Source organism: Paenibacillus kribbensis (assembly GCF_002240415.1).
In the GTDB taxonomy this organism is placed as follows: Bacteria; Bacillota; Bacilli; order Paenibacillales; family Paenibacillaceae; genus Paenibacillus; species Paenibacillus kribbensis.
In genome coordinates this window covers 1,143,015-1,200,685 of record NZ_CP020028.1, presented here as the reverse complement: position 1 = coordinate 1,200,685, position 57,671 = coordinate 1,143,015, and the positions used below count along the sequence as shown (strand labels likewise).

At 48.5% G+C, this 57,671-nt stretch carries 58 protein-coding genes and 1 pseudogene (2 of these 59 cut by a window edge); 22 read left to right on the top strand and 37 right to left on the bottom strand.

The window, feature by feature from the left end; translation table 11 throughout:
• Positions 1–1,652, top strand: the 3' portion of a protein-coding gene (asnB, locus tag B4V02_RS05530; protein ID WP_094154040.1) for an asparagine synthase (glutamine-hydrolyzing). 193 nt of this gene lie to the left of the window's left edge; the window shows 1,652 of its 1,845 coding nt (coding positions 194–1,845); its start codon lies off the left edge, out of view; it ends in the stop codon at positions 1,650–1,652.
• A 148-nt stretch (positions 1,653–1,800) separates the two neighbouring features.
• Here asnB and B4V02_RS05525 read toward each other — a convergent pair whose 3' ends face one another.
• The 3 genes from B4V02_RS05525 to B4V02_RS05515 form a co-directional block, all read right to left on the bottom strand.
• Positions 1,801–2,433: an XTP/dITP diphosphatase gene (locus tag B4V02_RS05525; RefSeq protein ID WP_094154039.1), complete on the bottom strand. Its 633-nt coding sequence runs from the start codon at positions 2,431–2,433 to the stop codon at positions 1,801–1,803.
• The gene (rph, locus tag B4V02_RS05520; protein ID WP_094154038.1) at positions 2,433–3,194 is read right to left on the bottom strand and encodes a ribonuclease PH; all 762 of its coding nucleotides are present in this window, start codon (positions 3,192–3,194) and stop codon (positions 2,433–2,435) included. Before rph ends, B4V02_RS05525 begins: the two co-directional genes overlap by 1 nt.
• Positions 3,195–3,288: 94 nt before the next feature.
• Positions 3,289–4,347 (bottom strand): GerMN domain-containing protein, encoded by a 1,059-nt coding sequence (locus B4V02_RS05515; RefSeq protein WP_010347999.1) that lies wholly within the window; start codon positions 4,345–4,347, stop codon positions 3,289–3,291.
• A gap of 151 nt (positions 4,348–4,498) precedes the next feature.
• Here B4V02_RS05515 and B4V02_RS05510 point away from each other — a divergent pair, with 151 nt between their 5' ends.
• Both B4V02_RS05510 and B4V02_RS05505 read left to right on the top strand, forming a co-directional pair.
• The gene (locus B4V02_RS05510) at positions 4,499–5,056 is read left to right on the top strand and encodes a phosphatidylglycerophosphatase A family protein (protein ID WP_007431795.1); all 558 of its coding nucleotides are present in this window, start codon (positions 4,499–4,501) and stop codon (positions 5,054–5,056) included.
• Between the two features lie 39 nt (positions 5,057–5,095).
• Positions 5,096–5,548: a GNAT family N-acetyltransferase gene (locus tag B4V02_RS05505; RefSeq protein ID WP_094154037.1), complete on the top strand. Its 453-nt coding sequence runs from the start codon at positions 5,096–5,098 to the stop codon at positions 5,546–5,548.
• Positions 5,549–5,656: 108 nt separating this feature from the next.
• Here B4V02_RS05505 and B4V02_RS05500 read toward each other — a convergent pair whose 3' ends face one another.
• From B4V02_RS05500 to B4V02_RS05480, 5 genes are all read right to left on the bottom strand, one after another.
• On the bottom strand, positions 5,657–6,442 hold the full coding sequence (locus B4V02_RS05500) for an SDR family NAD(P)-dependent oxidoreductase (protein WP_094154036.1): 786 nt from the start codon (positions 6,440–6,442) through the stop codon (positions 5,657–5,659).
• 112 nt (positions 6,443–6,554) lie between these two features.
• Positions 6,555–7,187 (bottom strand): TetR/AcrR family transcriptional regulator, encoded by a 633-nt coding sequence (locus B4V02_RS05495; RefSeq protein ID WP_094154035.1) that lies wholly within the window; start codon positions 7,185–7,187, stop codon positions 6,555–6,557.
• 225 nt (positions 7,188–7,412) lie between these two features.
• Positions 7,413–8,048, bottom strand: coding sequence for an NAD(P)-dependent oxidoreductase (locus B4V02_RS05490; protein ID WP_094154034.1), 636 nt, complete (start codon positions 8,046–8,048; stop codon positions 7,413–7,415).
• 68 nt (positions 8,049–8,116) lie between these two features.
• Positions 8,117–9,127: an MBL fold metallo-hydrolase gene (locus B4V02_RS05485; protein WP_094156947.1), complete on the bottom strand. Its 1,011-nt coding sequence runs from the start codon at positions 9,125–9,127 to the stop codon at positions 8,117–8,119.
• 23 nt (positions 9,128–9,150) lie between these two features.
• On the bottom strand, positions 9,151–9,933 hold the full coding sequence (locus B4V02_RS05480) for a class I SAM-dependent methyltransferase (protein ID WP_094154033.1): 783 nt from the start codon (positions 9,931–9,933) through the stop codon (positions 9,151–9,153).
• A gap of 253 nt (positions 9,934–10,186) precedes the next feature.
• Between B4V02_RS05480 and B4V02_RS05475 the strand changes: the two genes are divergently transcribed.
• Together B4V02_RS05475 and B4V02_RS05470 are read left to right on the top strand one after the other, a co-directional pair.
• Positions 10,187–11,065 (top strand): DUF72 domain-containing protein, encoded by an 879-nt coding sequence (locus tag B4V02_RS05475; protein ID WP_094154032.1) that lies wholly within the window; start codon positions 10,187–10,189, stop codon positions 11,063–11,065.
• A gap of 190 nt (positions 11,066–11,255) precedes the next feature.
• Positions 11,256–12,383 carry an SGNH/GDSL hydrolase family protein gene (locus tag B4V02_RS05470; protein WP_094154031.1) on the top strand — a complete coding sequence of 376 codons (1,128 nt, stop codon included), beginning with the start codon at positions 11,256–11,258 and terminating at the stop codon, positions 12,381–12,383.
• A 75-nt stretch (positions 12,384–12,458) separates the two neighbouring features.
• Here B4V02_RS05470 and B4V02_RS05465 read toward each other — a convergent pair whose 3' ends face one another.
• Complete coding sequence (locus B4V02_RS05465; RefSeq protein ID WP_094154030.1) at positions 12,459–12,644, bottom strand: hypothetical protein; 186 nt, start codon at positions 12,642–12,644, stop codon at positions 12,459–12,461.
• A 101-nt stretch (positions 12,645–12,745) separates the two neighbouring features.
• Between B4V02_RS05465 and B4V02_RS05460 the strand changes: the two genes are divergently transcribed.
• The 5 genes and pseudogenes from B4V02_RS05460 to B4V02_RS05445 all read left to right on the top strand — a co-directional run bounded on the left by B4V02_RS05460 (position 12,746) and on the right by B4V02_RS05445 (position 17,614).
• Positions 12,746–14,725: a methyl-accepting chemotaxis protein gene (locus B4V02_RS05460; protein WP_094154029.1), complete on the top strand. Its 1,980-nt coding sequence runs from the start codon at positions 12,746–12,748 to the stop codon at positions 14,723–14,725.
• 56 nt (positions 14,726–14,781) lie between these two features.
• A complete protein-coding gene (locus B4V02_RS05455) occupies positions 14,782–14,958 on the top strand; it encodes a YjfB family protein (RefSeq protein WP_007431806.1) in 177 nt (58 codons plus the stop codon).
• Between the two features lie 189 nt (positions 14,959–15,147).
• Entirely contained in the window at positions 15,148–16,503 is a 1,356-nt protein-coding gene (locus B4V02_RS05450; protein WP_094154028.1) for a dipeptidase, read from the top strand.
• Positions 16,504–16,654: 151 nt separating this feature from the next.
• Positions 16,655–16,876 (top strand): annotated as a pseudogene (locus tag B4V02_RS27080) (putative RNA methyltransferase); the annotation flags it as partial.
• A gap of 69 nt (positions 16,877–16,945) precedes the next feature.
• Positions 16,946–17,614 (top strand): methyltransferase domain-containing protein, encoded by a 669-nt coding sequence (locus tag B4V02_RS05445; RefSeq protein WP_244188457.1) that lies wholly within the window; start codon positions 16,946–16,948, stop codon positions 17,612–17,614.
• Positions 17,615–17,699: 85 nt separating this feature from the next.
• On the opposite strand, the gene B4V02_RS05440 is transcribed toward B4V02_RS05445, so the two are convergent.
• From B4V02_RS05440 to B4V02_RS05425, 5 genes are all read right to left on the bottom strand, one after another.
• Positions 17,700–18,098 carry a hypothetical protein gene (locus B4V02_RS05440; RefSeq protein WP_425270782.1) on the bottom strand — a complete coding sequence of 133 codons (399 nt, stop codon included), beginning with the start codon at positions 18,096–18,098 and terminating at the stop codon, positions 17,700–17,702.
• Positions 18,099–18,118: 20 nt separating this feature from the next.
• Complete coding sequence (locus B4V02_RS05435) at positions 18,119–18,610, bottom strand: hypothetical protein (protein ID WP_007431810.1); 492 nt, start codon at positions 18,608–18,610, stop codon at positions 18,119–18,121.
• Positions 18,611–18,746: 136 nt separating this feature from the next.
• The gene (locus B4V02_RS05430; protein ID WP_007431811.1) at positions 18,747–19,229 is read right to left on the bottom strand and encodes a hypothetical protein; all 483 of its coding nucleotides are present in this window, start codon (positions 19,227–19,229) and stop codon (positions 18,747–18,749) included.
• Positions 19,230–19,585: 356 nt separating this feature from the next.
• The gene (locus B4V02_RS26470) at positions 19,586–19,699 is read right to left on the bottom strand and encodes a putative holin-like toxin (RefSeq protein WP_232289129.1); all 114 of its coding nucleotides are present in this window, start codon (positions 19,697–19,699) and stop codon (positions 19,586–19,588) included.
• The gene (locus tag B4V02_RS05425; RefSeq protein ID WP_094154026.1) at positions 19,689–20,330 is read right to left on the bottom strand and encodes a hypothetical protein; all 642 of its coding nucleotides are present in this window, start codon (positions 20,328–20,330) and stop codon (positions 19,689–19,691) included. Before B4V02_RS05425 ends, B4V02_RS26470 begins: the two co-directional genes overlap by 11 nt.
• A 214-nt stretch (positions 20,331–20,544) precedes the next feature.
• On the opposite strand from B4V02_RS05425, the gene B4V02_RS25830 reads away from it, so the two are divergent.
• Together B4V02_RS25830 and B4V02_RS25825 are read left to right on the top strand one after the other, a co-directional pair.
• The gene (locus tag B4V02_RS25830; protein ID WP_157136339.1) at positions 20,545–20,721 is read left to right on the top strand and encodes a hypothetical protein; all 177 of its coding nucleotides are present in this window, start codon (positions 20,545–20,547) and stop codon (positions 20,719–20,721) included.
• Between the two features lie 546 nt (positions 20,722–21,267).
• Positions 21,268–21,438: a hypothetical protein gene (locus B4V02_RS25825; RefSeq protein WP_157739709.1), complete on the top strand. Its 171-nt coding sequence runs from the start codon at positions 21,268–21,270 to the stop codon at positions 21,436–21,438.
• A gap of 147 nt (positions 21,439–21,585) precedes the next feature.
• On the opposite strand, the gene B4V02_RS05415 is transcribed toward B4V02_RS25825, so the two are convergent.
• Positions 21,586–21,813 carry a helix-turn-helix domain-containing protein gene (locus tag B4V02_RS05415; protein ID WP_007431813.1) on the bottom strand — a complete coding sequence of 76 codons (228 nt, stop codon included), beginning with the start codon at positions 21,811–21,813 and terminating at the stop codon, positions 21,586–21,588.
• A 302-nt stretch (positions 21,814–22,115) separates the two neighbouring features.
• On the opposite strand from B4V02_RS05415, the gene efeO reads away from it, so the two are divergent.
• Genes efeO through B4V02_RS05395 form a run of 3 tightly spaced genes read left to right on the top strand, consistent with a single transcriptional unit; the run spans position 22,116 to position 26,215 of the window.
• On the top strand, positions 22,116–22,994 hold the full coding sequence (gene efeO / locus B4V02_RS05405; protein WP_094154024.1) for an iron uptake system protein EfeO: 879 nt from the start codon (positions 22,116–22,118) through the stop codon (positions 22,992–22,994).
• Positions 22,995–22,998: 4 nt separating this feature from the next.
• Positions 22,999–24,363, top strand: a complete 1,365-nt coding sequence (gene efeB / locus B4V02_RS05400) for an iron uptake transporter deferrochelatase/peroxidase subunit (protein ID WP_094154023.1) — start codon at positions 22,999–23,001, stop codon at positions 24,361–24,363.
• Positions 24,364–24,388: 25 nt separating this feature from the next.
• Positions 24,389–26,215 (top strand): FTR1 family iron permease, encoded by a 1,827-nt coding sequence (locus tag B4V02_RS05395; RefSeq protein WP_094156944.1) that lies wholly within the window; start codon positions 24,389–24,391, stop codon positions 26,213–26,215.
• A 119-nt stretch (positions 26,216–26,334) separates the two neighbouring features.
• Here the strand turns inward: B4V02_RS05395 and B4V02_RS05390 are convergent, their stop codons facing one another.
• From B4V02_RS05390 to B4V02_RS05335, 12 genes are all read right to left on the bottom strand, one after another.
• Positions 26,335–27,735, bottom strand: coding sequence for a type III PLP-dependent enzyme (locus B4V02_RS05390; RefSeq protein WP_094156943.1), 1,401 nt, complete (start codon positions 27,733–27,735; stop codon positions 26,335–26,337).
• A gap of 52 nt (positions 27,736–27,787) precedes the next feature.
• A complete protein-coding gene (locus B4V02_RS05385; RefSeq protein WP_094154022.1) occupies positions 27,788–28,927 on the bottom strand; it encodes a Gfo/Idh/MocA family protein in 1,140 nt (379 codons plus the stop codon).
• Complete coding sequence (locus B4V02_RS05380; RefSeq protein ID WP_094154021.1) at positions 28,924–30,084, bottom strand: UDP-glucuronosyltransferase; 1,161 nt, start codon at positions 30,082–30,084, stop codon at positions 28,924–28,926. The genes B4V02_RS05385 and B4V02_RS05380 overlap by 4 nt, the downstream gene beginning before the upstream one ends.
• Positions 30,085–30,101: 17 nt before the next feature.
• Entirely contained in the window at positions 30,102–31,646 is a 1,545-nt protein-coding gene (locus B4V02_RS05375) for a hypothetical protein (protein ID WP_094154020.1), read from the bottom strand.
• 52 nt (positions 31,647–31,698) lie between these two features.
• Positions 31,699–32,511 (bottom strand): ABC transporter permease, encoded by an 813-nt coding sequence (locus B4V02_RS05370; protein WP_094154019.1) that lies wholly within the window; start codon positions 32,509–32,511, stop codon positions 31,699–31,701.
• A gap of 1 nt (position 32,512) precedes the next feature.
• The gene (locus tag B4V02_RS05365) at positions 32,513–33,319 is read right to left on the bottom strand and encodes an ABC transporter permease (RefSeq protein WP_094154018.1); all 807 of its coding nucleotides are present in this window, start codon (positions 33,317–33,319) and stop codon (positions 32,513–32,515) included.
• Positions 33,309–34,301, bottom strand: coding sequence for an ABC transporter ATP-binding protein (locus tag B4V02_RS05360; RefSeq protein ID WP_094154017.1), 993 nt, complete (start codon positions 34,299–34,301; stop codon positions 33,309–33,311). The genes B4V02_RS05365 and B4V02_RS05360 overlap by 11 nt, the downstream gene beginning before the upstream one ends.
• A 93-nt stretch (positions 34,302–34,394) precedes the next feature.
• Positions 34,395–35,525, bottom strand: coding sequence for a hypothetical protein (locus B4V02_RS05355; protein WP_094154016.1), 1,131 nt, complete (start codon positions 35,523–35,525; stop codon positions 34,395–34,397).
• Positions 35,518–35,763, bottom strand: a complete 246-nt coding sequence (locus B4V02_RS05350) for an acyl carrier protein (RefSeq protein ID WP_007431825.1) — start codon at positions 35,761–35,763, stop codon at positions 35,518–35,520. The genes B4V02_RS05355 and B4V02_RS05350 overlap by 8 nt, the downstream gene beginning before the upstream one ends.
• Before the next feature lie 17 nt (positions 35,764–35,780).
• Positions 35,781–37,157, bottom strand: a complete 1,377-nt coding sequence (locus B4V02_RS05345; protein ID WP_094154015.1) for a preATP grasp domain-containing protein — start codon at positions 37,155–37,157, stop codon at positions 35,781–35,783.
• 50 nt (positions 37,158–37,207) lie between these two features.
• A complete protein-coding gene (locus B4V02_RS05340; protein ID WP_007431829.1) occupies positions 37,208–38,401 on the bottom strand; it encodes a radical SAM/SPASM domain-containing protein in 1,194 nt (397 codons plus the stop codon).
• A 57-nt stretch (positions 38,402–38,458) separates the two neighbouring features.
• Complete coding sequence (locus B4V02_RS05335) at positions 38,459–38,737, bottom strand: acyl carrier protein (protein ID WP_007431830.1); 279 nt, start codon at positions 38,735–38,737, stop codon at positions 38,459–38,461.
• A gap of 352 nt (positions 38,738–39,089) precedes the next feature.
• On the opposite strand from B4V02_RS05335, the gene B4V02_RS05330 reads away from it, so the two are divergent.
• From B4V02_RS05330 to nagA, 3 genes are read left to right on the top strand one after another with little or no spacing between them, the layout of a single operon-like run.
• Positions 39,090–39,956: a MurR/RpiR family transcriptional regulator gene (locus B4V02_RS05330; RefSeq protein ID WP_094154014.1), complete on the top strand. Its 867-nt coding sequence runs from the start codon at positions 39,090–39,092 to the stop codon at positions 39,954–39,956.
• A gap of 1 nt (position 39,957) precedes the next feature.
• Positions 39,958–40,686 carry a glucosamine-6-phosphate deaminase gene (nagB, locus tag B4V02_RS05325; RefSeq protein ID WP_007431832.1) on the top strand — a complete coding sequence of 243 codons (729 nt, stop codon included), beginning with the start codon at positions 39,958–39,960 and terminating at the stop codon, positions 40,684–40,686.
• A complete protein-coding gene (gene nagA, locus B4V02_RS05320) occupies positions 40,683–41,903 on the top strand; it encodes an N-acetylglucosamine-6-phosphate deacetylase (RefSeq protein WP_094154013.1) in 1,221 nt (406 codons plus the stop codon). Before nagB ends, nagA begins: the two co-directional genes overlap by 4 nt.
• Positions 41,904–41,993: 90 nt before the next feature.
• On the opposite strand, the gene B4V02_RS05315 is transcribed toward nagA, so the two are convergent.
• Positions 41,994–42,965, bottom strand: a complete 972-nt coding sequence (locus B4V02_RS05315; RefSeq protein ID WP_094154012.1) for a YhcN/YlaJ family sporulation lipoprotein — start codon at positions 42,963–42,965, stop codon at positions 41,994–41,996.
• A gap of 195 nt (positions 42,966–43,160) precedes the next feature.
• Between B4V02_RS05315 and B4V02_RS05310 the strand changes: the two genes are divergently transcribed.
• Complete coding sequence (locus tag B4V02_RS05310; protein WP_094154011.1) at positions 43,161–44,750, top strand: esterase/lipase family protein; 1,590 nt, start codon at positions 43,161–43,163, stop codon at positions 44,748–44,750.
• Positions 44,751–44,934: 184 nt separating this feature from the next.
• On the opposite strand, the gene B4V02_RS05305 is transcribed toward B4V02_RS05310, so the two are convergent.
• The 7 genes from B4V02_RS05305 to B4V02_RS05275 form a co-directional block, all read right to left on the bottom strand.
• On the bottom strand, positions 44,935–45,144 hold the full coding sequence (locus B4V02_RS05305; protein WP_094154010.1) for a helix-turn-helix domain-containing protein: 210 nt from the start codon (positions 45,142–45,144) through the stop codon (positions 44,935–44,937).
• Positions 45,081–45,443: a hypothetical protein gene (locus tag B4V02_RS26465; RefSeq protein WP_094154009.1), complete on the bottom strand. Its 363-nt coding sequence runs from the start codon at positions 45,441–45,443 to the stop codon at positions 45,081–45,083. Before B4V02_RS26465 ends, B4V02_RS05305 begins: the two co-directional genes overlap by 64 nt.
• A gap of 277 nt (positions 45,444–45,720) precedes the next feature.
• Positions 45,721–46,659 (bottom strand): DUF4340 domain-containing protein, encoded by a 939-nt coding sequence (locus B4V02_RS05295; protein WP_094154008.1) that lies wholly within the window; start codon positions 46,657–46,659, stop codon positions 45,721–45,723.
• Positions 46,656–48,047 (bottom strand): GldG family protein, encoded by a 1,392-nt coding sequence (locus B4V02_RS05290; protein WP_094154007.1) that lies wholly within the window; start codon positions 48,045–48,047, stop codon positions 46,656–46,658. The genes B4V02_RS05295 and B4V02_RS05290 overlap by 4 nt, the downstream gene beginning before the upstream one ends.
• 5 nt (positions 48,048–48,052) lie before the next feature.
• A complete protein-coding gene (locus B4V02_RS05285) occupies positions 48,053–48,775 on the bottom strand; it encodes an ABC transporter permease (RefSeq protein WP_094154006.1) in 723 nt (240 codons plus the stop codon).
• The gene (locus tag B4V02_RS05280) at positions 48,772–49,887 is read right to left on the bottom strand and encodes an ABC transporter ATP-binding protein (RefSeq protein WP_244188456.1); all 1,116 of its coding nucleotides are present in this window, start codon (positions 49,885–49,887) and stop codon (positions 48,772–48,774) included. The genes B4V02_RS05285 and B4V02_RS05280 overlap by 4 nt, the downstream gene beginning before the upstream one ends.
• 887 nt (positions 49,888–50,774) lie before the next feature.
• Positions 50,775–51,617 carry a MerR family transcriptional regulator gene (locus B4V02_RS05275; RefSeq protein WP_094154004.1) on the bottom strand — a complete coding sequence of 281 codons (843 nt, stop codon included), beginning with the start codon at positions 51,615–51,617 and terminating at the stop codon, positions 50,775–50,777.
• A 134-nt stretch (positions 51,618–51,751) separates the two neighbouring features.
• Here B4V02_RS05275 and B4V02_RS05270 point away from each other — a divergent pair, with 134 nt between their 5' ends.
• The 3 genes from B4V02_RS05270 to B4V02_RS05260 all read left to right on the top strand — a co-directional run bounded on the left by B4V02_RS05270 (position 51,752) and on the right by B4V02_RS05260 (position 54,367).
• On the top strand, positions 51,752–52,429 hold the full coding sequence (locus B4V02_RS05270; protein WP_094154003.1) for a DUF554 domain-containing protein: 678 nt from the start codon (positions 51,752–51,754) through the stop codon (positions 52,427–52,429).
• A gap of 9 nt (positions 52,430–52,438) precedes the next feature.
• A complete protein-coding gene (locus B4V02_RS05265) occupies positions 52,439–53,149 on the top strand; it encodes a B3/B4 domain-containing protein (RefSeq protein WP_094154002.1) in 711 nt (236 codons plus the stop codon).
• A gap of 138 nt (positions 53,150–53,287) precedes the next feature.
• Positions 53,288–54,367, top strand: a complete 1,080-nt coding sequence (locus B4V02_RS05260) for a glycosyltransferase family 4 protein (RefSeq protein ID WP_244188455.1) — start codon at positions 53,288–53,290, stop codon at positions 54,365–54,367.
• 147 nt (positions 54,368–54,514) lie between these two features.
• Here B4V02_RS05260 and B4V02_RS05255 read toward each other — a convergent pair whose 3' ends face one another.
• Both B4V02_RS05255 and B4V02_RS05250 read right to left on the bottom strand, forming a co-directional pair.
• Positions 54,515–56,365, bottom strand: a complete 1,851-nt coding sequence (locus B4V02_RS05255) for a beta-glucoside-specific PTS transporter subunit IIABC (protein ID WP_094154000.1) — start codon at positions 56,363–56,365, stop codon at positions 54,515–54,517.
• A gap of 118 nt (positions 56,366–56,483) precedes the next feature.
• A protein-coding gene (locus B4V02_RS05250; RefSeq protein ID WP_094156942.1) for a glycoside hydrolase family 140 protein crosses the window boundary here: on the bottom strand, positions 56,484–57,671 show its 3' portion. The gene runs 93 nt beyond the window's last position; 1,188 of the gene's 1,281 nt are visible here — the last part of the coding sequence; the start codon falls outside the window, past its right edge; its stop codon occupies positions 56,484–56,486.

Here is a 57,671-nt window from a genome sequence, read left to right as displayed (position 1 = left end):
GGCAGCTTGAGGATATCACCTATACGATTGTATATAACGGAGAAATATATAACGCGCCTGAGCTAAAAAAAGAACTGCAGCAGCGCGGGCATTTTTTCCGTACACAATGCGACACGGAGGTGCTGCTCGAAGCCTATATCGAATGGGGCCCCGAATGCGTGGACCGATTAAACGGCATTTTCGCGTTTGCTGTCTGGGATAGCGGGCGGCAGCAGGTCTTTCTGGCGCGGGATCGTCTGGGCGTAAAGCCGCTATTTTATAGCCACAATGAGGATGTGTTCGTATTCGGCTCAGAGCCCAAAGCGCTGCTTCAGCACCCTGCTGTCGAAGCGGCCGTAGACGCCGAGGGATTGGCCGAAATTTTTATCATCGGACCGGCACGTACCCCCGGACACGGCGTCTACTCGTCCATGAAGGAGCTGCGCCCCGGGCATACACTGACCTACGACCGCGATGGCATGCATATTCAGACCTACTGGAAGCTGGAAAGCATTGCGCATGAGGATGACACGGAACAAACAGCGCTCAAGGTACGTGAGCTGTTGCTGGATACGGTGGAGCGGCAGCTCATTTCGGACGTTCCGGTGTGCACCTTGCTGTCTGGCGGTCTGGATTCAAGCGCACTGTCCGCATTAGCTGTCGATTATTACAAGCGTACCGGGCAGGGACAAGTTGATACGTATTCGGTTGATTACGTGGATAACGACAAGCATTTTAAAGCCCATGCGTTCCAGCCCGGAGCCGATGCCCCCTGGATTCAGCGCATGGTGGATGAACTGGGCACCCACCATCACTGGATCGAATTCGATACACCCGAGGTCGTAGAAGCTCTGAACAACTCCACGCTAACACGGGATTTACCGGGGATGGCGGATGTAGATTCGTCGCTGTATCTCTTCTGCCGGGAGATTAAAAAAGGAGCAACCGTTGCCATTTCCGGCGAGGCGGCGGATGAAGTGTTTGGCGGATATCCGTGGTTCCATCGTGAGGATATGCTGAACTCAGGCACGTTCCCGTGGGCGGTCGCTCCCGATATGAGAGCCAGCCTGCTGTCTCCCGAGGTGCGGGACTGGATCAAGCCGCTGGAGTATTTGAATGACCGCTACTCAGAGGCCATAGGAGAAGTACCCAAGCTGTCGGGGGAAACAGGTAAAGCTGCGCAAATGCGTGTTATGTCCTATTTGAACATCACTCGCTTTATGCCTACGCTGCTGGATCGCAAGGATCGGATGAGTATGGGGGTCGGACTCGAAGTACGGGTGCCGTATTGCGATCATCGGCTGGTGCAATATGTATGGAACATCCCGTGGAGCATTAAGACGACAGGCGGACGTGAAAAAGGTATCTTGCGAAAGGCGCTGGAGGGTGTATTGCCGGATGATGTGCTGTACCGTAAAAAAAGCCCATACCCCAAAACACATAACCCTTCCTATCTTGCCGTTGTGAAAAAGCAGGCGCTGGAGCTACTGGATGATTCCTCTTCCCCGCTGCTTAAGCTGATTGATGCGCAAAAGGTGCGTGATATCGCGGCCTCGCCAGAGGCTTCCAGCAATCTGCCCTGGTTTGGTCAGCTGATGTCAGGTCCCCAATTGTTTGCATACCTGACCCAGGTAGATAACTGGCTGCGCACCTACAAAGTAGCAATTCGATAGGATTAGCTAACAACTACAGCAGTTCACAACAGGAACGACGGGTAATTGGGAGTGAATGAGTAACAGAAAAAGTCTACCCGCAAGTGATGAGCTGCGGATAGACTTTTATTGTTATAGGCCTAATCTGATAGTTGAACATGATACGAATTTAAGCCTGCGAATGCCCCAGCTTGGTCGCCAAATTACGCAGGGCTATCCCTCGATGGCTGATAGCCTGCTTTTGTTCCAACGTCAGCTCGGCCATCGTCTTCTCGAACTCAGGCAAATAAAACAACGGATCATAACCAAATCCGCCGCCGCCTGCAGTTTCCGTGGTAATCCAGCCATCCACCGAGCCGGTCGATTCCAATGTCTCCCCGGTCTGAGGATTATACAGAATCAAGGTACAAACGAATTGAGCCGGACTTAGCAAAGGCTGTCCTGTATCATCACCAAGCTGCTTCGATTCTAAAACATCGAGCAGCTTAATATTGTTTTCGTGATCGCTGGCACCTTCTCCAGCATAACGGGCCGAGTATACGCCCGGTGCGCCGTCCAGCAAGTCCACGCACAGGCCGGAATCATCGGCCAGCACGGGCAGTCCTAGCGCATCACCGACCGCCTTGGCCTTTTTCAGCGCATTCTCGGCAAAGGTTTTGCCATCCTCAACGACATCAGGAATGTCGGGGTAATCGTACATGCTTTTGACTTCCTTGCCCAGCGGAGCAAAGGCATGTGCAAATTCACGTATCTTCCCTTTATTCTTGGTAGCGACAATGACAATCGGGCCATCCAGTCGCATCAGACTCCAGCCCCTGTGCGTCCGGCTCCGATCTTATCAGCAATCGGTCCGAGCACTTCCTTTTGACGCTCGATCATTTGTAAGATTCCTTGTTCGCCCAAACTAAGCAGCTGATCCAATTCGTTGCGGTCGAATGGACTTTCTTCTCCGGTGCCTTGCAGCTCGACATATTTGCCACTTCCAGTCATTACCAGATTCATGTCGACTTTGGCCTTGGAATCCTCTTCATAGTTCAGATCCAGCAATGCTTTCTCACCAACAACCCCTACGCTGACAGATGCCAGAAAATCCGTAATGGGAAAAACAGGCAGCTTGTGCTGGGTGGCAATTTTATTGACCGCAATCGCTAACGCTACGAATGAACCGGTGATTGAGGTTGTGCGCGTTCCGCCGTCCGCCTGAATAACGTCACAGTCCAGCGTAATGGTCCGTTCACCAAGCGCCTGCAAATTGACAACCGAACGCAACGCTCTTCCAATCAGACGCTGAATTTCCATCGTACGGCCCGTCAGCTTGCCACGCGCGGCTTCGCGCTGATTACGGCTATGAGTTGCCCGCGGAAGCATGGAGTACTCTGCAGTCACCCAGCCCTTTCCTTGTCCCTTCATGAAGGGTGGAACGCGTTCTTCCACACTAGCCGTGCAAATGACTTTCGTCTCGCCAACCTCTATAAAAACAGAGCCCTCCGCGTATTTATTTACTCCTGCTGTCAATTTTATCGGGCGCAGCTCATCACCGTTTCGTCCGTTAGATCTACTCATGCTTTTTCCTCCTACGTCGTATGCAACCTGTTCTTATATTGTTTATTTTACCAAAGTGTGCAGGCAAAAGCACCCCAAGGACGATTCCCCGCCCTTAAAGAGGAATTTCGTTAATGTGCTGCGGCTTGGCTACAGGTTCTCCATAGTTCTGATTATTTTGTCCAATCACACTTTTCTCACCATTCAGTTCAATCCGAATTTTCGTTTTGGCCGCATCCCCCGAATTGTCTGCTGCTGTCAGTACGACCGATTCCAGAAATTCCGCAGGTACAGCCTCTCCCTTGGCGAACATATCATCCGAGAGTGACACCGTAATTACGTTGTCTTTGGAACGTTCTATTGATTTTAGCGCCGTCTCCCCTGTCATCACTTCCTGTAATCCGTCCTTCGTTTGCGGCCCTTGAATCAATTGATGCAGCGCGGACTGGATACGATCTTTTTCCGGGTTGACCAGCCGTGTGACGGGCACATAATATTGAACTCCGGCAGGAGATGACGATGAAAAATATACCGTGACCGGACTGGAATCCAGCGGTGTCGCACCCTGACCGACCTCCAGATTAATGCCCACTGCGCGTGTCAACGGATGATCCAGCGGCGTACCGTCAACGGGCATTTCGTTCAGTCTTTTGCCATCCATCCAAATCTGCACGTTTTTAATATCGGGGCGGTCGGTCAGGGTCCAGGTCAAGCTTTCCATTAATTTGCGTTCTTCCTGCGGCTTATAGTTGGCAAAAGATTTATTGAATTCAACGACAGCCAGCTTGTTGTTCTTGTCCACTGTCACACTCTTCACTTCTGTACCTTGAGGCAGTACGCCTTTGAAGCCCTCTGGCAATAATCCGGCATATGGCCCACCCTCAACCAGTGTTTCCAGCGCCGACTTGGCATCTGCCTGTACATCACCTGTAGCAATCGGCAAAGATACCGGAGCCAGCAAACCGTTATGATCTTGCAGAAAGACAGCCCTCAGCTGCCCGGTGCTCACAGGTGCTTTTCCGCTTACGGCCTTGATCATGGACTGCTCTAACGTGGACGGCGGGGGATCAATAGATGCTGACTCATTGCCGAAAAGACTGCATCCGGACAACAACAGGGGCAGCGACAGCAGCCCTGCTACAGAAGTCATACGCCATGGGTGTTTTAGGTTCATAAGTGAAGTTCCTCCCTAACAATTTTGTACAGATTGTACTAATATGTATACGAGCCCCGCGTAAAAAATAACTACTTTTTCAGCAGACTGGACACACTGGTCATAATCGCAACAAAAATCAGAATCTATACAAGGAGGGGACTACAGCTTTATGGATAAGAAAAAAGCACCTTACAGCCTGAATAGTAAAAAGGTGGCTGATGCCACCCGTGAATTGCTGCACAAGCGTGGTGTAAGCATGACTGAAATCGCAGAGCTGGTCATGCTGCTACAGAATAAATATTACCCAAACCTGACAATGGAAGAATGCATTGAAAATGTAGACAAAGTCCTGATGAAGCGCGAGGTTCAAAATGCAGTGCTCACCGGCATCCAATTGGATATCCTTGCCGAACAGGGTGCCCTGCTTCCCCCATTGCAGGATATGATTGAGAATGATGAGGGACTATACGGGGTGGATGAAATTCTGGCCTTCTCCATCGTGAATGTGTACGGCAGCATTGGATTTACCAATTACGGTTATGTTGATAAACTCAAACCGGGCGTGCTGGAACGCCTGAATGATAAAAGCCTCGGGCCAATCCATACGTTTTTGGACGATATTGTAGGCGCTATCGCAGCTTCGGCCAGCAGCCGTATCGCCCATCGCAAACAGGCAGAGCGTGAACAGGAGCTTGGGGAAGAAAGCGCACCGAATACTACACGCTAGAAAACAGCAGATAGATGCAGGGTAAGAGGAGAACTGGACATGGCAAACGTAAATGACAAATATGCAATCCGTATGATGAAGGCCGATGATTATGAGCAGGCTTTTGTACTGTGGAACGGTCTGGAAGGATTGGGATTAAGCGAAGCCGACTCGCCGGAGCGAATTGCACGCTTTTTGCAGCGGAATGAAGGACTTAGCTTTGTCTGTGAGTATGAAGGCAGCCTCATAGGCACGATTATGGCAGGACATGATAGTCGTAGAGGATTTCTGTATCATCTGGGCGTTGCCACAGCGCATCGTGGTCAAGGAATCGCCCCGTTGCTGGTGAATGAAGCATTATCTGCTTTGCTGCGAGAGGGCATAGATAAATGCCATCTTTTTGTGATGGAGCATAATGAGGCAGGGCAACGCTTTTGGTCGGCCAACGGCTGGGAGAAACGGGATGGAATTTTACTATATTCCCGAGGACTGGAGTCCAGAGGGCTGGAGTAGCAAGCGATTATTCATGTAAACAGGAATACCAGGTCTGATATAGTTTGGAACCGATCAGACCTGGCACATGAAGTGTGTCTGATAGCATTGCTATTACTTACAGTCCTATTATTTTTGCGGTCGAAGCGTACGTTCTACAATTCCCAATGTGGCTTGACGAGAGAAAAATCTGGAAACCTGGGCGACCCAATAGTTTTGGCGACCGGATATCAGGTGACTCCTTCCCTTTTCAAATGCTTTCAGCGCGTTCTGAACTACTTTTTGCGGGGTTTCTCTGGAACCCACAGAAGCTTCATTGGAACCTACCACATCAAAAAATGCGGTTTCAGTGGCACCCGGACAGAGGGCGAGCACTTTTAGCCCCCGTTTCTGATTTTCGGCCCAAAGCGCTTCACTAAAGGAAAGCACAAATGCTTTGGTTGCTCCATACACGGCCATATACGGATCAGGCTGAAATGCGGCTGTGGAAGAGACGTTGATGATACCTCCATCCCGGTTACGTAATAAATCAGGCATAAATGCATGTGTAATATCTACTAAAGCAGCGACATTAAGCATGATTTCCTCATGCTGACGTTCCCCTGAAACCTGTTCAAAGTAACCATAGGTAGCAAAGCCTGCATTGTTGATCAAAAGATCCACCTTCAATTGATGCTTTTGGACCTCCTGATACAATGTTTGTGGCGCACCTGCTGCTGAAAGATCAAGCGCGATCACGGTTGCCTTTACGTTATATTTCGCAGAAAGCTCTTCGGCCAGCGCCTTTAATTTTGTTTCATTGCGCGCCACCAAAATAAGATTACATTTCTTAGCTGCGAGCGAATAGGCGAACGCCTCGCCAATACCGGATGAAGCCCCCGTGATCAGAGCCGTTTTGTTTGCATACATAAACATGATAAAGACCTCCATAGTATCTTTGTTTTATTTTAGAAACATTGTTACCATTGCTCTATAATGAACTGAAGTCATCCACGATGACGACCTCAGTACATTTCAAATCCTATAATTACAATGAAGGGGCCTTACATGCAGCCAGCGTCTGCTTCATCGTAAATGCATAAATCTCATGGGCCACAGCTGCATCCGAAAAATGACCTGCAAATTGCAGATGGATAACCCCATGTAAGGAAGACCACAGCATTCGGACGACCAGCAACGGATCTTGCTCTGCCAATTGGCCCTGCTCCATAGCGTGTACGACAGTTTGCAGGATTCGGGACAGAGCTGTTGTCGTACCTTCCAGGCTCTGTTCATCCGGTTTGAAATCAGATAATGCCCCGCCAAACATCATTTTGTAATAGGCTGAATGAAGCTGTGCAAATTCCCAGTACGCCCAGCTTAAAGCTTCCAGGTCAGCGAGTACGTCTTCGGTAACAGGTACGTGCTGAAAGGTTTCCGCCAGCAGCCGACATCCATCCAGGTACATTTCATTGGCCAGACCATCTTTGCTGCCGAAGATACTGTAAATAATTTTGGTTGAACAGCTTAATTTCTGCGCAATCCGTCGCACGGTCACGGACTCAGGCCCTTCCTCTACAAGAAGGATGCATGCGGCATCAATAACGTTTTTACGGAGCAATTGCTGCTGCTGAAGCTTCACTTCCGAATAGGTTTTATAGGGCTGCGATGACTCGGCCATGATTCAATACACTTCCTTTTGCTTATTAAAAGACGATTACTACTTTGAAGATCATGCCGTACTCAATGTAAGATCTTACTCATTTTTCAGAAACAGTGTTTCCTTTAAGAATCATAGTATTCTAACCCTGATGGTTTGTCAAATAAAAAAGAACGCAAATAAGTAGGTACACTTACCGCGCTCTGACTGAATGTTAAAAATGAAGCTATGTTTGGCGTTTTACGATCAATAGGCAACGCCTACACGTGCATGTATAAATTCGTGACTCTTCCATTGACGATAGGTAAAATCAGCTGTATCAGCGGTGGAAATCTGTGAGCCGCCTTCGGGCAAAAAGTCTTTTTCCACACGATAAATGCCTGTCCGCGCACCGTCTGGCAGATAGGTTGGACAGACAATGGTCCAGTCCAGCGCCGAATCACGCAGCAATTCGTACACCCGCCGATGTTCCTCTGCCGCACGGGTACTGCGTCGCCGGGTGTCAGAGGACTCATACCGATACAAGCCCGGTTCGGTACGGCTTTGCAAAATCCCTGCTGTCCCTACCGTAATAAGACGGGCCACAGATTGCTTTTGCATGTGCCGGATCAGCAGGTCGATATTCACGGATAAGGTAGTGGTTCCATCCGTATTCAGTGCGCTGATGACAGCCGACACCCCACCCGCCAGCACTCGCGCTACATCCTCGGCACGGGTAGCATCCCCTTGTACCATTCGGAGCTGCGTCCCGTATTTTAATACGTATTCCTCCAGTTTGCCTGGTGATCGGACAAGGACCGTAACAGTATGACCGTCCGCCAATGCATACTCCAATATATACCGCCCTACGCGTCCGGTAGCTCCCAGCAGCAGCAGATTCATAGAAGCCTCTTTCCCGGCATGCATGCCGCTTTGTCATGTTGCTTTGTCTTGTTGGCTATATTCGGTAACTAGTCCCGGCCAAGGGCATAGAAGCGCATAATCTGCTCCGTCTCGCTCATCCAAACCCGCTCACGGCGCACCAGCTCCACCAGATGAGCCAATGTCTCCGACATAGCAAATCGCAGTTGGTGAATCCCCAGCTTGCCTCCGAACACGGCTATACATAGCTCGTAGGCGGTGCTCCCCTCTGGCTGAATCAACTGCTGGAACTTCTCCAGCCGTTCTTCATGATGCGCCAGCAACGCTTGCGTCCGTTCATGAAAGTAATCAAACGGATTGCGGTGCCCCGGATACGCCCATGCGACCTCCAGCTCGCCCAGACGCTGCAAACCGTCTATATAAGACTGCAAGGGCTGGGCATCACTTCCCGGCAGCAGGCTGATATTGGGCGAAATTTGCGGCAAGACCGCATCGCCGCACAGGATCACGCCGCTATTCGGCTCATACAAGGATACATGCCCAGCTGCATGTCCTCCTGTCTCAATAGGCAGCCAGCCGCGTCCGCCCAGCTCCAAACAGGCATTCTCCCTAACAGGAATGATCGTAATCACAGGCTGTGGATTCACTTGCGCATACGCCTGCAGCATATGGGCTACCAAGTCGGGCACCTGCTTCAAAGGAAAGCCATGCCGGACAAAAAAAGCGGGAAGCGTATGCTCCATAGCAGCAGTTGATGCCTGCCCACCCCACATCATCATCGCTTCCTGATGGCTTCGAGCTGACATATGTACACGTGCCTGACTTTGCTGCTGCATCCAGCCAGCCAATCCGTAATGATCCGGGTGATGATGGGTCACCACAATGTCCGAAATATCCGCCAAGGACATCCCTAGCTGCTGGAAGACATGCGCCCATTCTGCCTCTGTGTACAGATTGCGCGGACCAGGGTCTACAATCGTAAAGCCGTGCTGTCCCTTGAGCACATAGCTATTCACCCAACGCAGCGGAAAGGACATGGATATTTTGACCTGAAAGCCTCCATCTATCCCTTCACACGGTGTAAGCTCTGGCCATTTCATGGCTTTCCACCCGCCTTTCCGTTTCAAGCCCGCATGCCGACAAAAATCATTCGGGGCGAAGCATCCTCGATATATTGATCTTCATTATAGCTTCCGTGCACCTGTTCTACAGACAGCCCGGCTTGCTCCAGCAAGGCGCGGAACTTTTCATATGGATACAGCTTTACACGCTCGTGATACACACGAGTTGATTCCTCTCCTGCGGCGGTATGCAAACCAGCAGCGGTTTCAGCAGTCGCAGCCGATGCGGATGAACGAATCGCGATCTGTTTTTTCACAAATCCATCTTCAATCACCCGATGCTCCTCAATCCAATTCCCTTCATCCTCGCGTGACGAGTGCGGTACCAGATGAAGGGCCACGTAGGCAGGGTTCAAATAATCTATGATAAAGCGTCCTCCCGGCTTCAACAATCGATAAATTTCCTTTAATACTTTAAGCTGCTCTTCATCCTGCTCAAAATAGCCGAAGGAAGTGAACAAATTCACCACCGCGTCAAAGCTCTCATCCAGCGGCACCGCTCTCATATCCCCTTGATGCCAGCTTACCCGTCCTTCGGGATCAGCAGCATGCGCCTCTCTCAACAACACACCGGACAGATCCACACCTGTCACCTGATAGCCCGCATCGGCGAGTGCCAGCGAATGGCGTCCCATACCGCAGCATAAATCCAATACGCTGGAGCCTTGCGGTAATTTGAGCCAAGAGATCATTTTCTGCACTTCCTGATAGGCACCCTGAAAGTCGCGATGCTTATATACCAATAAATAATCTTCCCCAAAGCTTTGTTCGTACCATTCTGCCATATCGTTTCTCCTCCATGAGCTCATTTCACTCTATTACATATTATATTAGCTTTCTCAAACTGGAAACTCCAAAGCATTACGAATAAGGATTTTGTAAAAATCCTGAATAAGGAACATGTTACAATAATCATACTTAAGCTAAAATTTTCATAGGAACTTCATAACAGCTTCATGCGATTCACTCCATTTTATCATTAAAATGTATCATGGGAACGCCTTTTGAGCGTATTCATGAAGAAGGAGCGGCAAAGCTATGATTCAAATTGGACTGACGGGTTGGGGCGATCACGATGATCTGTATCCGATCGGCACCAAAGCTAATCAAAAATTAAGCGTCTATGGCAGCCATTTTCCGGTGGTGGAGATGGATAGTTCTTTTTATGCGGTGCAGCCCACGGATCGCATGGCGCGCTGGGCGGCCGAAACCCCTGACTCCTTTTCATTTCTCGTCAAGGCCTATCAAGGCATGACCGGACATACACGCGGCAAGCAGCCTTATTTTAAAACAACCGATGAAATGTATGAAGCCTTGCATGCATCCATACAGCCTCTCCGCGAAGCGGGCAAGCTCAAGGCGGTACTGTTTCAGTACCCACCCTGGTTCGACTGTACACGCGAGAATGTAGCCGTATTGCGAGACACGAAAAAAAGGATGGGAAAGGTCCCATCCGTACTTGAATTCAGGCATCAAAGCTGGTTTACACCCGATTTTCGGAAACGAACGCTGGCATTCATGCACGAGGAAGGCTGGATACACAGCGTATGTGACGAGCCGCAGGCCGGACCGGGCTCTGTTCCCATTGTGCCGCAGGCTACAGACAGCAGCCTGACGGTCGTGCGTCTCCACGGACGAAATGCATCCGGCTGGAATCAAAGCTCCGCGCCTAACTGGCGGGAGGTTCGTTATCTGTATCGGTACAATGAACAGGAACTGACCGAATGGAGAGACAGATTGCTGGAGCTGGAGCAGCAGAGCCGTGAGATTTGCGTTATTTTCAACAATAATTCGGGAGGAGATGCCGCCGCTAACGCCAAGCAGCTGATGACGCTGCTCGGCATGGACCCCAAGCCTTTTCCACCCCGCAAACCACCTCAGGAGAACGAGGGACCAGAACAGCTTGAATTATTTTAAAGGAGGAACTGTGTAAGATGGTTCGGGAAAAGTAGGTATAGACTTCGGCAAGGCGATTAACATCGTTATGTTCGGCAAAGCGAATTAATGGTTCCTTGCCTAAAAATAGACTTTGAGATTTCCTGTCACTTATTTTACAATATTATAGAAACTGGTGTTAAATTTGGAGATTATAAGGAGGATATTGGAAATGACACCTAACAAGAGATTGAAGACATATCCACTTACAAAAGCAAAGCATGTAAAGGTTCATGGTCGAACTACGCACACACTTGCACCACTAACTCTGTTTTGGACAGGCAGCGGCATTGAATTAAATATCAAAGGCTCGGAGTTGTGGATTGAAATGGAAGTCGATTATCAGGTGTACGAGCAATGGATCAGTATTGTCATCAATGGTGTCCCAGTGAGTCGCTTGATGGCGACCGAAGGACGGCATTGGATTTGTATTTTGAGAGGTATGGACCCTGAAACAGCCAAAAATGTCCGTGTGGTCAAGGATGTCCAGCCTATGAGTTCGGACTCGCGCTGCTTGCTGCAAATTCATGCCCTGAGGATTGATGGAGAATTGCTGCCGGTTGCAGATAAGCCCCACAAGGTGGAATTTATCGGTGACAGCATTACCTCGGGAGAAGGAACGATTGGAGCAAAGGAAGAGGTGGACTGGGTTCCCATGTTGTTCACGGCACTACATAATTATACAGCCATCACTGCTGAAGCACTGAATGCGGATTACCGAGTGCTGTCACAAAGCGGATGGGGTGTGCTGACGGGCTGGGATAATAATCCGCATACGAACATACCGGCATATTATGAGCAGGTATGTGGTGTGCTCACCGGAGAGAGAAATGAAACATTAGGGGCATTTTCCGATCATGATTTCACCTCATGGCAGCCGGATGTGGTCGTGGTGAATTTGGGGACTAATGACGGGGGAGCCTTTTATTCTCCTGCATGGACGGACCCCACAAGCGGGAAAGTGTACAAGCAGCGCTTGAACGAGGACGGCACATTCAATGAAGAAGATCTACAAGCTTTTGAAAACGCTGTCAAAAAATTTCTTATCAAGCTTCGTACCTGTAATCCCGCCGCCCATATTGTGTGGGCCTATGGGATGCTGGGTACTCCGATGATGCCAGCCATCTACCGGGCGGTAGACGCATATAAGAAAAGAACGAGGGATCGGAATGTATCCGTGTTCCAGCTGCCTAACACGACGGAAGAAACGATAGGATCTCGCAGCCATCCCGGGCTCCCCGCCCATACCAAAGCAGCAAATGAACTGATAGTGTATTTGCGAGAGATTTTAAAGAATTAGAATCCGGGAAGCAGGATTAGCTCTGGCATAGAATGCGAGATATACGACAAACGATCGTATATCCGCATTCTACATTTAGGAAATACTCAGCTCCCAATACCCCCTCTCGGCCCGGTAGACGACCTCGCTCGGATCATAGTCGGCGCCACGTACGATTTCAACCGCATACGTATCACCTATCCAGAAAAAAAACCATACCTCATCCCTCCAGATTGCAAGATACTCCATGCTATACAAGAAATTGTTCAGCGTATTGGACAAATTAGCAATCAATCTATCAATTCGGTTTAAAATAACCGATAGTAAATACATATGAGATAAATATTAGAAATTGAATACGCACATAGAAAGCAGGGGGTTTGATGAAACAACTGAAACGACTGAAGAATTTAACATTGCGCAAAAAATTGACAGTAGCATTCCTGCTGGTCATGCTCGTACCTAGTATTATTGTTAGTTCGTTTTCCTATAAGGCAGCATATGACCAAACGGACCGTCAATTACTCGACAGTGCGACTACTAGCGTCACCGCATCTGATCGCGCAATTACCCAAACCATTCAAGCCAAAATCGCGGATATCGAATATTATTCTACTACGATAACCGTTAGTGATAGCAGTACAGAAGCAGATGAAGACATTCTGAATAGGTTACAAGTGTATTTGAAAATGCATGCAGAAGTCACCGATATGTTTGTAGGAACTCCTGAAGGAAAGCTCATCATTGGCAAACCCACAGGACGTACAACTGATCCTCGTGAGCGTCCGTGGTACAAACAAGCCATTGAAAAACCTGGGCAAACCGTAGTCAGCTCTGTCGAACTCAATTCGAGCAAGGTTCCCGTTGTGTATATTTCACGTACACTTCCCGACAACAGTGGTGTTCTCGGTCTTTCTCTGAATTTGAATAATTTGAAAGAAATCACAAATTTAAAAATCGGGCAAAATGGTTATATCATGATATTGGATGGTACCAAACGTGTCGTTACCCACCCGACAGAAGTCAGCGGAAGTACGAAAATGGGTGAAATGCTGCCACAACTGTTTGCCTCCAAGGAAGGCAGCTTTGGTTATGATCTGAATGGCATAGCCAAAAACCTGATTTTCAAAACCAACGCGCTGACAGGCTGGAAAATTGCCGGAACGATGGACCAAGCGGAAACCAGTGCCTCCGCCAAACCGATACTCGTTACGACAATCGTTGTCCTGGTGATTTCAGCCATCATCATCGGTGTACTGGCCATGTTGATGATCAACGGCATACTCAAGCCGATTCAAAGATTGCGTAATTCCATGGATGCAATCAGCCAAGGTAATCTTTCCATCGATGTGGCAACTTCAAGTTCCGATGAAATTGGCGATTTATCCAGATATTTTCAACAAATGGTGGATAACCTGCGTAACATGATTCGAGAAATTCAAGCGATGACAGGCAATTTGTCAGCCTCCTCGCAAGAGCTTGCCGCAGGGGCAGAACAAACAACCCGTGCGATTGAGCATGTGACCGTAGCTATTCAAGATGTAGCCGCAGGCAGTGAACGTCAAGTACACAGCGCAAAAGATAATCAGGAACGGGTCAGCAGCATGTCCGCTGACATTACAGCCATGACTGCCACCATGGCTGAAATGACCACTTATTCTGCTCAGGCCATTGAGGCGTCGGATGTAGGCAGTGAGCATATCGGCAATAGTGTCGTTTCCATTGACGGCATTCGCACGACGGTGGAAGAGCTCGATACGATTGTCAGCGCTTTGAGTGACCGATCCGGACGAATCGGAACGATTGTCACCGTCATAACCGAAATCGCCAGTCAGACTAACCTGCTCGCACTGAACGCTTCTATTGAAGCAGCACGCGCAGGCGAGCACGGCAAGGGTTTTGCTGTTGTAGCGACGGAGGTCCGCAAGCTGGCTGAAAATTCGGCTCATTCAGCACAGCAAATTCGTGAACAAATTCAAGGAATACAGAGCGGTGTATCTGAGGCCCTGATCGCAATGGAATCTGCCAAAGAACGTGTAAGCGAAGGTATCAATTCCATTGACCTGTCCGGTCGTTCCTTCTCTCGCATCCGTAGAGCGGTAGCCAAATCGGCGAAGCAGCTCGATAACGTTGCTGCTTCTACCGCCGGGGTTGCAGAGGGAACAGGCACAGTCGTTAGCAGCATGGAGGAAATTACGCGCATCGCTGAGGAAGCGGCATCCCATACAGAGACCGTATCCGCCGCCGCCGAGGAACAGCTCGCCTCGATGGAAGAGATCGGTTCTTCCGCTGCCGATTTGACCCGTCTGGCCGAACAGCTTCAAGATTTGCTGCACCAATTCCAATTGGATGAAACAAAATAATCGTTCCAACCGATAAATATAGAGAAAGAATCTTGATCATGAAGGAGGATTGGAATATGGATATCGCAGCATTATCGACAGGTATGAGCCAGGCCAGCCTGGCCCAAGCCGCAAGTATAAAGGTTGCTGCTCTGGCCAAGGATCAAGCCAATGAGCAAGGGCAGGCGCTGATACAGATGATGGAAAAAAGCGTACAGCCTCATCTCGGGGGTCAACTGGACATCCGGGTGTAAGTGTATCTAAATTCATGCTGAAGGGCGATTCTGCTCAGGTCTGGACAGACCCGAGTAGAATCGCTTTTTTGATCTGTTATTTTTCGTTCAGCGCAAAACGTAGTAAACTAGACATATCGTCCACGACCTCGGTTCGGGGGATAAAGCAAAATTCGTACAATTACAAGTACAAAGGAGGATACATACTTTATGAGTTATTCCGCTTATTTTGAACAAGCCAAAGAGCAACAACTGAATGAGCTGAAGGAATGGTTGTCCATTCCGAGTATCTCCGCATTATCGGAGCACAAAAAGGACATCAACCAGGCAGCCGAATGGCTCGCTGCCAAACTGACTGCTGCCGGTCTGGAAAACGTTGAGATTATTCCAACCAAAGGTCATCCACTGGTGTACGCTGATCATTTGCATGCGCCTGGTAAACCGACCATCCTTGTATACGGCCACTATGATGTACAGCCCGTTGATCCGCTTCACCTGTGGGAAACCCCGCCGTTCGAGCCATCTATCCGCGATGGAAAATTGTATGCACGCGGAGCGACAGACGACAAAGGGCAGGTATTTTTGCACATTAAGGCGGTTGAGGCCATTTTGAAGCAAGAGGGCAAGCTGCCGCTGAACATCAAATTCTGCATTGAAGGCGAGGAAGAAGTGTCCAGCCCGAACCTGCTTGAGTTTTTGCAGACCGGAGCTGAACGTCTGGCTGCCGACGCTGTACTGGTGTCCGACACCTCCCTGATCGAAAAAGGCAAGCCTGCGATTTGCACAGGTCTACGCGGATTGTGCTCACTGGAAGTGGCCATTCACACCGCAAATACGGATCTGCATTCCGGCTCCTTTGGCGGCGGCGTACCGAATGCTCTGCATGCTATGGTGTCCTTGCTGGCAACCCTGCATGACGACAAGGGCGGTGTTAGCGTCGAAGGGTTCTACGATGATGTTGCGCCGTTATCGGCAGAGATGAGAGAAGAATTTGTGAAGCAAGGCTTCAATGAGAGCAAGCTGCAGCAGGAACTTGCGCTTGATTCTCTGTATGGCGAAGAAGGTTTCAGCTTCGTTGAGCGTGTTGGAGCGCGTCCTACACTGGAGCTGAACGGCGTGTACGGCGGATTCCAGGGTGAGGGCACCAAAACGGTCATTCCGAAGGAAGCTCATGCGAAAATTACGTGCCGTTTGGTAGCGAACCAGAATCCGCAGGACATTCTGAATAAAATCGAGCGTCATTTGCGTGCTCATGTTCAGCCAGGAGCTACTCTGGAAATCCAACAGGGTGAGAAAGCAAACGCCTTTAACATTGACCCGTCACATGCGTTTTTGCAAGCCGCAGCGGATGCTTTTGAAAAAGTGTACGGTGTGCGTGCTCTGTTTACTAAAGATGGCGGCTCCATTCCGATCGTGGAAACCTTCTCCCGTGTGCTGACTGCTCCGGTTGTATTGATGGGCTTTGGCTTGCCGGATGAGAACCTGCATGCGCCAAACGAGCATTTTAATTTGGAGAATTTCGACAAAGGTCTGTTAACCATTGTAGAGTTCTTGAAGTCGGTGTAAGCTCACCAGCTTCCTATAAATATGTTACAATAGAAAGGGCGAAAGCCCTTTCTATTTTTGTAGAGGAGTGCTGCACCATATGATTATCCAATTCATTCGTTTACGGTAATGTGAGGTACAGTTATGTAAAGCTCAATCATTTTTCAAAAAAATGGGTTGGGCTTATTTGACTGTGCCTTTTTCATTCACCAAAATACGAATGAATGGGGTATTCTTCATGTCCAAATGGAATAAACACGCGATAAAGGCCAATCAGTTTGCAAAACATCAACACCTCTTTAGGTGTCCCCTATGCTCTCAACCGATGCGTATGGTGGAATGTAAAAGCCTCCTATGTACGAACCAGCATTGCTATGACCTGTCCAAACACGGGTATGTACATTTATCCTCCCGGGCCTACAAAACCAAATATGATAAACAGCTGTTTGCCTCCAGAAGAAGGATGTGCAACAGCGGATTTTTCGATCCCTTAAATGAAGCCATGACCAACCATCTGATGGAATTTATGAAGCCCCTGCCCGGCCGCACAATACATCATTATTTGTTGGATGCCGGTTGCGGGGAAGGCTCTCATCTGAGCCACATTCAGGAAAAGCTAACCCGGAGAGGAATCAGTGAGCTTACTGGTGTAGGCATGGATGTGTCCAAAGAAGGCATTGCTGCTGCCTCCAAAACATATCCGCATCCTCTCTGGTGCGTTGCCGATCTGGCTCATTGTCCTTTTGCAAATCAACAATTTGACGGTATACTCAATATTTTATCCCCCTCCAATTATGCTGAATTTACAAGAGTTCTTTCAGAGGAGGGCTGCATCCTGAAGGTCATTCCAGAACAATGTTATCTTGAGGAATTGAGATACTTGTATAAACAGAACAAGAATATGCCTGTATATTCGAACGACAATACGGTAAGCCGATTTAAAGAGCATTTTAAACTTCTGAACGCCGAACGGGTAACCTATCGCTTTGCGTTAAACGCAGACCTCATTGAGCCTTTAATCCATATGACTCCCTTATCGTGGGGAGCGACGGAAGCAGATTGGCATCGAGTAAAGGAAATGAATTTAACGCATATTACAATAGATTTGCTCATCTTATGTGGTAAAAAATAAGATGCAAACAAGCATTCACGACATGTGATTCCACACGCTTCGTGAATGCTTGTTTTTGGTTATTCTTGTTTTCAATCACAGCGACTTATGTAAAACGGGTATAGCGCAGCAGACGCACGAGTTGGTCCAGCCGCTCTATTTCCCGATCCCATTCGTGAAGCGGCTGCCCGGCCAAAGCAGCATTCGCTCTCAGATCACGCAGCGGGTTCATCCTGCGACCAATCAGCTTTAGCACCGTCGCCTTACCCATATTATTGATTACCGCATATTGCGTTAAGGGATCTACCTCGATCCACAATACATGATACTGTTGGAAAAATGACAGCAGTTGCTGTTTCAACTCCTCCAGTTCATCAGACTCGCCTGCGATTTGCAGATGATGATGAAAAGCCACGTAGCCCATCACCCGCAGGTCACTGATGATTTGCTCCAACTGAAGCGTTTCGTTGATGTGCACACGGTTTATAATGAAATTCACCCCCAATCATAAAAAAAACAACCAGCTTACACGCCAGTTGTTTCCCGTTCCACAAAATACTTATTAGTCATATAATGAGCCTTGCCTCTGGATGTGTCAACCATTCCCTTTTTACTGTCAAGAAAGACAATCTCCCGGCATTTGGTGCAGTACCACTTGGTCCGCTTAATGGGGGATTCCGTCACATACGATGTACCACATTTACAATCTACTTTAATCAAGGTTTCTGTTGATTTGTAAGCCTGGGACAACTCTTTTAAGCCAGTATCCGGCTGTTGAATCGGGATAATGACCTCCTGATAGCTTGAATACTGATTATGCACTTTAAAATCTGCCACCAGTTCCGCATGCAATCCAAAGTACTCTTTGCCAATCTCGGTTACAAATTTTTTGCCGATTCTGTAACACTCAAGCCATTCCTGTATCTGCTGATTAGACAAAGGTACTGTGCCCTTGATACCGCTATTTAGTGTGTAAGTCATGATGTATAAAGTATCATCTTGTCTATGTCCGTACATGAGAAGCCTCCTTATAATACACTTGATAATGTACTACAAAGCGCAAAAAACATCAATTTTATTATTTGGCAAAAGGCTATAACAGCCTAAAAAGCTCAGAGAATAGAGCATTTAGAATAAAAGCAACTGACTATTGTCAGTTGCTTTGTCTTTCCACATAGTACCTGTTTGTCATATACCACGCCTTGCCTTTTTCCGTATCCACCATGCCCTTTTTACGATCCAGAAATACAATATTATTGCATTCCTTGCAGGACCACTTTGTTCTTTTGTGCGGGGACTCCTCTATATAGGAAGCTCCACATTTACATTCAACCTGAATTAACGTTTTATGCTGATTATATGCATCTGCCAGCGGATCCACATCTATAGCCTTGCGTTCTATCACAGGCTGTATCATGGATATGTGCTCTCTCTGCTCCGAGTATTCATTATGTACCTTAAAATCTGCTACCAGCTCAGGGTTTAAACCAAAATACTGTTTGCCTACTACCGTTACAAACTTGCTGCCAATTCGATATGCTTTGATCCATTCCTGAACCTGCTTACTGGATAGGTCGACAGTTCCCTTTATGCCGCTGTTTAGCGTATAAGTCATCAAGTGTTGGTTGGGTGTCATATGTCGCCTGTTCACCTCCAATCAAGAATATACCACAGGTAGCTCTATGGAAAAGCTACTTCCTGCTACCTGAAGCAACGAGCTTTTCTTCCTTGTGATTCTTCTTCAACACCTTTATATAAGTATAACTTAAAACCCGAAATATTGGCATTTGCATTCTTAGACTACCACCGAATGCATTTCTATCCTTGTATAACTTTGTGGTACAGCCTTCTGTATTGATTATTCATGTGAGTTGCCACATGATCGAATGGTAGTTTCTTCCTTCTATATATAATACAACATTTACACACAAATTCCTACATCTTTCAGCGGTTTAATATTTTATTTTTTTTCACCTTGTCAGAATAAAGCGTTTATTTCTTTTTATTTTGGTTCAATGCAATAACAATGGTCACGATTAATCCGATTAGTGTAACTAATAACGTACCGAACATCATCATTAATGTCAGAGCATCTTTAACCTCCACAAGCTTCATCTTCTGCTCTTTCAACGGCTTGAATTAGAGTCATGTCTGGTTGCTCCCGTTTATACTCAATAGCTTTTTCATAAGTACCGTCAGCGTCACGCCACTCCCAAAAAGTATGTACATCAACAGTCTCAAGGAAATAAACAGACAATGCCTCCACTGGATTCGCGACATACATTTTAATAAACTCTTCATTAGGGAGTTGAGCGTACCGTAGATACTGGCTTTTCATTTTATAGAGTAAATTAGCAATATCATGTAAGTTTATATTTTTAATTTTGTTAACGAATTCATTGCGTCTTTCAACAGTATTCAGTATGATTTGGATAGCATTACGAATACGCCAATCATCAGGTCCGATATCGAGCATGTTGATTAAATCGTTGGCAGTAAGATTAAAGTTAAATGGAGCTGGCTTAATAATACGTGTCCACACGTCATCATTTCCGTTTTCAAACACTTGAATAGCGTCTGATACGTTTAATCCGATCGTCTGCCATTTGCGGTTAAGGACATCTGTAATGTGGAAGTAGTATAAGCCTGTCTCATCTTTTTCTTCTTGTTCCCAAACCTGCTCCATGCGCACGATGTCTTTGATGGCTATTATGTTGATCTTTGCTTTGTTTGTCATATGTATCATCCTTCATTTTAATTTATGAAAAATAATTTCCAGAGACCATTTCTACATATTTTGAATTCATTTAGGCCCCTTATGCATTCATAATAACCGTTTTAGAATACATAGTCAAATGTTTTTGAATACAAAATTACTCTTTTTTAATTCATTTTCGTTTTTTTTGAATTCATTCGTGTGATATATTTTCTCTTAGGGAGGCGAATCCATTTTGGAAAGAAAAAGTGTTATGGTGTATGAAGATATAAAAGAAAAACTACAATCCATAAAAACAGAGTTAGGTTTGAGTAATGAAAATGATGTTGTCAGTTATTTGATCAGTGTATACGAACACTCCGATTCTCTGCCCAAACAATCTCAAATTCAACTTATCAAACTTATAAAATAAAGATACAAAAAAATCCTTGAGTGTATAAGTACTCAAGGATTTTTTGAACTAAACTATTGAAACGAATGGCCGTGAATGCTTTTCACTGAATCCTCATTACACATCACTATGATATAATGGACCATCAGTATAAAAAGGTGAGGTGACTCTAATTAAATGGGAAGAGATTACTAAAACGCTCCCAGACCGTTTTGTTTTAATTGAAGCTATCAAAGTCAGTTCTAACAACCATATACGAAACCTTGAAGATATGGTGGTAATTCAGGATTACGACATCCCTCATCAAGCATGGGAAGGGTATAAACATTTTCATAAGCTGTACCCTGCACGTGAGTTGTATGTCTTTCATACTAGCCGAATCGATGTGGAATTCGTTGAAGAATTCTCTTCGAAGATTCACATTCCACTTTCACCTTTAAAATAACCCCAAGCAGGTGACTCATGCCTAATCATATAAATTGGATTACCATCACGCTCTGCCCGTAGAAACCTTTGACCCTTGAAAATTCCTGCGGGCTGAGCCTATCCCAAGGGAGCGTGATGGTAATGAAACCTAATCCAAAAAATCGTAATCAAGCTTATTTTAGACACCACAGAAAGCGGGTTATCCAGCGTAAAAAACGTCTTTCAGCACAATGGGGATGGGTCATCAAATTCGACGGTGCATTCTCCAAGGGAAAAATCCATTGTTCACAGCTACTCGATTATGATTTTTAAACCACAAATGATCTAAACAAGCGAATGTCTAATTCTGAGACACTCGCTTGTTTTTTTTATGTTCACTACAAAACAAAAGCCTTCCCGACCCTCCCTCACGGTTGAAGGACCATCGAGAAGACTTTGTACCCCGCAAGGAACAAGAGGTCAGATTTTTAATTCGCCAAGCCTGATTAATTCCACGACCGCCTGTGAACGACCTTTTACGTTCAATTTTTGCATCACATTAGAAATATGGTTTCGGACCGTTTTTTCGCTAATAAATAGCTGTCCGGCGATGTCACGCGTCGTTTTGTCCTGCACCAGCAGTTCAAATACTTCACGTTCACGGTGAGTTAACAAAAACTTGTTTTTGTGGTCGTTACCCTTCGTCAATTTCACCCCTCCTTGCTCGGGTTTTGTGTGGTGTAACAAGGTTAAGGGATACAGTCAACACATTTTATGTCATGTGCTCAGGTATGGTTCAATATGCGGATAAAAATGGGCATAGGCACCTTGCTTACTGCATTAATGATGGGTTGGACTTTGTGTCTAAATTATGTATTGACAGGCATATGGGCCAGCCTTATGATAAGAAAAACCGCGACTGATAATCATTATCAAATAAAATTCGATATAGATATCGCGCAACAGACTATGGTTCAGGCCCAGTGTGGCCAGAAAGGGTGTCATTGATTATGAAACTACGTTATGCCGTACCGGCCGGTGTGCTGGTCTCTTCTATTCTGTTTGCTGGCTGCGGACAAACCGGAACTGCTACTCAGCAGCCCGCTGCAGCAACCAAAGATGCGGGAGCAGCAACACAGACAACGACTCCTGCGGCTTCTGCCCCCAATTTTGATCAAGCGGTAGCAGCTTACCGCACCTATGCCACCCAGCAATGCGATACGTTTGTGAAGAAGACGGAAGAATTCACGAATGCGGTCAAAGCAGGCGATCTCGACAAGGCCAAGGCGCTGTATGCTCCCGCGCGCATGTACTATGAACGGATTGAACCGATTGCGGAAGCGCTGGGCGATCTGGACCCGAATATCGATGCTCGCGACGGTGATGTGGATGCAGCGGATTGGCGCGGCTTCCACCGTATTGAAAAAACATTGTGGGAAGAGAACTCGACCAAAGGATTGGACGAGTTTGCCGACCGCCTGTTGAGTGATGCCAAGCTGCTGCGTGCCAAGGTAGAAACGGTCAACATTGACGCCAGTCTGATGGTAACGGGTGCGGTCGAGCTGTTAAATGAAGTATCTACCTCCAAGGTGACGGGTGAAGAGGAACGATATTCCCATACGGATCTGTACGACTTCGCAGCCAATGTGGAGGGCGCCCAAAAGATCTATGACATTCTGAAAACAGACCTGAACCAAAAAGATGCGGCGTTGGAAAAACAAATTGGTGAGCGCTTTGCGGCCTTGCAGCAGGAGTTGGCTCCTTTCAAGGAAGGTGAAGGCTACGTGTCGTATACAAAGCTGAAGCCGGAAGAAATTAAAAAGCTGAGCCAGAACCTTGATGCCTTGGCAGAACCGCTGTCCCAAATGGGTAAATTGTTAGGAGTGTAATGATATGAAGGGTTTTAAGCGGCAAAAGGATCAGGGAGCGTCGCAGCATGCGGAATCCCACAAAGAACAGGCTGAGCTGGAAAAAAAGGATGCGCTGCCAGCGGATGATGAGCTGTCAGGAAAGAGCAAGACCGTATCACGCCGGGAGCTCTTGAAGCTGGCCGGGGTAGGTGGACTGGGTCTCCTGCTCGGCGGCGGTGGCGTGGGAGCTGTGCTGTCAGCCGGTCAACGCCTCGAAAGCATGATGACAGAGGCAGATACCCTGGATATGGTCCCTTTTTACGGCAAACATCAGGCCGGTATTGTGACTCCGGCACAGGATTTCATCTGCTTCGCAGCCTTTGACCTGACGACAAGCGACAAGGCACAGGTGCGCAGCCTGTTCAAAGCCTGGACGGAAGCAAGTGCTACGATGACTTCTGGTACGCTGATCGGCACGGATAATGAAAACCTCAACCTGCCTCCTTCCGATACGGGCGAGGCAGCGGGGTTGTCGCCGTCCCGGACGACGATCACCTTTGGGGTAGGGCCATCCTTTTTTGATGGCCGCTATGGTCTGGCAGGGCTTAAACCTGCCGGCTTCCGCGAGCTGCCGCGCTTCCAGGGGGATGCGCTGGATGAGCAATGGTGCGGCGGCGATATCGGGGTGCAGGTATGCGCCAATGACTTGCAGGTCGCTTTCCATGCCCTGCGTAATTTGGCGCGTATCGCCCGAGGAACGGCAGTGCTTCGCTGGACGCAGGAGGGCTTTCAGCGGACAGCACAGGCCGACCCGGCAGGCAGCACACCTCGCAATTTGCTCGGCTTCAAGGACGGTACGGGGAACCCGGACACGTCCAAGGCAGACGAGATGAAGCGGCTGGTGTGGACACAAGCCAGTGATGGGCCAGCATGGATGGGCAACGGCAGCTATATGGCTGTACGCCGTGTACGCATGCGGATAGAGGTGTGGGATCGCTCCACACTGGGCGATCAAGAGGATACCTTTGGACGCCATCGCAGCAGCGGTGCCCCACTAGGGAAGGCCAAGGAGTTTGACAAGCTCGATCTGGCGGCTACAAGTCCGGAAGGCAAGTCAGTTACGCCCCCTACCTCTCATGTTGCATTGGCTCATGGAGACGGGAGCATGAATATTTTGCGGCGCTCTTATTCATATTCAAGCGGATTGGACAAGCAAACAGGACAGCTGGATGCCGGACTGCTGTTCATCAGCTACCAGCGTGATCTGTTCAAGCAGTTCGTTCATATTCAGGAGAAGCTTGCGCGCAATGACAAGCTGAATGAATATATTGTACACAAAGGCAGTGCGGTGTTCGCCTGCTTTCCGGGTGTATCGCAAGGCGGCTACATCGGGGATACGTTATTTTAATAGCAGGCAAGGAAGGGGATTTATGATGAAGCGGCGCAATAAAAGCTTGGGATGGGTGTTGCTGCTGGCAGCTCTGCTACTGACAGCGACTCCGTTCATATCCGATTCCGGAGCGGTCGCTTTTGCACAAACAGATGCCAAAGCTGTCTCCAACGATCAGCTAATGCCTGTGGTAGGCGGAGCGCTGGTGGAAGCGGGACAGGCCCAATGGGTCGAAGCCTCCGGGGATCTCAAACAATTCCGTGCCCTGTGGGAGACTGCCAGAACGAATGGCGGGGATTCAGCCCACATCGCGGCTGTAGATCAGGCGCTCACCGACGCGGAGCAGGCGCTGGCCAGTGGCGGCGGGGAGTCAGCGAAAGCTGCGCTATCCGTGCTGGCCCGCTCGGTCAATGAGTATGTGACTGCTGCCGAAGGAGATCAACCAGCCCCGGCTGGAGCCACAGCAGCAGAAAAACTGCTTCCTATGGCGAAGGGCAGTCTGGCTGCCATGCAAAAAGGCGACTGGACCGCTGCCCGGGTGGATTACGACCGAATCGTAAAGGCCTGGTATCAGGTGGAAACCCCGATTCGTTTGGACAATTTTTCGGTATATAGTGCGCTGGAAACCAAAATCAGTCTCATTCGCATTTCCATGCAAGCCGAGCCGATTCGTCAAGAACAGGCTCTTAAGGAAACGCAGGAGCTGACGACCCTGCTATCTGATTATAGTCAGGGCAAGTCCGTGAACACAGGACAGGGAGCAAGTGCAGGCAATGCGGCGCCTGGAACGGCGAATGGTAAGACTGCATCCCTGAGCGATGCAGTCCGATTGCTTGAATCCGCACGCCAGGATGCGGCAGCCAATCAGCCAGAGCAAGCAGCTGACAAAATAGGTCAGTTTATCGCTCTGTGGCCTTCTGTGGAGGGGCATGTGCAAATTTCCGATCCAGCTTCGTATACTGCGATTGAAAATGAAATGACCGAGACTTCCGGTCATCTCCTGTCTTCTCCACCAAACACGGCCAAAGCGATCCAGACGCTCGATCAAATGCTGGACAGACTCCGCCCGTTGACGGAAAATCGTTCCTACACCGCCTGGGATGCCGCTCTGATTTTGCTGCGCGAGGGCCTGGAGGCCATTCTCGTGCTCGCAGCCCTGCTGGCGTATGCCCAAAAAAGCGGCGAAGCCGTAGCTGGCCGCTGGATATGGGCAGGCGCCGGTACGGGACTGGTGCTGAGCGGAGCCTTGGCGGTGCTGTTCACCACGCTGGTGGCGGCTGCCGCCTCAGGCAGCATGCGTGAGCTGCTGGAAGGCGTCACCGGGCTGGTGGCGGTTGTGCTCATGCTGACTGTGGGCAGCTGGCTGCACAGCAAATCCAGCGCCGCCGCGTGGAACCGCTTTGTTGAAAGCAGTGTCGGCAATGCGCTGGCGCGCGGCAGCCTGTGGTCGCTATTCGCCGTGTCTGCACTTGCGATTTTGCGTGAAGGAGCCGAGACAGCCATATTTTATATCGGTATGGCTCCAGCCATCGAAACCTCGCAATTGCTGCTCGGCATTGGCTCAGCGATGGCTATACTGGTCGTCCTGGCATTTGCAATCATCAAATTTAGCGTAAGGTTGCCGATTCGCGCCTTTTTCCTGACTGCCACTGTACTGATTTACTATCTCGTATTCCGATTTCTGGGCGAAAGTATTCATTCACTTCAGGTGGCTGGCAAGCTTCCGGGGCATACTGCCTCCACACTCCCTTCCATTAGCTGGCTGGGAATGTATCCGACTTGGGAAACGTTTGTCCCACAAGTGGCTGTGCTGATCTTCATGGTGTGGCAGCTTGTGCGTCAGGAAATACGCAGCTCCAAGCAACACTAATCCAATCCACATTGTTCATAATATAAAACGCCAAAACACGGGGTCAGTGTGTATCGACTCCGATGATTTTGGCGTTTTTGCATATTTACAGCACAACTTTGGTTACAGTTCATCTTTGGTTACAGCGCATCCTCGGGCAACGGAATCATGCGCTGATGATGCAGCAAATCCGTGCGGTCACCGTGTTCACGAATCACATGCACCTCCCCGCGAAAATCGAGCAGCTCTGCCGGGGTAGCATGTCCCAGAAAATGCACTGGACTATAGCTTAGTCCATAAGCCCCCGCGTTTGGAAAGACGATATAGTCGCCCTCCTGAATCGGGGGAAGCTGTGCTTTTTTCACCATACAATCCTCGGGTGTACAGAGCGGGCCAACAATGCTTACGGTTTCCAGCTCCAGCGATGCTTCTGTCGAATGCTCCTCTATCCGGTTTGCAACCTCTCCTGGCAGTTCAACAGCAATGTCCTCCTGAATAGGAGCATTTTGCTGCCCCATGCGCATATTAGCTCCCATTTCCCGTACTTCCTGTTCCGTCACCTGCCTGCGCATAATTCGCACCGGGTAGTTGTCCCGAAGACGGCGGCCCCGAAAGGTAGCCGAGACATAATGATTCATGCCGCCATCAGCCACCACAAACTTCTCTCCCTTGGACTCCTTGGTATACAATGCCCGGCAAACATACCTACCTGCTTGAGCGACCAGATACCTGCCGCTTTCGATAATTAGCGTAACTCCCGGCATACGGGATCGGGTCTGCTCGGCGAGCGCGTTCAGTCCGTCGATGACTTGCTCCATATCCAATGGCTGCTCATGAGCAAAATAAGGGACACCAAACCCTCCGCCCAAATTTACCGTATGCATGGCAACACCATACCGGGCCTGTACCCGTTCCGCCAACTGCAGCGTGTTTGCAAACGAAGCCAGAATCTGATCCGCTTTTAGCATTTGCGTGCCTGTATATACCTGGATGCCTTGAAAATAAACATGTGGGCATTCTTCCAGCGTCTCAAAAAAGTGATCCAGCTGCCCTTCATCGACACCAAAGGGACGGGGAACACCGCCCATTTTAATCGTCGCCCCCGACAGATCGTTATCGGGATTGATACGAACCGCAGCCCTGACAAATAAGCCCGCTCGCGCAGCAATGTCCTCCAGTAGACGCAGCTCCCGCACCGATTCGACATGAATGCAACCGATTCCGCAGGCTACCGCCTCGCTCAGCTCGGCTGCTGTTTTTCCCGGTCCGGCGTACAGCACGTCTTCCGCGGCATATCCTGCCTCCATGGCGACGAACAATTCCCCGGCCGAAGCGATCTCAACGCCGCAGCCCAACGAGCGCAGCAATCCCGCCAAGGCTACGTTGCCGTTAGCCTTAAGCGCGTAATGTATACGCACAGCCGGGTGCAACCGGGCCAACAGCGAGCTGACATGAGCTGACATTGCGTCTCCGTCATAATAGTAAAATGGTGTCGGATGATTACCAAAACGCTCCAGCAAGGACTCGTCCTTTTCAACCATCTGCTGAAATCCCCCTCTTTTCGCTTTTCTATCCTCAGCATGTTGCACATACTCATACTGCATAGATCGTCTCGCCCGAACGTGCTGCCTCATGAATGGCTGCCAGCAGTCTGACTCGCTCAGCGGCCTCACGGAACGGAATCGGCTCCGCTTCCCCCCGGATGATGCTGCAGAAGGCTTCCAGCTGATTGACATAATAGTTCATAGGCTCGAAAACAGTTTTCATTTTGGATTGTGGCTGTGGCTGAAATTGTGAGTGAAAATGGGATGCCAACTGATGCGATGATCCCTCCGTCAATACAGCCGTAGCCGTTATATTCGGCGTGATGTCCTGTACTATTTCCGTCATTTCCGTCTTGAGTGTCATTTTATAAAAACCCAGATTTGCCCGAAAACAGTCCTGCAAGGTGACAACCGCCGAATCAAAGGTCAGTACATGAGCGCAGCGATAAGGCCGCTCGAATGAAAAGAGAGCTGACGCCTCCAAGCCGCCCGGATAACGGGCCTGTGCGTGAAATGTCCAGTCACAGCCATGGGGTCCGTCGAAATCCGATTGGCTGCGGAATTCCGCCTGCTCTAATCCAACGACGGCCTGAAGCAGCTGAAGCCAGTACACGCCCAAATCCCAAAAGCATCCCCCGCCCTGCTCCGGCCGGGATCTGTAATTGTTCGCATGCCCGTCTCTGGCGGGAATGCACAGACTCGTTGCTATGGAGCGTAAACGACCATAGCAACCAGATTCCACGATCCTTCGCAGCTCACGCTGCCAGGGATGATGCATCACCATGACTCCCTCCAGCAGGTAAGCACTGCTCTGCTCAACAGTCGCGGCCAAGGGAATCAGATCCGCCGTATTCAGGCACAACGGCTTTTCCACCAGCACGTGCTTGTGAGCCTGCAGTGCTTTGCCAATCCACTCGGCATGCAGGTCGTTGCTAAGTGCAATATATACAGCGTCGATCTCCGGGTCCTTCAGCAGATCCTCGGCATGCCGATAAACGACACTGACCCCAAAACGCTCTGCCATTTCTTCCGCCTTGGCAACCGTACGATTCGCGAGCGCGGTCACACGAGCCCCCGCAACGTGCTGGGTCGGCTCCAGCAATGCACGTGGCGCAATGGCAGAACAGCCGATGATTCCAAAGCGGATATCTCCTACCGCAGGTTCATGTGCAGCAGCGGCGAGGTTCATGACCCTTTCTCCATTCCCGATGTACTCGCCTGCATTCGAATGCTATTCACATACGACTCCACATAGCGCGGCGTCTGACTGCGCAGCTCCACGATCCTCCGATGCATATTTTCCAATACCTCAGCACTGCCGCCATAGGTTTCCATCCACGTCTCATAGCGCATACCTAGTCCCAGACGTTCCCACAGATCCGCATTATGCTTCTCATGCACACCAAACGGCTCCAGCATAATAAGCGGAGTAGCTGTAGCGAAAGAATCGGTCATGCTGCCTCCACCGGGTTTACTGACAATGGCTTGGACATGGCATGTTCGGTCCAGCAAGCTATGGTAATCCGGCCCAACCCGATACACTGTCTCCTCGCCCGGTTTTACCTCTCCGAAAGGTGGAAACGTATGCTTTCCAGCTTCATTTCGCTGCCATGTTCTCCACTGCGGGTCCATCCGAAAATAGCGTATACGGTCCCGTTGTTCATCCGGTTGATCCTGATCATACAACAGCAAATCCAGCTCCCAGCCCGCCTCTTCCAGCTGTCCAACCTTGTCACGGTATGTGCCCATGCCCCAGCCGCCGCCATGTACGAATAAGCGGGATTGCCGCTCTTCAAACGAAACATACTCAACAGCCGGAATATCAATATAATGGCTGACTCTATTCTTCTCATTTTCAAATAAAGTCGTTTCTACACAACCATCAGCAAAATGCGGGTTATGCTTGGCTAGATTTTTCCAGGAAGGGGAAGGTGTCGAATCCATATACACGATGTCCACCTGCACCGACTCCGGATTTCTTCGTTTGCGATACTCCTCCAGCACATACATCCAATGACCGGATAAGCATATAAAATACCGCCGATCCTCTGCCATCCATTGGTTCAGCAGTACTTCCATTGCAGCAGGGTCCAATGAATTGCGCATATCCTGCGGCACCTTCTGTGACATTAAGGCTACGGCAAAATTGTCGTGATAAGCTTTGCGGCTTTTGTCGACCTGGAGACGGGCCGATTCCGGCAGCACATTTTCAAACACATGAATTGCCGTATCGAAGCCAAGTCTGCGAAAACCCGCTTGCAGCAACAAGCCAGGGGTATAAAAGCCCAGTCCGAAACCGGAACACAAAATCGTTATCTTCGTCTGCTGTTCTATACTTGTACGCATGCTCATACGCCTCCCGTTTAATTCAGCACTGTAAAATGATGCTCCGCCAAAAAACGCTCCAGCTTTGTAGTCAAACGCATTTTGTCTTCGTCCCCCGCAGCAACCAGTTCCAAATAAAGACGCCCCTTTCCTCGGGTCTGTTCGCTTCCGGCAGCTTCTTTTTTACCACTTAAGTCCGGCTTGGCCATGCCATTCCCTTCTGATCCGCGATCACCGCTGCTCATCCCACTCACGCGAACCTGCTTGGCAGATGATCTGCCCTCGCGCACGGTTGCATTGCTGCTTGTTGTGCTTGATATGCTTGTATGGCCTTCAATCCTGTTTTCTCCATCCCGTCCACCTGTGTTCACATATAACGTATTGGCGCCCAGCGGCATTATGCCTTCCTCACGTTCTCCTGTGAACAGCAGTCCTTCACATTTCAGCCCTTCCAGCAGTTCCTCATAAGACAGACTGCCGTCATGGGACAGTGAATAATTCGTCAGCGTGCCACGCATGTTTTTCGTGGCGAGAAAATTATCGAGCTGATGCTTGATCAAACTCATCGACTTGCGGGCGTTAATTTCGATAATCGGCTCCAGCTTTCCGCCACGGAGTGTCATGGAGTCAATGCAAACATCACCGTAATATCCATCCTGATACAGCTGCCGTCCCACGTCCTGCATTAAGCTAAAATAACCCTCGCGCTCCAGCCGTTCCATAAAAGCCTCGTCCGGCGACAAAGATTCCCGATAGGCAAATTGAGTGTTGGCCAGCCATTGCACGGATAGGATATCCACCCTCCCATCATCACCAATCAAAAATTGGCATGAAAAATCCTGCTCTTTTTCCAAAAAAGGCTCCAGAATGAATAGCACCTGTTTGCCTTTGCGCTCCTGTCCACGCAAATACGATACGATCCGGTCCAGCATTTGTGTCGAAGTAATGTGCAGGTTTCCTTTGCCCGATACGCCAAAATCATCCTTGATTAAAAAGCTTCCATCCCGCAGCAGCTTGCGCCCCGCCTCAGCTACATCCGCAAACGAAGTCACGATATGGCCCGGATTGCGCAGGCCGAGACTGCGTTTGAGATCAGAGGAATAGGTTTTGGCATTGACTTTGCGAATCGTCTCCAGCGGCGGCTGGTGCAATGTGATTCCCCAAGCCTGAGCGGCCTCTTCCACATATGGCAAGCCCGCAAACGGGCTGAGCACACAGCCCTCCAGCTGAGGGAAGCCCTCTCCGGTATCGGCCTTACGGCTGCCCAGCAGCTCAAAAACAGAAGCCGCTGATACGTTGCCGCCAGCTTGCTCCATTCCATTCGTCAAATCCCGTTCATTGACAGCCGGATGAAAGCCCAGCTCTGCGATATACTGACGATGCACGGGCGAAATCGCATAACGGGTCAATAATGCATCTCCCGGCTGACAAAAGCTGAACAGTAGTTCATCCATCGCTGCTACAATCGCTGAAGATGCCCGGTCAGGCAGAGCGGGCAGGGAAGCCAACTTGGTGTCCCGCCAGTATGCCTCCGCTTCGAACGTTCCCATATACAAATGACGCTGGCTCGGTATCGCATTCATGTCATTCGCTTCCTTTCTTGCTTCGTTATTAGCCTACTATGACTAGCCTACGCTACTGGCTTGCACTCGTATAATCTCGCAGCGCAAACTGCCATATCAAACGGATGATCGCCAGCAGCCAGAGAGGTGCGAGAAATGCCCATACAATCAAACCGGTATCCATTTTGCCGAGAATAAACATGGGTGGAAAGTTACAAATGACAAACACCGGAAGCACGAACAAGCCAATACGCTGAATCAGGTTGCTATACACGGCCATCGGCACATAGTTTGTCTCGAAAATGCTGTTGGACAGCTCCGTTACGCCATTCGTGCGGATAATCCAGAAGGCCAGCAATTGTGGCAGCAAAAACACGGAATAGGCCGTAAGCACCCCGCATCCGAGCAGCACAGCGAAGCCGCCCACGGTTTCCAAATCAAATGGCAGCCCGAGTCGAACCCAGCCAATGCCCGTCATGATTCCGCCGCCTACTACATTCGGCACGGTGTAGCCCAGCTCAAATTGACGCAGGGTCACCATAAATTGCAGCGACACCGGCTTGGTGATAAGCACATCCAGGGAGCCGGTCCGGATTTTGTCAGGCAGACTTGTAAAATTACTGTAGAACAAGCCGCTGTAAAATCCGCTCATCATCGTAAATACGCCGATATATAGCAGCACCGCATCGGGAGTCCAGCCGTTAATGTCCGTCCCGGCCCGGTATGGAACCGAAGCGTACAGCAGCTTGATGAGCAAATAAGCCGTTTCAACCAGAAACGCAGTAATAAAATTAATGCGGTATTCCATCTGCGACATGACGGAAAACTGGACGAACTTCCAGTACAGCCTAAAATAACGCCCAACGTTTCGGAAAACATTTTTCATGTTAGCCTCCTACCGAGACAAAGCGTTTGAGCCCGGCTTGCCACACCCAGCGTGATACGGCCGCCAGCACTGCAATCCAGAGCCATTGTACGCCAATGCCTTTGGCGGCTTCCAACACAGTCAGCTTACCCGTTAGCGCGTTCACCGGAAAAAATACGGTGTAGCTGAACGGCAGCAAGCTGAACAGACGGGCCAAAGCATCTCCAAAAATCGTCAGCGGGAACACGGTACCGCTAGCTACGTAAATGACAAGCGACAGCGTATAAAATAATCCCGCCGATTCCGTCACCCAAAAGGCTATGCCGCTCAGCGCGTAATAGACCACAAAATTGAGCACAAGCGCTCCCGGCAACGCCAATATGTAAAGCAGAATATGCGACAGCTCGAAGCCGATATGTCCGTCCAGACTGAGACATAGCAGCAAAATAACAGCCGCCAGCAGTACGACTGCGGATTGTACCGCTTTGCCACCGATAAATCGGCAAAAACGGTAAGCAAAATAATGCACAGGCTGCACCATGAATTTGGCCAATCCGCCTTCCTTGATATCTGTAGCAATTTCATATTCAAAGCCCGTGGCAATCAGTTTTCCGGTCACGCCCGCCATAACGACATAAACCAGCATTTCCGGCAGAGAATAGCCCAGCACTCTTGCCTGTCCCGAAGAGCCGAATACCGCAAGCCAGAGAAAAATTTGCGTCATGATCGGCAGCATAAATCCCGCCATCTGCAGCCAATAATTGGCCCGGTATTCCATCTCGTTTTGCATGCCAAGCTGGAGCACTTTCACATATTTGTTAGTTCGCATCAGCCAGCCTGCCCCCATCGTACAAATTGGCTATCCCCTCTTCCAGCGGGACATCCTCAATCGTAAAATCAACGACAGGCAGTGCGTCCAAAATCTTTTTGGACCAGGTCAGAGTATCTTCTGCATCCAGCTCAAATACCGCCTCCAGCTCGGAGCCAGAGCGCAGCTTGCCGAGTCCCGCCAGCGTCAGGTTAGGCACGGGAGTCTCCAGCCGGACCTTGAGCAGTTTTCGAGCACCGATGACCTCGTTCACCTTGTGCAAATCTCCGTCATAAACCAACTGGCCACCGCTAATAATGATGGATCTGCTGCATAGATCCTCAATATCCTTCATGTAATGGCTTGTCAGCAGGATGGTCGTCCGGTGCGCGCGGTTATAGGCTTTGAAAAACTCACGAATCCGCCGCTGGGAAACAAGATCCAGTCCGATCGTCGGCTCGTCCAGTAAAATAACCCGTGGACGATGCAGCAACGCGGCGATCAGCTCCATTTTCATACGCTCGCCTAGAGATAGCCGCCGCACCTGTACATGAAGCTGCTCCTCCACACCTAGCAGGGTGACCAGCTCGTCCAGCGCCTCCTTATAACGTCTTTCATCTATTTCGTAAATAAGCTTGTTCAGCTCGAACGACTCACTTGCAGGCAAATCCCACCAGAGTTGGTTTTTCTGTCCCATCACGATGGAAAACTGGCGTTTAAACTCTTTTTGTCGCTTCCACGGGGTAAAACCGAGTACCGATGCTTCCCCCTCACTGGGATGGAGAATACCGGACAGCATTTTGAGCGTCGTTGTTTTGCCCGCCCCGTTCGGACCGAGAAACCCGACAATTTCCCCTTCCTCAATACTGAAGCTGACATTTTGCACGGCCTTCTTGGTCAGCTTTTCCCGCCTGAACAGGTTTTGTAACGATTTGCGCACGCCCGGCTCCTTTTTGTAGTACGTAAACGTTTTCGACAATTGATTCAATGTAATGGACGGCAATGAATTCCCCTCCTCTTTCCTCTGTCCGTGACACCTTGGTGAACGTGCCTGATCCGACTGGCCCAAACGATTTAGCCGAACGCTCAACCTGAACTAATCGGCTGCCTGCTCCGTTAAAACCATTAAATTCTCCAGCATATACCGCTGTCTTTCAATCAGGCTCAGAGCGCGTTCCCTAATCTCAGGTATCCGCTGCTTGCGCAGCTGGAGGCCTGTTTTGTAAATATACAGATTGAGCTTGTGCCAATCTGCGTACAACGATTGGGCCAATTCAATCACATGCTGTGCCTGCGATCCCAGCGTAGCTTGATGCCGTAGGCAATAATCAGCGGTGTAATCCGTCAGATGAAGGGCACTGCCCAATCGCAGATTGTAATAGATTTCATGGCAGTACGTCCGAAAATCCTGATCCTCCATATCTGCCAACAAGCGGAAATCGTCGACAAATGCCCGGTACCCCGCATCCCCCCGCTTGACCTGCTTGCCTGTTGCAGCCTTTCCAGTCTGATTTGCCGACTCATCTGGTGTAGACACGCCTCTCCAGACCGCTTCGTGCCCGGTCACATACTGACGAATATGGTATGCACACGCAGCATGCAGCTCGCCTGGCGAAAGCCGGACAGGCTGCTCCACCAGCCATGCATATTCAATAATCCCCTGCATCAAATCATCGAGACGGGCCGGTCCCACATAAGTCATAGCCTGTCCCGAGGAATCCAGCAGGAAGCTATCATTTACCTGTGCCGTCCGCTCCCCCAGATCCAATCCGCACAGCTCAATCACATGACCCCTTGGGTAATTTTTCACATACACATCGTGATAAGTTAAGGCCGTGCTTGACGTATGCAGCATCGTACCGTAGCCTGACGTGAGCACTCGCAGCAGGTCGGTTTCATCGCTTACGCCAGCGATCCACGGCTCCACCTGAATCACAGGTCCGCCGCTGGCTGCCATTTCTTGCAGCTGTTCCGGATATTTCTCAGGTCCGAAGCGCTTCAAATCTCCGCTATACTCCGCGCACATGCTTCCACACAGCATGAACAGCTCGGATTCTGCCATGTTCACCCCATAGCGTCGCAATGACGTGCGCAGAGATGAATATACACAATGTTTCCCCGGAAGAGCGTTGGCTACTTCTTCAACAGCGTGATCAACAATGGAATCATGACGACTATCCATGCCAGATTCCTGCACAGGTCTGGTCTTCTCCGCGCCCTTATGCATATTTGCCCAGCAGACGTTCAATGCCTTGCAGTGTAGATAGATGCTCCAGCACCAGATCGTCGTCCTCCATCGTAATATCAAGCTCATTTTCCAGCTCCACAATCAATTCAACAGCAGATAGAGAATTCAGCCCCAAGGTTCGCAGGTCCTGATCAGGAGCCAACTGTTCAAGCTCGCCCGGAGCCAGTTTTAATACCTTTTCCAGCAAGGGTACTACATGGTATACATCTGTTTTCATCTTGAATTCCTCCCGAATTATAAGCATCCCAATCCAGCGATGATCCCTTCCAACTTGTGCGCATAAGCTTCTGCTTCCTGCCAGCTGTCTGCCAAAATAAGTGTGAATATTCGGTTCACATAGCCCCGTTTTACAGAAATATCCGATAGCGTGCCCGCCGTATAAACAAACACCCCTTGAGGACGCTCTGGTGTATAGAGCAAGCCCTCCTCCGCGAGTAACTCGCACAAGCGGCTATAGGTGAGGGGTGAAGCGGTAACATTGCGATAGTAACGGGACAATGTCTTATGCTGCTCTCCCAAGACAGAGGACAGGAACGAGATGTAAGTAGACAGAGTGAATCTGCCATTAATCTCGATCACCGGAACCAGCAATCCGCCTTCATCCACAAAACCGTCAATGGAGGCCATACCTGTATATCCGATGGAATACAGATAGGTTCCCAGTTGATAGGCGCAGCGTCTCACTTCTTCCTCCAGTGCAGGGCCAATATCAGCCGGAACCTGAGACCCGATATATACGGTGCCGTCCACGTTTTGCCTTTTTAGCGAAAACATCGTCACACCGCCGCTCTCGTCGATACAGAGCTGATAGTTCAGATCCATCTGTTTGTTGTGCCAGCGCTCCACCAGCCAACCGCCGGAGGATGGCGACGAGCCGCCGAAGCGTCTCATCACACTCAGCAGCGTGTCCAGCTTGGACAGCTCGTCCAGCATATACATGCCTTGTCCCGAGGCACCATGCGGCTGCTTGATAATCAGCTTCACAGGCCCGTCCGCCAACTCAGCCAGTCTGACACACTCCCTGCGGATCGCCGCTTCGTCTTCGCACACAGCACCTTCGCTGACAGCAAAACCAAGCTTTTGCGCGGTCAGGCGACTGAATATTTTATCATTCACCTGAGCGCTGACCGAGGACGGAGCCCCAATCAGCTCCAGCCCGCAGTACTCCGCAATCGCTTCCTCCTGCGGTGTGACCGCATACGGAACGAGCCACGCTTTGGCTCCACCCCCGCTGTGGCCTGCGTCCGCAACCGCGCGCAGTCGCGCCAAAAGCGCCTTGTCCGCCAGCACCAGCTCTGAAATCGGCGTTAGCGGGTCAGAAGGCTCCGGCACCTCAATACGCGGCAGGCTAAAGCCCAACCGCTGAAGCATGTCCAGAAAAGCCTCATCCGGCTTTTCGCGAAGTACAATGATATCCTGACTTCGACACAGCAGGAGATTCATTTCCTCCATCCGGTTTACAACCTGCTGTTCATCCCGATCCACCATCCCCCCCTTGCGGGGGGACGGATGCCATACCTGCTCTGCGCCGATATTGAACAACCAAATCAGTACACCATGATCTCGTTCATGAGCAAGCGCTTCCACAAGATTGATCGTTTTCGTCGTCACGTCCTGTCATCCCTCTCTTCCATCCCGTAACAAACAACATTCACAGGACACTATATATATTTCAAAGAGCCCGCTCCATGCAGGTATAAGACGCTGCATTTGGAGCATACGGGCGTCAAGCCCTCGTGATTAATCTTTTGACGGGTCTTCTCATACGCATCCGAATTCCATATCTCCTCCAGACTCTGCTCACGCAAGCTTCCAATCGTGAACTCGCTGAAAAATTTGCACGGCATAACCTTCCCATCCGGCAAAATATCCGTTCTGGAGGTGAGAGCCAGGCATTGATTGGAGCAGCGGCTGACCATTTCCTCGCCATGTATAAATTTGTCAATCTCCTCATAATCCAAACCGGGCTGATAGCGCACACGGATGTTCCACACCCGCTCATTGATCCGCTGCAGCTCCTGCATCAGAGGGTCGATATTATCCGGGTTGATTTTATATTTGAAAGCATGCCAGCTACTGATATTATTTTCTTCAAGCTGCCTGAGCCAAGAGAAGTTACGTGTAAAATATTCATCCATTTTGAGGGAGGTTTCTTTGGAAATGTACCAGGGGAATGTCAGCAGCACCAGATCCAGCCTTTTGTCCTCCAGCATTTGCAGAAATTCGTACATTCGTCCGATCATGTTGTCGTTAATGACCGCATGGACGGTTACCCGTCCTTTGTACAATCCCTGGTCACGCAGTTCAATCAGCTTATCCATCTGCCGCATCGTTTTTTGAAAGGTGCCTTTACCGCGAATCAGATCATGTTCTCTTTCAAAGCCTTCAATCGCTATTAACAGCTCCAGATTTTCAGATAAATCCAAAATCCGGTCCAAATATTTGTCAATTAGTAATCCATTCGTACAAAATGTCATTTCGCGCCGATCTTCCGCCAGCACGTCCAAAATTTCGTCAAAGCGCCGGTGAAACATCGGTTCACCGCCCCACATGTATAGCCGGGATTTGGCTTCCTTGGTCTCGCTCAAAATTTGCCGAAGCATGTCCGGGGCGAGATCCATGTTTTGCTCTTCTTTATCCATTTGATGATGATAGCCTTCCTCGTTCCATTCAAAGCAGTGTGTACATCTCAAGTTGCAGCGGTTCGTCAGCTTAATGCCGATCGTCTGGGGCATGTCCGTTTTGAAAGCAGGGTCCTGGGTTGCGTTACGATAAGACACGGAAGCGTTTTTCAGGTTACGCTTGATGAGCTTGAACGCCTTCTCATCAATCAGCACATTGCTTTTGGGCTGCATGCTAACACCTCGTTTAATGGATTTTCAGGCAAAGTGTTCCTAAGCCAAAGCCGCCTCTTAGACCGTCTTTATTCCCTCCGGGTGTGGCACTTGTTCCGCCTCGCTGATCCCCTGTATGTAGCTGCAAAAAGCATCTACCGAACGCAAATGTTCCAGCTCAAAGGAATCAAAATCAATTTCCACATCAAACGCATCCTCCACTTGCAGCATGAAATGAACCAACTGCAGCGAATCCAGTCCAGCATCATGAATAATGTCCGAATGTCCATCCAGCTTAGCGACCAGTTCAGGATCTTCCTTGACCGCGCTGATCATTTCAATCACTCGGCTTTGCATAGCAAACTCCTCCTTGTGAATGAGATTCTATTCGTTCCGCACAACAATGCCCACTGCAAGCTCCTTGAGAAATCCCTTCACTGGAACTTTATTCAATTATACTCCTCTGATGAAGAGACAAGTCAATAGGTTGTTTTGTAAATAAAACTCGAAATATGTGAATTAATGTATGTTTGTTTCTACAATTTTTGCAGCCCGTTTTTTCGTAAAATCCAGCGGATATTCTTCTCACATCTCTTGCATGAAGAGCATAATTATTTTACAATATACACGAAAATAATTTTCTTTAATTAGTTCAATATAACGATACTTTTTTTCATCAAAGCATTTTACAGCCAAAGGAGCGCAGCTCATGTCCCCTATCCTTCATACATTAGCCCATAGACTGGAGCAACTCCCCATACAAGAGCGCAGGCTGGCGGAATCCATTCTGCAATCCCCGGAAGACGTGCTGCATCTGGGTATTCGGGAACTGTCAGAGCGTTGTGGTGTGAGTGCGGCGACCGTTACACGGTTTTGCAAATCACTACATTTTAAAGGCTATCCTGATTTCAAAATGAAGCTGGCCGCCGAGTTGTCCCATTCAAACCGTAATGGTGAAGAATCCTACCAGGACATTGTTGCCGGGAATTCACTTTCCCGTATTGTGCAGGCTATTCAGGCGAACCATACGGCATCTATTGCGGACACGACTCGGCTGCTGGATTTCGACAAGCTGGAGCAAGCCATTACGTGGCTGTCAGCCACAAACCGCATTGATTTGTACGGGATGGCGACATCCTCGATTGTGGCGCAGGATTTTTACCAGAAGCTCATTCGTATTGGCAAAAATAGCACCGCCTTCGCCGATTCGCATATGCAGATCACCTCTGCCTCCTCGCTCGGGCCGGGAGATGTCGCCTTTGCTGTCTCCTACTCGGGGGAAACCCAGGAGACGATCGCAGCTCTGCGCTGCGCGAAGGAGCAGGGAGCCAAGACACTATCTCTGACCTCCTTCGGCAACAATACGCTGGCCGGGATTTCGGATATTGCTCTGTTTTCCTCTTCGCTGGAGGAAGGAATGCGGCGAGGAGATATGGCGTCCCGTATCGCCCAGCTTCATATCATAGATATCCTGTTTACAGGTATGGTGAGCACGGATTTTGACAAATATATTCCGAGATTGGAAGGTTCATATCAACAAGTGAGCAAGCTCAAAAAACAACCAGGGGGCCACTAAGATGAACATACGCATTTTTAACAGCCGTGAGGACCTGAACGCTACTGCCGCCGCTGTAATCGCCGGCTTGCTGCTAACCAAACCGCAGGCCATGCTTGGTCTAGCTACCGGTAGTACGCCTATTGGTATTTACCAACATCTTGCAGATATGTACCGCAAGGGACAGGTCAGTTTTGCACGAGCCTTTGCTGTCAATCTTGATGAATATGTCGGCCTTTCCCAGGATCACCCGCAGAGCTATCGCAGATTTATGAATGAACACCTGTTCCAGCATATCGACATTCCCATCGCCCATACGCGCGTACCTGATGGGAATGCATTAGATTTGGCAGCAGAATGTGCAGCACACGAGCAAGCCATTCTGGATCATGGGCACGTGGATCTCCAATTGCTCGGCATTGGTCATAATGGTCATATTGGCTTTAACGAACCCGGTCGCAGCTTGACTGGGTCCACACATGTTGTCGATTTGGAAGAAAGAACGCGTACGGCAAATGCCCGATTTTTTGGCCATATAGACGCTGTACCCAAGCAAGCAATTACGATGGGAGTAGGCACGATTTTAAAGGCAAAGCAAATTGTTCTGGTGGCTTTTGGTGCGGATAAGGCTGACATTATAAAGCAGGCTTTAACTGGACCCGTCACGACAGAATGTCCGGCTTCCCTGCTGCAATGCCATCCCAACGTGCTTATATTACTGGATCAGGAAGCAGGAGGTTGGTTTAATTGAACTCAGATGAATCGAGTGGCAGCATAACTCAGCTGCTGTATGGACAGGTCGTCGTCGGGAACGACATGATTGAAAAAGGGGTTGTCGTTATTCAGGGGCAATCCATTGTATATGCGGGTTCAGAGGAGGATTTGCCTGCGGATTGGACATCCGTAGACAAGGCAAGTCATACAGATGGTACAGCTGAAGCGGCAAGCATGGTTCGTCTGGAAGGCGGCTATCTGCTGCCGGGCTTTATTGACATTCATGTTCACGGCGGTAACGGCGAGGATTTTATGGACTCCAGCCCAAGAGTACTGGATACGATCACCTCCTTTCACGGCTCGCAAGGAACGACCGCCATGCTGGCTACCACGATGACCGCACCCAAGGAGCAAATTGACCGGGTGCTGGGTGAGGTTCACGCCTATATGGCACAGCCTATGCCCCATGCGCAGTTGGAGGGCGTGCATCTGGAAGGCCCATTCATTAGTCCGAACTGGCCGGGAGCACAAAACCCGCAACACATCGTGCCTCCGAATCTCGCGTGGATGGCAGAATGGGAGCAGCGCTACCCGGGCCTTGTTCGCCAGCTGACGCTTGCACCCGAACGGGAAGGCGCGCTGGAACTGATTACATGGCTGCGCAGCCATGATATTACTGCCGCTCTGGGTCATACGGATGCCACGTATGAAGAGGTGGAGCAGGCAGCGGCGGCGGGCCTGAACCATGCCGTGCATGCGTTCAATGCCATGACTCCGCTGCATCACCGCAAGCCGGGAGCCGCTGGAGCGGTACTTGCTGATCCGCGCATTGAAGCAGAGGTCATCGCGGACGGCATTCACGTGCATCCTGCCGCCATTTCTCTACTCGCCAAGTTAAAGCAGAATCATAATCTCATTTTAATTACCGATGCCATGTCCGCCACCGGGTTGGAAGATGGACACTACACGCTTGGTGATGTGCCAGTAATCGTACAGGATGGTGTGGCACGACTGGAGGATGGAGTCACCTTGGCGGGAAGCACACTGACCATGATTGAAGGCTTTCGTTTTCTGGTTCAACAGGTGGGCTTGAGTATCCCCGAAGCATCACAAATGGCCAGCCTGAATCCGGCTCAATCCCTGAATATTCACGATCGGACAGGATCGCTAGAAGTAGGCAAGCAAGCAGACATCCTGTTGCTGGATGCCGATCTAAATCTGCAGGGCGTATGGATTAAAGGAATGCGCCAATAATTTATATCATTCCACCAAACCAAAAAGCTATCCGTCGGCGCATTCGCCGAAATGGATAGCTTTTTTTTGGCATTATACATATGTTGTAAATTAGCGATAATTCATAGGTGCAGGCGTATAATTTTGTGGACGTGTTGGTGATGTAATTGGACGGTTCGTACCAGCCGCAGGGGTTGGAAAAACGCGTTGAATGATATCCACCAATTGGGTACTCATTCCTTTGATCGGATGACCACTTTGTACACTGCGTGCAAAGTCGGTGCTATGCTTGATAAAATCAGGGTTGGCTGATACATACACCTGTTGAATCGACGGCGCAAATTGCTTAACCTTGTGGGAAATTTTACTTTTGACCGCTTCGGTCAGCGTGCTAGGCTCATACGCAGTTCGTGCACCCTGAACTGTAGTGCCATCTGTGCGGGTACCGTCGGTCAAGCCACGAATCATACCATAAGAACCTGTACCCATTGTGCCGTATAATCCGTCACCACGACGCGCAGGTGTTCCGTATCCGGTAACCCCATCTGTCACTCCGGGCGTAGTGGTACCTGTTGTATAGCCCCCGCGCGTACCATTAACACCACTCACGCTCGGTGCATTTCTGTAATGCTGAGTACTGGTGGCGCTTGGAGTACCCACACCAGTTGCGTTGGCATGGTCCTTCAGGGAAACCGCTACATAAGCATTGCGATCACCAACCAGTACGGTCGCAGATTTAACATCCGGCAACTCGGCTATACGCTTGGACAAATTGCGATCGACTTTCAAATTACGAACTGGATGTCCGGGAACATTGGTGTTCGGGTTCAATGGCACCCCGTCCACACCGTTGGACCTAACCCCATAACGGTTCACACCATCAATGCGGTTTACACCATCCACACCATAACGATTTACACCATCAATACGGTTCACACCATCCAAAGGACGTGTGCTTTGCACGTTATAGCGGGTAGCGTTCGTACGGACGTTTTTCGCAGTCCCACACCCTGTCAAAGTAGCCATGCTGGCAAGTAAAGCAGCAGAAATCGTCAAACTGATGATCTTCTTAGTTCCTGGCATGAACTCATCCTCCATACATATAAAATGTGTGACGAGAATAGCATGCGCCATGAATCCTAGGGATATCCTGACTAAAAAATGACTGAAAAAATAAAATTTTAATGTAAATATGAAATAGAATTGATGGTTTACCACAAGATGGCAGGTATAATAGGTTGGGAAAAATACTTTATTTTACAAAAGGAGGATTCAAGCTTGAGAAAGATCACCGTTTTAATGCTTATTTTTTTATTATCTGTCACCCTTGTCCCCGTTGACGCTTTTGCAGGCTCCACTACACCTGAACCCCCGAAAGAAGCCCCCGGGAGCTGGGCAGAAGGCCCGCCACCTAATCGCATTGATCCTGCCAAGCCCGCACTATTGTTTGTACATGGTTTGAACAGCAGCGCTGAAGTCTGGACCAAGAATAACAACGATATGCTTCAGCGCGCACGTGACGCCGGATACCAGACGGCCACCATTAATCTGTACGATGCCAACGGCACCTCACAGGATATGTGGGACAATGGCAAGCTTCTAGCCGACAAAATCAAGGTCATTAGTAATCACTTTGGAAAAAAGCTCATCGTCATCGCCCACAGCAAAGGTGGAGTAGATACTCAAACCGCTCTCGTATATAACGGAGCCGCCCCCTATGTACAACGTGTCATCACCCTCAGCAGTCCTCATCATGGCTCACAACTTGCAGACCTCGCCTACAGCAGTTGGGCCGGATGGCTGGCAGATATCATCGGCTCCCAGAATCCCGGCACCTCTACTTTACAAACATCTTATATGAAGTATTTCCGATCGAAGACCGATGCACTCAGCAACGCGACTACAATTCCATTCTTCACGTTTGCTGGTGATAGCTGGTCCGACGGCACCGCTTCCTACATACTGGGCGGACTTTACCTCTCAACCTTTGGCAAAAATGATGGAGTAGTCACCGTCGACAATGCCAAGCTTCCCGGTGGACGTGTGGTCAAAGTCGGACCCTGGGATCATGCCAAGGTTCGTACAGGCTCCTACGTCTTCTCCCTGATCCAACCCTACCTCCAAGCGAACACTCCAGCATTGAATCAGGAAGCTGAGGCACTTTCAGCAGCATCTGCCCTGACTGCTTCTGCTTTACAATCCTCCTACAGTGAGATCGACAATTCATACTTTATCCGCGGCGGAGACTATAATGGAAAAGCCTCCGAAATCCTCACCATTGAAAATGGTGTCAAATCCATTGATCTGGACTGGATCAGCGATAAACGTGTAAGTCAGCTTGAGCTGATCAAGCCTGACGGTACCCGCGAGATCATTAATCTGAAAGCAGGTTATGATGACGAAATTTTTGCTGGTGCCTGGCATCATAACGCCGTCATTCAAAATCCAAAACCGGGTGCCTATAAACTGAACGTCACGCTTGCTGACCAAGGAGCGTATCTCCTGATCGCTCGCTATCATGCCGTTCAGGTGCCTGAACTAAAATACAAGTTCAATGCAGTCGGTCCGAAGCTGAATCTGGAACCACAAGATTCTAAAGACAGCACAAACACCGTTACACAAGTCACTTACCAGGTTCAATACTACGGTGACCCGCAGCAAGGAACCCCTTTAGCGCCCAAGGGTTTGACGTTACAGCAAAAAACCGTTAACCCTACCGGACAAATCGAGCTTTCCAAAGCGGACAAGCCCGGTCTTTATTCCGTAACCTATGAAATTAACGGCACGACGGAAGCCGGCTATCCTTACCGCCGCACGGCAGTTCAATCCATCTATATTGATGCTGACGGAAATAAGTATGTACATTAATTTATTCTGAAATATTAAAAGCCTGAGAACGCTCTTTATCATATGGGGCTGCGCCTGTTCATGACAGGAAGCAGACCCATATGAGCGATTTCAGGCTTTTTAACATGTGTCTAATCGTCAGATTTTGCAAGCTTATCATATCCATTGGCCACCTTTTTGCTATTTGTCATTATTGCCTCTGTCATTATTGCCGTAATTCTTCGATAAAATCAGTCATAATACTTTGAACGGCATCCTCACGGGACATACGGATATACCGGCTGGTTTTCTGAATGTCTTCCTCGAACAATTGAAGTATCCTGAACATGGCCTCCTGATCCCCACTTCGTGCTAAATTGAGCAGTTGGATGAACTCAGCATCCGAGATAGTTCCTTGAGCATTTTCTTTTTCCATTTATTCACCGCCTGTTGGGATAGCTTTAACTCTCCTGCAATCTGTGCTTCGGTTTTGTCTAGTATGTAAAGGCCAAAGATGATGGTTTTGCCGATCTCAGACGGTAGAGAGTTGATGAGCTGTAGAGTATACATTTTAGAGTTTACAGAGTCTGTAAAAGAGGGAGTACCGACGGCTTCGTTCTTTTCCATTACAAATTCATGATTGGTTTGTACACGCGCACGATATTGAATTCTCCAAGCAATGCGGTACAATTTCTTTCGGTATTGTTCAACCAATGTTAGCTGACATTCACTTATGATAAATCACCCTTTCTGTTTGGATTTAGCCCTTTAAAATCCTCATATTATAGGGTAATTTGAGAACACATTTCACAACCAAAACAAGAACATTTGTTCTTATTTATTATACTATTTCTTCAAGCGGTTGTATAGGGTTCTTTTAATTTACCTTCATTATATACGGCACTCCTTCTTCCAAAAGCAGTAAACCTGATGAATAACGAGCACAAAGAAGCTCCAGCCGACGATGATTCGCCGTTGGAGCCTCTTGGTTCATTCATATAAATCAAAATCATCATTTTTTAGTTTGAGCCTGGTCGTGCCCATTTTGTTCGATACGGTTCACGTCAGCCACTGGCAGGCCATAAGCCCAGTTGCTTTGTGGAGGTACGACCCATACAGTATTCGGATCATCGGCAAGCGTCCAGCCCTGATAGACCAGTTGGGAATCATCCTGATCCAGCGATACGCTCAGCGTAAAGCGGTGAACAGGCTTGCTCAGCTCGGAGGCTTTGCGCAGGGACTGATTGCTGGCCAGGTTTTTGATTTGCTGCGACAAGGAGGTCGCCGTATCACTCGCTATTGACTTTCCGTTCAGCGTCCAGGAGGTAGAAGCACTGTCTCCGGCTTGGCTGTTACCGGAGGACCTAAGCATCCATGAGGCCTTCTGGCCCTCCCACTCTATTCCGCTTAGCTTGGCATCATCCCAGTCGAACGGTGTTGTATCTGTAAAATCAGCAGTACCCAGCAGCAATCCCGAAAGTGTATCGATAGGTACGGAAGCTACCTCTTTTTTATCTGATAAAACATAAGCAGCATCTCCCGAAGGTAGCGTTTCACCGAAGGCAAAGGTATGCACATCGCCCTTCCTGGTCTTGATCTCTATCCGGTCATCGGTAGCGCTGATTCCGTACTTGGCTACGTCCTTCGGAGAAGATTCCACCGTTTCACCCAGCTTCACATCCAGAATCGCAGCCAACCAATTGTCTATGGTATATCCGTTTAACGGGTAAGGCTGTGGCTTGCTCATGCTCCATTTGCCGTCACGTTGTGCAAGCTCCACCGTTGTGCCGTCCTTCCCTGTGATAGCAAAAGACGCAATATCTTCCTTAGTAAGCTGAACCAGCTGGCGAGCCGCCGGTGCTTGTTCACGAAAAAAGTTTTGGCTCTTGGCATAGATTATACCCGCTCCCAATACAACTAACAGCAGCACTGTGGGTATCCATTTTCTCATGCTCTTCTTCGCCTCCACCATAATAAGATTCCGATGACCGCGAACAGCAACGGCAATCCGATGACGGATATGGTCAATATCGTTTTCGCTTGCACGGGAGTCAAATAGGCTACCTTGTAATTCTGCTCCTGACGAGGCCGAATGGTAAGTCCATCCGAGTGTTCCTGCACATAATTCAGACTGTTCAGCACAAAATCCCGATTTCCTCCCGTGCTGATCTCGGTGTCGCTTAGAAGCGCAGACGTTCCGAGAATCACCGCTTTGGGCTTGCCGTCTTTCCCAGCTACCGCGTAACCCAGATCAAGCGGCCCCTGCGGGTCCTTGGCATCCTTCTGCGTTTCGTTGTTCAGCAGCCCCTGAATATTCGTTTCACCATAGCTGGCGGCAGAAGATTTTAGCAAAGACGTAGTCTGCCAATTCTTTTGCTCTCCCGCCTGTAAAGCAATAGACAGCGAAAGAACCGGGTACAGATTGGAGGCTGCCAGCTTATCGGTGATTGCATGACTGCCGAAGGCAGGAACCGTCCAGAGAGGCCCAAGCGTATTCGTCTGCTCCTGATCCACCACAATCGCATGCGTATCCTTCACTCCATAATCCGTTGCCAGGGCATCAAGGTTTTTCCAGTCGGATCCCATATTCGGATGAAAGCCCAACGCCATAAAAAGCTTTCCACCGCCGTTCAGATACGTACGGATACTCTTCAGCTCTGTTGTGCTAATATCCCTTTGTGGCCCGACAATAGCCAACACAGATGCATCTTTAGGCACACTGCCAGCCCGATTGAGCTGTACTTCTTCTGTTTTTACATTATCCTGTGCCAATGATCCGCTGAGTTCGGTCATTTGAGATAAAGGAATTTCCTCATGTCCGGTCAGAAAAACCACTTTTCCCTGACGAGTAGAGGACAGCCCCAAAAGTCCACTGGTCAGCTTTTCTTCACCCGTAAACTGGTAAGCTCCTTCACCACTCCCCTGTGCTTGCGTAAATAGACTCCCAATATCTATTACCCGTTTCTTTTCACCCTGCACCAACACAATAGATGCTGCGTTAACACCATATTGCTTGGCCAGCACTGGTTCCTGATTCAGATCGTATTGCTCGACCTTGAGCTTGCTGTTACGCTTCGCGTATTCACCCAGCATATCTGTAACATCCCGGTTCAGCTTCTGATTTTGTGAAGTGGATACGGTAAAGGCAATCATTCGTACCTCTTCCTTCACTCCCTGAATAGCCGTTAACGTCTGGTCAGACAGCGTATACTGCTTGCCTGCCGTCAAATCCAGCTGAAAGCCTCCCAACGAACGCAGAAATAACGTCAGCAAAATAAAAATACCTGCAGCTGCAACCGATAGCACCACACTATTTGTATGACCCAGCCATTTTTTCATCCTGATCACCTCCACCGTTTTCGTTCGACGACCTGGATACTGAACAGCAAAAAGAGTGCCGCTATCGTTACGTAGTACAACACATCGGCTCCGTTCAGCAATCCTTTGGTGAAACTGTCAAACCGTGCGGTTAGTGAAAAAGGCTCCAGCCATTGCTGTACCGTCGCAGCTGCGCCCGTTTGTCCACCAAACGAATCCAGCATCCAAAACACAAGTAAAATAATAAAGCTGACGACCGCCGACATCATCTGATGCTGTGAAAGCGTCGAAGCGAACAAGCCGATCGCCATCATGGCTGCGCCCAGCATAAACAGACCGATCACAGATGTAAACACCAGCGTCCAGTCCAGCGACCCATAAAAGGACATCACGACCGGATACGCCAGACTGCACAGCACCAAAATGAACAGCATACCCAGCGACGCCAAAAATTTACCTATAATTATTTCCGTCACACTTACAGGTGAGGTAAGCAGCAGTTCATCTGTCCCCTGCCTGAATTCCTCCGCAACCAGCCGCATCGTGAGCAGCGGAACGACAAACACCAGCATGGACAGCGTATCACCAAGCACTAACCGATAGTCCAGAATACTCGGCTGATACATAACAAAGTTCGTATAAAAAAGCAACCCCGTCAGCAGCATGTACACTGCCAGCGCAAAATACGTCGTGGGTGTCCACAAATAGGCCTGCAGTTCTTTTTGACAGACCGCGAACAAACGCCTCATGACTGATTACCTCCTGTATCCTTGTCTCCTCCGACCTTGTCACCGCTGGACGCGGACTCTTCATGTTCTACATTAGCGCCTGTGGATGCAGCATTCTCCGTAGAAGATAAGCCATGAACCACTTGATCGTCGACCTGACCTGTCCCCGTCTCGCGAGTCGTCAACTGCTGGAAAATATTTTCCAAACTAAGCATCTCTTTTTTCATCTCCAAAATCGGAAGCTTCGCCTCAGACAGCACATAAAACAGCTCTTCGCGGAAATCCTCATTGGAAGCGCCTGTTAGCAGCACCTCAGTCAAATCCTGCTCTCTTGCAGTCTGCTTCGTATCGTCTTGAGGCAAGGCTGATGCTAAAGGCTCGATCTCCACTTTTCCCCAGGCCTGCAGGACGTCCAGCACTTGCTCACGATTTCCTTTGATTTCTACCTTTACCTTAAATCCATCCTCCATCGAATCGCCGAGTGCATCAGGCCGCCCATCCAGCACCAATTCACCCTCATGGATGATGAGAACCCGATTACATAAAGCATCCACCTCAGGCAAAATATGCGTGCTGAGCAGTACCGTATGATTTTCACCAATCTCCTGAATAAGCTGACGAATCTCCAAAATCTGATTAGGGTCCAAGCCTGAAGTCGGTTCATCCAGCACGAGCAAATCCGGGTTATGGATAATCGCCCCCGCCAGTCCCAACCGTTGTTTATACCCTTTGGACAAACTGCGAACCAGTTGTTTTTCACGCCCGTTCAGCCCCAAACGGGAAATCATTTCTGAAATACGCAGCTTCTGCTCTCGCGCAGGTACGTCCCGAATACTGGCTACAAATTTTAAATAGGATTGAACCGACATATCTCCATACAAAGGTGGCGTCTCCGGCAAATAACCGATTTTGGAACGAGCCTGTCTGCCCTTATCCTGAATCGGGATGCCATCAATCGTAATCACTCCCTCGCTGGGTTGGAGATACCCCGTAATCATGCGCATCGTCGTCGTTTTCCCCGCACCATTGGGCCCCAAAAAACCGACAATTTCACCGCGCTGCATTTCAAAATCCAGCTTATGTACGCCCCGGTTGCCCTCATACCACTTGCTCACCTGTTGCACCTTGAGCACACGTTTCACCCTTTCTTTTATCGATTATAAAATCTTACTCCCCTACACATATGGCAAAAGAATCCCACTGCAACAGCGATCGGAAGCCCAAAACCTTCGCGGAGCGGTCTCCCCTACTGCTCCCCACCAAAATGTTGCATGAGTGGCGGGTAGCAGCGGAGCGGAGGCTTGGGAGCTGGAGAAGCGTTAGCGGTCGCCTTTGCCGGGGGATTCTTACCTCTTCATGTCTTATTCAAACAAGAAGAATCCCACTGCAACAGCGATCGGAAGCCCTAAGCCTTCGCGGAGCGGTCTCCTCCTTCTGCCCCCACCAAAATGTTGCATGAGTGGCGGGTAGCAGCGGAGCGGAGGCTTGGGAGCTGGAGAAGCGTTAGCGGTCGCCTTTGCCGGGGGATTCTTACCTCTTCATGTCTTATTCAAACAAGAAGAATCCCACGGCAACAGCGATCGGAAGCCCTAAGCCTTCGCGGAGCGGTCTCCTCCTTCTGCCCCCCACCAAAATGTTGCATGAGTGGCGGGTAGCAGCGGAGCGGAGGCTTGGGAGCTGGAGAAGCGTTAGCGGTCGCCTTTGCCGGGGGATTCTTACCTCTTCATGTCTTATTCAAACAAGAAGAATCCCACGGCAACAGCGATCGGAAGCCCTAAGCCTTCGCGGAGCGGTCTCTCCCACCTCATGCTACACTCTTAAATTCTAATGATAATCCCACACATATAGCCTTAGCTTAACATCACTTAAATAGAAGCTTAAAATAATGTGTCTAAAATGTGAATACGAAAATGCGCTTTTAGCTTCGTTAACTTGTCCAATTCGCTATAGTATGGATACGCATCTACTATTAGACCCACTAGTAACTAGAGAATCTATCGCTTAATAATAAATAATTTGATTATTGGAATGGTATTTGCAATTCCGTCACGAATTTATTGTAATCATTTGTCATTCCTGCATCAATTATAGTGATTTCTACAGAATCCCCTTTAATTTGAAAGCCAGAATCTTTAAGATAATTTAGCAGCAAAGTGTAATACGGCGAAGCATCCTCATGAGTGCCCCTATATTGAACAGTTGCATAAGAGCCTTCCGACAATACGTTATCTTTATCTTTGAAACCGTCCTCAGCCTCAACGACCACAAAAATAGATGAAAAATGTGTAAATTGTCCTTCGATCAAATCCTGCTGACTAACAGATACACCAACTTTTCCAAGAAAAATGGCATCATCTAGACAATGCTCTTTACTTAAATCCCGAATAAGAAGTTCTAAATCATCAGCAAGGGTGAATTTTTTCTCTAATAATACAATCTCTCTTTGTGGTAAATACTTGACTATGACTTGACCATATGATGCTGATAGAGCGGTTTCTATCTGTTCAATGCGGTTTGTAATTTTCTTTTCAATTTGTGCTAATTGCTTTTGCTTTTTTAAGACACTCTCACGCTGCTCCATAAAAATAGACAACATGGTATTCACATCTTTTTCATCGAAAAAATTAGATATTTTCTCTAGTGGCACATCTAAAGCACGCAAATATTTTATTGTATTCAAACGCTCAAACTGATTTGTAGAATAGTAGCGATAATTCGTATCTGGATTTACATATTCTGGTTTTAGGATGCCTAGTTCATTGTAATATCGAAGTGTGCGGATATTCATGTGAAAGAGCCGGGCCATTTCTCCAATGGTTAAAAGAGCCTTTTTACCAGATCCTTTATGATCTTTATCTGACATTCTTCAATACCTCCTTGCTTATAAAGCTATTATAACAACATTACGTTACTAATTATCTTTCATGTACCACTTGACCCTCTAGCAACTAGAGAGTTTAGAATCTTTATAATTACTTTTTTGAAAGGAGAAGCTTAGTGATTGGAACATTTGTAAATATCGGCACAATTCTTGTGGGAAGTATAGTGGGTAGTGTAATAAGAAAAGGACTTAAAGAAAAATATCAGAACATTCTTTATGATGCAATGGGACTTGCAGCAACAGGTCTGGGCATACATGCTGTCATAAAAAATATGTCCAACAGCACCTATCCTGTTTTGTTTATTGTAAGTCTTGCCATGGGTGGCATTTTAGGTACGGCCATAGAACTGGATGGCAAATTTAATAAGCTCGTGGAAAAATACTCCAAAACTGATCTTGGACAAGGTTTATCAACAGCTATTATGCTTTTCTGCCTTGGAACCTTGTCTATTCTCGGACCGATTGAAAGCGCGCTTAATCAGAACGACACTTATTTGTTTACTAATGCGGCATTAGATTTAGTTACTTCTCTTGTGTTGGCTTCAACTTATGGAATAGGTATTGCCTTGTCCGCATTGGTATTGTTTATCTGGCAGGGGAGTATTTTTCTTCTTGCCCATCAAGTTGCACCATTCCTTACACCTGAATTTATGACGGAAGTTTCCATTATTGGAGGTTTTCTTATTTTGGCTTCCGGGTTATCTATATTAAAAATCAAGTCATTCCGCACATTTAATCTATTGCCATCTTTGCTAGTTCCTGCTGTATGGTTTTTGCTTATTCATTTATTTTAGGAGGTTTTTATGAAATTTCTAGTAGAAGACAAGGTTTTTGAAACACTGGATACAGTTTGTTTTGCCGTTGTAATTGCACATGGAATAGATAATACTGTGCAAAATTTGAAGGTTCAAAAGCTTTTGGAGGAAAATATGCTTTTGTGTCAATCCTCTCTTGAAGGAGTGAATGTGAAAGAAATAGAATCGGTATTATGCTACCGAGAGGCTTTCCGTAAACTTAATGTAAATCCAAATAAATACATGTGTTCTATCGAAGCATTATTGACGAGAATATCTAAGGGGAAAGGTATGCCAAACATTAACACGGCAGTTGATTTGGGTAATGCCGTATCACTTAAATATAAAATTCCGATTGGTGCACATGACATTGATACAATGAATGGAGAAATGACTTTGCGCTTTTCAGAGGAGCAAGATTTTTTCCTTCCATTTGGTAGTACAGAGATTGAGTCGGTAGATAAGAATGAAATTGTGTATGCTACTGGTAACTCAGTGAGAACGAGAAGATGGACATGGAGACAAAGTGAAGAGGGAAAAATCACTACTCAATCTAAAAATATTTTCTTTCCGATTGATGGCTTTTCTGATACCAATATGGATAACATGCTTTCTGCTCAAAAAGAACTGGGCAATATGCTTAAGTATGAACTTGGTTGTAATGTGAGTATCGGATGGGTGGATGCTAAGAATAAAAGCTTTAGCATAAATGCCATTTAAGCAACGGAGCACTCCCCGGAGGATGCTCGCCTCAGCCATAATTATGCGCTGATTCAATCCAGGCTTCCATAGATACCCACACCCCGTCCCGTGGGTTGAATATCTTGGTATAGGAGCTTGCGATTGGCAAAGGGGGTTATGGAGATCAAAGTTCTATTCACATTTTATATACCCAGCGGCGGCGTGGAAACCCTGAACCGCCAACGCTGTAAAGTGCTCATTCAGGACGGGATTGAATGTCACCTTCTCTATTATCAGCAGGGTACGGGAATGCAAAACCTGAACGGTGATATTCCAGTGTTTATAACTTCTTCGGAAGAAGAGATCCGGAAACTGGTGGAGGTTTATCGCTACGATGCAATTATCGTCTCTTCGGATTTTCCTATGCTCCCCAAACTGCGAATGTTAGGCTATCAGGGGATATTGATCTATGAATCGCAGGGCTTTGGCTCATATGAGGAGGCGGCATTAGTAGTCACGAATGCGGTTCCGTATCTTCAAAAATATGCCGATGCGGTGCTCCTGCCAGATACGACTCATTTAGTGGATCTATTCTCCAGCATGTGTCCGTGGCTCAAACGTTATGTGTTTCCAAACGTACTGGATACCAGCGTATTTAATTATGTACCTAACACTCCTCCGATCAATCCGGTCATTGCATGGGTTGGTCGGCTGGAGCCAAACAAGAACTGGAGGCATTTTGTCGATATCTCTTACTGGATGCTGCAAAAGCGTCCTGATCTTCGAATATGGATGTTTTATGATGATACCTTGTCTCAGCCCGAGGATCAGATACAATTTGAGAATATGCTGGTTCAACTCGGTATGTCCTCGATTATCGAGCGTTTTAAAAGCGTACCTCATGCCAAAATGCCTCTGTATTACTCCATGATTGGCGACTCCGGCGGTTACCTGCTGTCGACTTCGCTGGTGGAGGGCTTCGGCTATGCGGTAGCGGAGGCGATGGCCTGCCGTTGCCCGGTATTAAGCTCCGATTCAGACGGAGTACAAGCATTCATCGATCACAACAAAACCGGTAAATTTTATCAACAAGGAGACATCCAGCAGGCGGTATTGCAAGGACTGGAGCTGATGCACAACGTACCTCAACGCAAATCTATCCGCCGGAAGGGGCAGGCACGAATCGTCAGCCTGTTGGCACCACGCAAATATGTGCGCTCCTTCCGACAAATGATGAACTCACTAGGTGTGAGGTAACTTCACTGCCGCCATCATCAGCACGGAGTGCCAGAGAAACTCACTGTCCTGAGCTTCCCTGGCACTCCGTATACATATATACAATTGGACTCCAGCCTCGATATCATACCAACCTATATCTAAATTAATTACAAATATTTAATGAATCTATCTAATCTTCAATAAGTGTTCTCCAGCATGAATTTCCGCCCCATTTTCCACTATGATATCCGTGTACACGGCTGTATTGGTTACAATGACGGATGTGGTGATATCATATCCCTCATCTGTTATAGCCTGGGGATCAAATTCAACCAACTTGTCTCCTTTTTGAATAGTATCGCCTTCAGACACAAAAGAAGTGAAATGTTTTCCTTTCAAGCTGACCGTATTAATTCCAATGTGAATGAGCAGTTCAACCCCATCCTCAGAGATAAGTCCGATTGCATGCTTTGTTTTGAAAACGGTAACAACCGTTCCGTTAAATGGCGCATAGGCTACCCCTTCTTTTGGAATAACAGCCGCTCCCTGACCCATCGCACCACTGGAGAAAGCCTCATCTTTTACAGCGCTTAAAGGAATCAATTCACCGTTTAGAGGACTGAATACCACCTTTTCCTCCACTTTGCTTTCATCCGCAACCTTAATCTCGGACGCTGGTTTAGCATTTTTATAGCCGAAAAGATAAGTCAGGATAAATGCGAGTACAAAAGCCACAACCAAAGATATGATAAAGCCGATGAAACCTGCGTCTATACCTTTTGGATTAATGAACAGAGGAATACCGAAAACGCCGCCTGAGGCAAAACCATATGCCGTTGATCCCAGAAACCCTGCTGTGGCTCCCCCTATACCTGCGGCAATGGAAGCTAAAATAAACGGTTTTTTGGCAGGTAGCGTAACCCCGTAAATAGCTGGTTCCGTAACTCCCATCACCCCCGCAATTGTAGCAGAAGTGGCAATAGGCTTTAATTTAGGGTCACGTGATTTCAAAGCAATGGCAAAGGCCGCACCGGTTTGAGCAAAAGTCGTACAGAACAACATCCCGTTAATCGGATCAAACCCGTTCGTAACTACATTATTCAGGAGAATTGGAATAAACGCCCAATGCAGACCAAAGATAATAATGCCCTGCCAGAACCCGGCCAGAACGAGACCAGCCACAGCCGGACTTAAATGGTAAATCCACATGGAGCCATTAGCTAACCCATCGCTGATTATAGTTGCTATCGGCCCGACAGCCAGAAAAACAATCGGTGATATGATGACCAAGGTCAGAAAAGGCACAATGAACATTTTAATGGAGGCAGGTGCATACTTGCTTATCATTTTTTCGACCTTAGCTGCTAAAAATGCTCCAATAATGATAGGTACAACAGAAGAAGTATAATTAATCAGAACGACAGGTATGGTCAAAAAGGACAGCGCCGTTTTATCCGTAAAGGCGGCAGTCATGGTCGGATACACCAAGGCGGCCCCCAAAACAGCAGACAGGTACGGGTTTCCTCCAAATTTTTTACCTGCTGAAAATCCTAGAATAACCGGAAAGAAATAAAACATAGCGTCTGCTGTCGCATATAAAATTTTATACGTGCCCATCTGATCCGTCATCCAGCCCAGGGATGTGCATAAGGCCAACAGTCCTTTTAGAACCCCCACAGCAGCGAGCACACCAACAACGGGCATGAACACGCCTGAGATCACATCGACAAATCGGCTGAATAAACTGGATTTCTCATTGCTTTGCTCTTCTTGATTCGCTTGATCCGGTTTTACGCCCATCGTCTCCAAAAGAGCTTCATATACCTTAGGGACCTCATTACCAATAACCACCTGGAATTGGCCGCCGCTTTCTACGACAGTAATCACACCGTCAATCTGCTTGATTTGTTCTTTATCAGGTAATTGATGATCCTTCAGTTTGAATCTCAGCCGAGTCACACAGTGAATGACACTGTTTATATTTTCGTTTCCCCCAACCGAGTTTAGCACTTCTCTAGCCGTCTTTTTGTAATCCATCATGATCACTCCTTCATGGATGCTTCTTCCAACATCGTTTCCAAATCCGTATAGCAATACTCAGACGTTGCCGATTTCCCACATGTTGCTTCACTCCATCCGCATTCTTCTCTATGTTTTATTTCGTTCCGATGATCACAACATCACTTTCAAAGCTGTGCATGTCGATCATGGATCGATCCTCGTGGACGGACACTTCCGTTTGCGCAAATCGTCTCTCCGCTAAATCAATCGTTGTAAACTTGTAGTCCTGTACGTTGATGCTTAATCGCACCCTCGTGTTAACGGGAACATACAAGACGATGGTATTCTCGTTGCCCGCAGCTCTGATTTCCCCTGTATTGTTCAAAATAATGTCCAGCGGCTTAATGCCAATCAGGTTATACATTTCGAATACATACTTCATAAAGGAATAATCCCACGCGCCTTCAAAACGCAATGCCATTCTCCAATCATAAGGGCTATCGAAGCCCTCCCCTTCTACAATGCCGAACTTTTTGCCCTTCTTATGCCAGCTCCAAATGCCGTGTGCTCCATAAGTGACTCCGGCTCCCCCGCCTGCAAGAAGACTTTGCCATGCCGCTTTTCTGGCATCCAGTGCCGTATATCTGCCATATACATTGCGGCTGTAGCTAATTTGTTCATAGCAGGGTTCTCCATTAATTACAGGTCGTATTTCCGGCTTGTGATAGAAATGCTGTGCAATCTCGTGAGCTACATGTTGAAACTCGGAATTATGTCCTGATTGATACATATAAAATCCAAGCCCCTTGTGCTGTGCAAAGACTTCCGGAATTTCTCTCAATCTGCCTTGGATATGCAGGGTGGTCAAGCTTGTCGGGCTTAATTCCTGTACTGTTTCCAGCGCCTTCAAATAGTACGCATTAGCACGTTCTGTTGGAAAATCGGTATCCCCGCTGATTAAATATACAGGCTCGAATCGGGAATAGCGGTTCACAACATAAGCTACATAGTTTTCAACGCAATCCAACGGCATTTTATTGCCCTTTTGGAACATTTCAGCCCACGTATCCGGCACATAGTTACACCACAGAAGAACCAACGCCGGAATAAATCCGCGCTCTACAGCCATCTGGAGCATGACTTCTGCCCGGTCGAAATAGGCTTCGTTTAATGCATGGTAGTTAAAATCTCCATTTTCCATTAATGCAAACGGTTGCAGATTCAAATCTGATTCACTTGCATCCCATTGCCGGAGCATATTGATTTGTAAAACGTTGAAGCCCTGCATTTTTCGATAGTCCAGGTATTCGCTCCACTCTTCAATCGTCGCGTTGGTAAACGC

Bases quoted from the DNA above. Each gene is read 5' to 3' on its own strand.
- B4V02_RS05335 (WP_007431830.1), bottom strand. From the start codon at position 38,737: ATGCAAAGCCGAGTGATTGAAATGATCAGCGCGGTCAAGGAAGATCCT.
- B4V02_RS05425 (WP_094154026.1), bottom strand. From the start codon at position 20,330: ATGACAAACAAAGCAAAGATCAACATAATAGCCATCAAAGACATCGTG.
- B4V02_RS05330 (WP_094154014.1), top strand. From the start codon at position 39,090: ATGTCCCCTATCCTTCATACATTAGCCCATAGACTGGAGCAACTCCCC.
- B4V02_RS05370 (WP_094154019.1), bottom strand. From the start codon at position 32,511: ATGAAAAATGTTTTCCGAAACGTTGGGCGTTATTTTAGGCTGTACTGG.
- B4V02_RS05490 (WP_094154034.1), bottom strand. From the start codon at position 8,048: ATGAATCTGCTGCTGCTGGGAGCTACCGGACGCGTAGGGCGGTATATA.
- B4V02_RS05350 (WP_007431825.1), bottom strand. From the start codon at position 35,763: ATGAAAACAGATGTATACCATGTAGTACCCTTGCTGGAAAAGGTATTA.
- efeO (WP_094154024.1), top strand. From the start codon at position 22,116: ATGAAACTACGTTATGCCGTACCGGCCGGTGTGCTGGTCTCTTCTATT.
- efeB (WP_094154023.1), top strand. From the start codon at position 22,999: ATGAAGGGTTTTAAGCGGCAAAAGGATCAGGGAGCGTCGCAGCATGCG.
- B4V02_RS05380 (WP_094154021.1), bottom strand. From the start codon at position 30,084: ATGCGTACAAGTATAGAACAGCAGACGAAGATAACGATTTTGTGTTCC.
- B4V02_RS05265 (WP_094154002.1), top strand. From the start codon at position 52,439: ATGAAATTTCTAGTAGAAGACAAGGTTTTTGAAACACTGGATACAGTT.
- B4V02_RS05510 (WP_007431795.1), top strand. From the start codon at position 4,499: ATGGATAAGAAAAAAGCACCTTACAGCCTGAATAGTAAAAAGGTGGCT.
- B4V02_RS05355 (WP_094154016.1), bottom strand. From the start codon at position 35,525: ATGCATAAGGGCGCGGAGAAGACCAGACCTGTGCAGGAATCTGGCATG.
- B4V02_RS05255 (WP_094154000.1), bottom strand. From the start codon at position 56,365: ATGGATTACAAAAAGACGGCTAGAGAAGTGCTAAACTCGGTTGGGGGA.
- B4V02_RS05485 (WP_094156947.1), bottom strand. From the start codon at position 9,127: ATGAAATGGCCAGAGCTTACACCGTGTGAAGGGATAGATGGAGGCTTT.
- B4V02_RS05340 (WP_007431829.1), bottom strand. From the start codon at position 38,401: ATGCAGCCCAAAAGCAATGTGCTGATTGATGAGAAGGCGTTCAAGCTC.
- B4V02_RS05460 (WP_094154029.1), top strand. From the start codon at position 12,746: ATGAAACAACTGAAACGACTGAAGAATTTAACATTGCGCAAAAAATTG.
- B4V02_RS05290 (WP_094154007.1), bottom strand. From the start codon at position 48,047: ATGAAAAAATGGCTGGGTCATACAAATAGTGTGGTGCTATCGGTTGCA.
- B4V02_RS05305 (WP_094154010.1), bottom strand. From the start codon at position 45,144: ATGGAAAAAGAAAATGCTCAAGGAACTATCTCGGATGCTGAGTTCATC.
- B4V02_RS05515 (WP_010347999.1), bottom strand. From the start codon at position 4,347: ATGAACCTAAAACACCCATGGCGTATGACTTCTGTAGCAGGGCTGCTG.
- B4V02_RS05390 (WP_094156943.1), bottom strand. From the start codon at position 27,735: ATGGTTGAAAAGGACGAGTCCTTGCTGGAGCGTTTTGGTAATCATCCG.
- B4V02_RS05475 (WP_094154032.1), top strand. From the start codon at position 10,187: ATGATTCAAATTGGACTGACGGGTTGGGGCGATCACGATGATCTGTAT.
- B4V02_RS05385 (WP_094154022.1), bottom strand. From the start codon at position 28,927: ATGAACCTCGCCGCTGCTGCACATGAACCTGCGGTAGGAGATATCCGC.
- B4V02_RS05435 (WP_007431810.1), bottom strand. From the start codon at position 18,610: ATGTACGGACATAGACAAGATGATACTTTATACATCATGACTTACACA.
- B4V02_RS05480 (WP_094154033.1), bottom strand. From the start codon at position 9,933: ATGGCAGAATGGTACGAACAAAGCTTTGGGGAAGATTATTTATTGGTA.
- B4V02_RS05455 (WP_007431806.1), top strand. From the start codon at position 14,782: ATGGATATCGCAGCATTATCGACAGGTATGAGCCAGGCCAGCCTGGCC.
- B4V02_RS25825 (WP_157739709.1), top strand. From the start codon at position 21,268: ATGAAACCTAATCCAAAAAATCGTAATCAAGCTTATTTTAGACACCAC.
- B4V02_RS05450 (WP_094154028.1), top strand. From the start codon at position 15,148: ATGAGTTATTCCGCTTATTTTGAACAAGCCAAAGAGCAACAACTGAAT.
- B4V02_RS05315 (WP_094154012.1), bottom strand. From the start codon at position 42,965: ATGCCAGGAACTAAGAAGATCATCAGTTTGACGATTTCTGCTGCTTTA.
- B4V02_RS05470 (WP_094154031.1), top strand. From the start codon at position 11,256: ATGACACCTAACAAGAGATTGAAGACATATCCACTTACAAAAGCAAAG.
- B4V02_RS05285 (WP_094154006.1), bottom strand. From the start codon at position 48,775: ATGAGGCGTTTGTTCGCGGTCTGTCAAAAAGAACTGCAGGCCTATTTG.
- B4V02_RS05525 (WP_094154039.1), bottom strand. From the start codon at position 2,433: ATGCGACTGGATGGCCCGATTGTCATTGTCGCTACCAAGAATAAAGGG.
- B4V02_RS05295 (WP_094154008.1), bottom strand. From the start codon at position 46,659: ATGAGAAAATGGATACCCACAGTGCTGCTGTTAGTTGTATTGGGAGCG.
- B4V02_RS05395 (WP_094156944.1), top strand. From the start codon at position 24,389: ATGAAGCGGCGCAATAAAAGCTTGGGATGGGTGTTGCTGCTGGCAGCT.
- B4V02_RS05500 (WP_094154036.1), bottom strand. From the start codon at position 6,442: ATGTTTATGTATGCAAACAAAACGGCTCTGATCACGGGGGCTTCATCC.
- B4V02_RS05260 (WP_244188455.1), top strand. From the start codon at position 53,288: ATGGAGATCAAAGTTCTATTCACATTTTATATACCCAGCGGCGGCGTG.
- B4V02_RS05430 (WP_007431811.1), bottom strand. From the start codon at position 19,229: ATGACACCCAACCAACACTTGATGACTTATACGCTAAACAGCGGCATA.
- B4V02_RS05365 (WP_094154018.1), bottom strand. From the start codon at position 33,319: ATGCGAACTAACAAATATGTGAAAGTGCTCCAGCTTGGCATGCAAAAC.
- nagB (WP_007431832.1), top strand. From the start codon at position 39,958: ATGAACATACGCATTTTTAACAGCCGTGAGGACCTGAACGCTACTGCC.
- B4V02_RS05445 (WP_244188457.1), top strand. From the start codon at position 16,946: ATGTGCAACAGCGGATTTTTCGATCCCTTAAATGAAGCCATGACCAAC.
- B4V02_RS05505 (WP_094154037.1), top strand. From the start codon at position 5,096: ATGGCAAACGTAAATGACAAATATGCAATCCGTATGATGAAGGCCGAT.
- B4V02_RS05275 (WP_094154004.1), bottom strand. From the start codon at position 51,617: ATGTCAGATAAAGATCATAAAGGATCTGGTAAAAAGGCTCTTTTAACC.
- rph (WP_094154038.1), bottom strand. From the start codon at position 3,194: ATGAGTAGATCTAACGGACGAAACGGTGATGAGCTGCGCCCGATAAAA.
- B4V02_RS05375 (WP_094154020.1), bottom strand. From the start codon at position 31,646: ATGAATGCGATACCGAGCCAGCGTCATTTGTATATGGGAACGTTCGAA.
- B4V02_RS05495 (WP_094154035.1), bottom strand. From the start codon at position 7,187: ATGGCCGAGTCATCGCAGCCCTATAAAACCTATTCGGAAGTGAAGCTT.